This window comes from Nonomuraea terrae (genome assembly GCF_044465245.1).
Taxonomy (GTDB): domain Bacteria; phylum Actinomycetota; class Actinomycetes; order Streptosporangiales; family Streptosporangiaceae; genus Nonomuraea; species Nonomuraea terrae.
The window spans coordinates 450,355-501,984 of record NZ_JBITLL010000005.1 but is presented as its reverse complement, the minus strand read 5'-3'; the positions used below and the strand labels follow the sequence as shown (position 1 = coordinate 501,984).

Sequence of the window (51,630 nt, the reverse complement as noted above, 5' to 3'; positions counted from 1 at the left end):
ACGCTGGGTCTGACGGTGCTGGGTCTGACGGTGCTGGGTCTGACGGTGCTGGGTCTGACGGTGCTGGGTCTGACGGTGCTGGGTCTGACGGTGCTGGGTCTGACGGTGCTGGTTCAGACGGTGCTGGGGCCCACGGGTCCGGCTCTGGTGGCGCTGCCTCTGATGGCGCGCGGCGGGGGGCCGGGGGTGAGTCCGTCCGTCATGGGCGGGTCGCCGCGGGGCTGGCCGAGCTGGAGCGGTGGCTGGCCGACCAGGTGCGCCAGGGCCTGGCGGGCGCGGCCGAGCACGACTGGGAGGGCCTGGCCAAGCGGCTCGTCGACGCCCAGGCCCCCGGCGTGGCCGGCCTGGTGTCCCGGCTGGCGCGCGTGCGCCGCGAGGACGACTGGCCGGGCCGGCTGCTGGAGGAGTACGCCCTCGTCAACCTGCTCGCCGTCGCCTACCGGCGGCGCGCCGGGCTGCCGGGCCCGCTGGCCCGTACGGTGCTCAGCCGGGCCGGCTTCCCGGTCACCCGTGAAGAGGTGCTGGCCGGGCCCCCGGTGCGCGACCACTGGCACGTCCTCGGCCGGCGCGACGAGGAGCAGGACAAACTGACCGCGCGCCGCGTCTGGCTCCGGGGCCGCCACACCGGCGGGGCCGCGCTGATCCTGTCGTTCGCGCCGCAGGGGCAGCCGCTCGACGCCTCCCTGGTGACCGGCACGGTCGTCGACGCCGACCTCACCTACTACCCCGGCGCCGCCCCGCTGCGCGCCCTGGTCGCGGCCCGCCACGGCCACGACACGCCCGCGCCGCCGCCCGGCCTGTCGCCCGGCGAGGCCCTCGACGAGGTCGCCCGGGTGCTGGCCGACGACCCCTGGACGGAGTCCTGGCCGCTCGTGCTGTCCGGCGTGGTGCCCGAGCGCGCCTCCCTCGGCGGCCTGCCGCTGCATCCCCGCGCCCGCGACCCCTGGCGCCTGATCGCCGTCTCCGGCGGTCACCCCCTCACCGTGGCCGCCGAATGGACCCCCCAGGGCCTGCGCCCCCTGACCACCTGGGACGACAACGGAACGGCGGTGATCCTGTGACGGGCTGGGAGGAGCTCACCTCGACGGCGTTGGTCGGCACCGATCGGCGGCCGTACCGGGGAGACCTGCTGGAGGTCGCCGCCGTGGAGGCGGTGCGGCGGCGGGCCGGACGGCGGGCCGGCGCGGCGGCGGGCGGCGAACCCGCGCCCGCGGAAGAGCGGGAGGCCGTCGGGCGGCAGGCGGCCGAGCGGCTGATGCGCATCCTCGGCGGCGAGCACGACCGGCTGCTGCCCGAATGGCTGCGGGCCGCCGCCGCGACCGGCCGCCGGGTGCCCCCGTACACCCTGCCCGACCTGCTGGAGCGCGGACGGCGCGACAGGTCGATCCGCGAGCACCTCGGCGTGCTGGCCGCGCAGCGCGGCCGGTGGCTGGCGGCGCTCAACCCCGCCTGGGGCTACCTCCTCGACGAGCCCACGGGCGAGACGTGGGAGCTCGGCGGCTCGGCCGATCGTCTGGCCCACCTGCGTGCGCTCCGGGCGGCCGACCCCGGCGAGGCCAGGCGGCTGCTGGAGAGCACGTGGGAGCGCGAGACGCCCGACGACCGGGCCGAGTTCGTCGCCCTGCTGGCCGACGGGCTGAGCATGGACGACGAGCCGTTCCTGGAGGAGGCGCTCGACGACCGCCGCCGCGAGGTGCGCCAGGCCGCCGCCAACCTGCTCACCCGCCTGCCGGGCTCGCGCATGTCCCGTCGCATGGCCGGACGGCTCGCCGCCTGCGTGACGATCACCGGCGACGTCATCGCCGTCGAGGCGCCCCAAGCGTGCGACAAGGCGATGGAACGCGACGGCGTACGCGCGAAGCCGCCCCGGGGCACCGGCGAGCGCGCCTGGTGGCTGCAGCAGATCGTCGCCCGCGCCCCTCTGTCGGCGTGGGGGCCGCCCGGCCGCATGCTGGAGATGCGCATCCCCGACTGGGACGCCGACGTGCGGGCCGCCTGGGTACGCGCCGCCGTCCTGCAGCGCGACCCCGAGTGGGCGCGCGCGATGTTCGGCTTCGACCCGATCGCCGACCTGCTCCAGGCGCTGCCGCCCGGCGAGCAGCAGGAGCTCGCCGCCCGGTTCGTCGAGAGCCGCGACCCCGACAGCCAGTTGATCATGGTGCTGGGCGGGGTGTCGTCCCCCTGGGGCGAGGAGCTCGCCACGGCCGTCCTGCACAAGATCATCAAAGTGAACGCCACGCAGCCGTGGAACCTCGGCGAGCTGGTCAGGCTGGCCGGCGAGCACATCGACCCGGCGCTGTTCCCGCTCGCGGCGAGCTACTCGCCCGTCGAGCCCATCCAGCAGGTCGCCGCCCTGCTGCGTTTCCGAGCTGACATGTACAAGGAGCTTGCCGCATGACCGTTCTGCGCCCGCACGCGGAAGACCAGTACGCCGAGGAGCTGGCCCTCCTGGCGAAGGACGACGACCGCCCGAGGCCGCCGGGCTGGAAGCTGTCGCCGTGGGCGGTTACCACGTACATCTTGGGTGACGGCGACCGGATCACCCCGAAATACGTGGGCGCGCGGCGCATCGTCGAGGTCGCCGTGGCCACCCTGGCCACCGACCGCGCGTTGCTGCTGCTCGGCGTGCCCGGCACCGCGAAGACGTGGTTGTCCGAGCACCTGGCGGCGGCGGTCAGCGGTGACTCGACGCTGCTCGTGCAGGGCACCGCCGGCACCGCCGAAGAGGCCGTGCGCTACGGCTGGAACTACGCCCGGCTGCTGGCCGAGGGCCCGTCGATCGAGGCGCTGACCCCCTCGCCGGTGATGCGCGCCATGGCGGAGGGCCGTGTCGCCCGCGTCGAGGAGCTCACCCGCATGCCGTCCGACGTGCAGGACGCGCTGATCACCGTGCTGTCGGAGAAGACGCTGCCGATCCCCGAGCTCAACCGCGAGGTCCAGGCCGAGCGCGGCTTCAACGTGATCGCCACGGCCAACGACCGCGACCGCGGCGTCAACGAGCTGTCCAGCGCGCTGCGCCGCCGCTTCAACACCGTCGTGCTGCCCGTTCCGGCCACCGCCGAGGAGGAGGTCGACATCGTCTCCCGTCGCGTCACCCAGCTCGGCCGCTCGCTGGAGCTGCCGGAGACGACGACCGGGCTGGAGGAGATCCGCCGCGTCGTGACCGTCTTCCGGGAGCTGCGCGCCGGGGTCACCGAGGACGGCCGCACCAAGGTCAAGTCGCCCAGCGGCACGTTGTCGACCGCCGAGGCCATCTCCGTGCTCACCAGCGGCATCGCGCTGGCCGCCCACTTCGGCGACGGCGTGCTGCGGCCGTCCGACGTGGCGGCCGGCATCGTCGGCGCGGTGGTGCAGGAGCCGGTCTCCGACCGCGTGGTGTGGCGCGAATACCTCGAGACCGTGGTCCGGGAGCGCTCCGACTGGCGCGACTTCTACCGCGCCTGCCGCGAGGTCTCATGAGCGTCCCGGATTCCGGCGTCGCCGTCCTGGGGGTGCGCCACCACGGGCCCGGCTCGGCGCGGGCCGTGCGGCGCGAGCTCGAACGCCTGCGCCCCGACGCGATCCTCGTCGAGGGGCCGCCCGAGGCCGACGGGCTGGTGGCGCTCGCCCCCGGCCTGGAGCCGCCGGTCGCGCTGCTCGCCCACGTACCGGGTGAGCCCTCGCGTGCCGCGTTCTGGCCGTTCGCGGTGTTCTCGCCCGAGTGGCAGGCCATCCGGTACGCCACGTCCGCCGGCGTCCCGGTGCGCTTCTGCGACCTGCCCGCCGCCCACACGCTGGCGGGCGACGACGACCACGAGAGCGGCGGCGACCGCGGCGGCGACCACGGCGGCGGCGTGCCGGCCGATCCCATCGGGGCGCTTGCCTCGGCCGCCGGCTACGACGACCCGGAACGCTGGTGGGAGGACGTCGTCGAGCACCGCGGCGACACGCCGTTCGAGGTGATCGCCGAGGCCATGACCGCCGTACGCGAGGGTTACCGGCCGGGCGGGCGGGAGGCGGCGCGCGAGGCGTACATGCGCAAGACCCTGCGCGCGGTCCTCAAGCAGGGGTTCGGGCGGATCGCGGTGATCTGCGGGGCCTGGCACGTGCCCGCGCTGGCCGGGCCGCTGCCGCCGGCCACGGCCGACAACGCGGTCCTGCGCGGCCTGCCCAAGGTCAAGGCGGAGCTGACGTGGGTGCCGTGGACGTACGGGCGGCTGGCGTCGTGGAGCGGCTACGGCGCGGGCATCACCTCGCCGGGCTGGTACCACCATGTGTTCGACGCGCCCGACCGGCCCGTCGAGCGCTGGCTCGCCGCCGCCGCGGCGGTGCTGCGCGACGAGGGGCTCGCCGTGTCGTCCGCGCACGTCATCGAGTCCGTACGCCTGGCCGGCGGCCTGGCGGCCCTGCGCGGGCGTCCTGTGGCCGGGCTCGGCGAGGTCACCGAGGCGGCCAGGGCCGTGTTGTGCGAGGGCGACGACCTCGCGGTCGAGCTGATCCGGCGGCGCATGGTCGTCGGCGACCGGCTCGGCCACGTCAGCGACGGCACCCCCATGGTGCCGCTCCAGCGCGACCTGCGCGAGCAGCAGCGGCGGCTGAGGCTCAAGCCGGAGGCGCTCGACCGCGAGATCGACCTCGACCTGCGCAAGCCCCTCGACCTCGACCGCAGCCGGCTGCTGCACCGGCTGCGGCTGCTCGGCGTCGGCTGGGGCACGCCGGGGCAGGCGCGCGGCAAGGGCACCTTCCGCGAGACGTGGACGCTGCAGTGGCGTCCCGAGCACGACCTCGCGCTCATCGAGCACGCCGCGCTCGGCACCACGGTGGCCGCCGCGGCGGCGCGGCGGGCCGCCGACCTCGCCGGGGCCGACTCCGCGACGCTGGCCGACCTGACGTCGCTGGTCGAACGGTGCCTGCTGGCCGACCTGCCGCAGGCGTTGCCCGAGGTGCTCGCGGCGTTGTCGGCCAAGGCGGCGCTCGACACCGACGTCACCCGCCTGATGGCGGCGCTGCCCGCGATGGTGCGCGCCCACCGCTACGGCGACGTGCGCGGCACCTCGGTGGCGGGGCTGGCGGCGATCGTCCGTTCGATGCTGGAACGCGTGTGCGTGGGCCTGCCGGTCGCGGTCACCGGCCTGGACGACGACGCGGCCGCGTCCCTCCTCAAACACGTCGACGCCGTCCACTCCGCCGTCGCCCTCCTCGACGACCCCGCCGCGGAGACGGCCGTGGACACGGCCGGCATCGGGGGGTCGCCACGGGAGCGGTGGATGGGGACGTTGCGCGGCATCAGCGACCGGCAGGACCTGCACGGGCTCATCGAGGGCCGTCTCACCCGCATCCTGCTCGACTCCGGGGAGCTCGACGACGCCGGCGACCGCATGTCGCGCGCCATGTCGAGGGGCCAGGCGCCCGCGCGGGCCGCGGCGTGGGTGGAGGGGTTCCTGGCCGGGGGAGGGCTGCTGCTGGTGCACGACCCGCGCCTGCTCGGCCTAGTGGACGACTGGCTCACCGGGCTGTCCGGCGACCAGTTCACCGACGTGCTGCCGCTGCTGCGCCGTACGTTCGGCGGTTTCGCGGCGCCGGAGCGCCGGGCGGTCGGCGAACGCCTGCGCGCGACGGGGCCCGGCGCCGCCCAGCGCGCCGAAGCGGGCCCCGCCCAGGACCTGGACGAGCACCGCGCCGCCCCGGCCGTCGCCACCGTCCTGTCGATCCTCGGCAGGGGGACGGCATGACCGCCCGGCGGATCCCCAGCCCGGCAAGAGCGGGGAAGGAAGTGCGGAGGGGCGGCCACGCGCGGTGGCCGCGCCTGAGGGCCGGCAGAGGAGCGGGTGCGTGACGACGCGGAGGGATGGCGGATGAACGAGGCGGATGAGCGGTTGCGGCGCTGGCGGCTGGTGCTGGGCGGCGGTGCGGCCGACGGGATCGGCTGCGGGCTGGACGGCGCCGATGCCGGGATGGACGCGGCGCTGGCCGCCGTGTACGACGGCGCGGGCGGCGCGGGCGGTAGCCGGGAGGGCGGGCTCGGGGCGTCGGCCCCTCGGGTGGCGCGCTGGCTCGGCGACATCCGCACGTACTTCCCCTCGACCGTCGTCCAGGTCATGCAGAAGGACGCGATCGAGAAGCTCAACCTCACCCGCCTGCTCCTGGAGCCCGAGATGCTGGAGGCCGTCGAGCCCGACGTGCATCTCGTCGGCACGCTCCTCGCGCTCAACAAGGTCATGCCCGACCAGGCCCGCGAGTCCGCCAGGGCGCTGGTCCGCAAGGTGGTGGAGGAGCTCGAACGCAGGCTCGCCCAGAAGACCAGGGCGGCCGTCACGGGCGCCCTCGACCGCTCGGCCAGGACCCACCGCCCCCGCCGGATGGCCGACATCGACTGGGACCGCACGATCCGCGCCAACCTGAAGAACTACCTGCCCGAACGCAACACCGTCGTGCCCTCAAGGCTCGTCGGCTACGCCCGCAGGCAGCGCTCGGTGCAGCGCGAGGTGGTGCTCTGCATCGACCAGAGCGGCTCGATGGCGGCCTCGGTCGTCTACTCCAGCGTCTTCGGCGCGGTGCTGGCGTCGATGCGGTCGCTGAAGACGTCCCTGGTGGTGTTCGACACGGCGGTGGTCGACCTGACCGACCGCCTGCACGATCGGGTGGAGCTGCTGTTCGGCACTCAGCTCGGCGGCGGCACCGACATCAACCGGGCCATCGCCTACTCCCAGGGCCTGATCACCCGGCCGACCAACTCCATCTTCATCCTGATCAGCGACCTGTACGAAGGCGGCGTCCGCCAGGAGATGCTGCGCCGGGTGGCGGCGATGACGCAGGCCGGCGTACAGGTGATCGTGCTGCTCGCGCTGTCCGACGAGGGCGCGCCCTTCTACGACCACGAGAACGCCGCCGCGCTGGCCGCGATGGGCGTGCCCGCGTTCGCGTGCACGCCCGACGCCTTCCCCGACCTGATGGCCGCCGCGATCGAGCGCCGCGACATCGCCCGGTGGGCCGAACGCCACACCCAGCCCGGCTAGACCGTCGCCCGGACGCCCGGCGCCGGAGCGGGGACGGCCACGCGAACGTCCGTCCGAGCAGCGCCACCCCAGCAGGCGTCGACGCCCGAAACTGGAACAGCGGCGTGCCGGACGCGCCGCCGACGGCCCGCATGCCTTGGCCCTAGGCCCATGTGCCTAGGGCCCTCGCCCGATGTGCTGACCTGGGGCGTCGCCCTACGGTGCCGGTATGACGACGACTGTTGAAGCCGAGGCGCCCGCCAGTGTGGTGTCCCCCCGCTACCGGGCGATCAGCATCGGCCTGATCGCCCTGGTGACGTTACAGGCCTTCGAGGCGATGGCGGTGACCACGGCCATGCCCGTGGTGGTTCGTGAGCTGGACGGCCTGTATCTGTACAACCTGGCCTTCAGCGCCTCGCTGGCGGCCGGCGTGATCGCGACGGTCCTGGGCGGGCGGTGGAGCGACGTGCGAGGGCCGATGCAGCCCATCGCGGTGGGCGTGGCCACGTTCGTGGCGGGGCTGCTCATGGCCGGGCTCGCGCCCACCATGGAGGTGCTGGTCATCGGGCGGTTCGTGCAGGGGTTCGGGACCGGGCTGACCCAGGTGGCGCTCAGTGTGCTGGTCGCGCGGGTCTATCCCGCGGCGATGCATCCGCGGGTGTTCGCGCTGTTCTCGGCGGCCTGGGTGGTGCCGTCGATGGTCGGGCCGGCGATCGCCGGGTTCGTGGCCGAGCACGCCGGGTGGCGGTGGATCTTCCTCGCCGTCATCGCGGTCGTCGTGCCCGCCGCGCTGCTGCTCTGGCGCGGCGCCGCCGGCCGCGCCCCGGCGGACGGCATCGCGCCGCCCGCCCCCGGCCTCGGCGGCAAGCTCATGTGGGCCGCGCTGACCGCCGTGTCCGCCGCGCTCATCCAGTACGGCAGCGCGCTCGGCCTGGCCGGCCTGCCCCTGCTGGTCGCCGGCGTCGTCCTGCTCGCCGTGGCGCTGCCCCGGCTGCTGCCGGCCGGCGCGCTGCGGGCCGCCCGCGGCCTGCCGACCGCGCCGCTGCTGCGCGGCCTGGCCTTCGGCTCGTACACGGCCGCCGAGGTGCTCATCCCGCTCATGCTCAAGGACGCGCGCGGCCTCAGCGCCGCCGGCGCCGGTGTCGTGCTCACGGTAGGGGCGCTCGGCTGGTCGCTCGGCTCCTGGGTCAAGGGCCGCGGCACGATGGGCGACATGGCCGCGATCCGCGGCGGCGCCGCCATGATCGCCGCCGGGGTCGCGCTGGTCATGCTCGTGCTCGTCGACGCCGTCCCGCTCGCGGTCGCGTACGCCGCCATGGCCGTCGCCGGGTTCGGCATCGGCACCCTGCACCCCACGGTCTCCGTCCTGGTGCTGCGCATGTCGAAGGAGGGTGAGGAGGGCCGCAACAGCGCGGCCGTCGGCGTGGGAGAGTCGGTGTTCACGGTGGTGGCGGTCGCGGTCAGCGGCGCCCTGTTCACCGCCGCCGGGCAGCACCACGCGGCCGGGCTGGCCGTCGCCGTGGCCCTCGCGGTGGCGGGCGCTGTGCTGGCCCCCCGTTTCGTGCATTCCTCCGCACCGGGCACTATGGAGAGGACCGCGTCATAAGGGGGGTACATGCCGCGCGTGCGGGAGTTCGAGGTTTTCCGATTGCCCCTGCCCCATGGCAGGAAGTCGGAGAGCCTGCTCGTCAAGCTCACCGACCACGGCGGCATGACCGGGTGGGGTGAGACCACCGCGCCCCCGCCCAAGACCTGGTCCCGGCTGGAGGAGACGCTCGGGGCGCTGCTCATCGGGGTCGACTGGGAGCATCCCGACACCGTGCCGAGCGGCGACACCGCGGTCGACATGGCCTGCTGGGACCTGTGGACGAAGATGCGCGGCGTGCCGCTCGCCGAGGCGATCGGCGGCACCCGCACCTCCCTCATGGCGACCGTCCGGCTCGTTCCCGACCTGTCCGTGGAGAGCCTCGTCTCCCGGGTCAACCAGCAGATCTGCGCCGGCTACGGGCACGTCACGCTCGACGTCCGGCCCGGCTGGGACGTCGAGCCGGTGCGGGCGGTGCGGCAGGCGTACCCGGCGCTGACGCTGGCGGTCGACTGCGGCAACGCCTACACCGACCTGGGCCAGCTCGTCGCGCTCGACTCCTACGGCCTGGAGGTCATCGAGCGGCCCTTCCCCGCCACCGACGTCTACAGCCACGCCGCGCTGCAGGACGACGTGGCCGCCTCGGTGGCCGTCGAGGTCGGCTCCACTGCCGAGCTGGACGACTACCTGACCCTGCGGGCGGCGCGGGTGCTGCTGCTGCGCCCGGCCGCGTTCTCGTCGTTGTCGGACGTCCGGCGCGCCCATGATCGCGCCTCGGCGGCGGGCTGGGACATCCAGTGCGCGGGCGGCCAGGGCGCGGGCCTGGCCAGGGCGGCGACGGTCGCGGTGGCCAGCCTGCCGGGCTGCACGCTGCCGTGCGACGTGACGCAGCCGCCGAAACAGAACCAGATCGTCAACCCCATCGTGGGCGCGAACGGCGGCGTCATCGCGGTCCCGCTGACGCAGTCGGGGCTGGGGCACGAGATCGACGAGACCCGGCTGCGCCGGCTGGCCAAGGAGTCGTTCCACGCATGACCCCGCAGCAGGATCCCGAGGCCGACGCGCTCCGGCTGGCCGGGGAGTCGCTGGCGGCCGGTGACCCGACGGGGTGGTTCGAGCGCCTCTACGCCGAGTCGGCGACCGGCGCGGCGACCGTCCCGTGGGACTCGCGGGCGCCGCACTTCCTGCTGGCGGAGTGGGGGCGCGGCCGGGCGGGCTCCGGGCGGGCCCTGGTGGTCGGCGCGGGGCTGGGCGACGACGCCGAACACGTGGCGGGGCTGGGTTACGACACTGTGGCGTTCGACGTGAGCGAGTCCGCCGTGCGCCTGGCCCGCGAGCGGTTCCCGCGGAGCGTGGTCGACTACCGGGTCGCCGACCTGCTGGACCCGCCGGGGGAGTGGCGGCACGCGTTCGACCTGGTCGTCGAGATCATGACCGTGCAGGCGCTGCCGGAGCCGCTGCACGCGCGGGCCGCCGCGGCGATCGCGGACTTCGTCGCCCCCGGCGGCACGCTGCTGGTGATCGCGTCAGGCCGTGAGCAGGGCGAGCCGGTGAGTCCGCCCCCGTGGCCGCTGACCCGGCCGGAGGTGGCCGGCTTCGCGGCGGGCGGGCTGGAGCCCGGCGTGGTCGAGGAGCTGCGCGACGGTGGCCGGTTGCGCTGGCGGGCCGCCTTCCACCGCCCCGCCGCGGCAGGCTGAGCGCCCGCGGTCACCTGCCCGCATCTGAGTGCCCGCGGTCACCTGCCCGCACCGCACACCACGGCCCGGTCGCGTGCCGCCCGTTCATTATTTTGATCTACTTTGTAAGGGCGCCCGCTATGGCCGCGTGACGGCCTCCAGCAGCAGCGTCCCGGCGCCCAGGAGGGCGGCGTCGCGGCCGGCGCGCGCCGGCGCGATCTCCAGGTCGCGCGTGGCGAGCGGCAGGCAGCGTTCCCAGACGGCGGCTCTGATCGAGGTGATGAGCGGTTCGGCCGCCGACAGGCTGCCGCCGACGGCCACCACGTCGGGGTTGAAGAAGTTGACCAGCACGGTGAGCACCTCGCCGATGCGGCGGCCGGCGTTGCGCACCAGGCTGGTGGCCTCGGGAACGGCGTCGTTGACGAGCGTGACGATGTCGGCCGGCCGGGTCACCTCGATGCCGGCCTCGGCCAGCGCGCCGGCGAGGGCGGCGCCGCTCGCGTACGCCTCCAGGCAGTCGGGGTGGCCGCAGGCGCACAGGATCGAGGAGTCGGAGCGCACCCGGACGTGGCTGATGTCGCCGGCAGCGCCCCGGCCGCGGTGCAGGCGGCCGTTGACGACGACGCCGCAGCCGATGCCGGTGCCGGCCTTGACGACCATGAGGTTCTCGCTGCCCGGCCAGTGGCGTGCCTCGCCGACGGCCATGAGGTTGGCGTCGTTCTCGACGAGGACGGGCAGGTCGTAGCGGGTGGCGAGGTGGTCGGCGACGGGGAAGTCGTTCCAGCCGGGCATGCGCGAGGGAGTGACGACGCGGAGGGTGGCCGGGTCGACCGGGCCGGGCACGCCGGTGCCGACGCCGCGCAGCGGGACCCCGGCGGGCACGTGCTCGGCGAGCAGGGCGTCGAAGGCGTCGGCGACGCGGTCGAGGGTGGCGCGGGGGCCGTCGGCGATCTCGCAGGGGCGTTCCTGGATGACGAGGGGGGAGCCGCTGAGGTCGAGCAGGCCGAGGCGTACGTGGTGGGCGCCGAGGTCGGCGACGGCGAGGACGCCGGCCGCGGGTGACAGGCGCAGGCGCCGGGGGCGGCGGCCGCCGCGGGAGGTGCCGGATCCCTCTTCGGCGAGCAGGCCGGCGTCGATGAGCTCCTCGACGCGCAGGGAGATGCTGGAGGCGGCCAGCCCTGACAACCGGGCCAGCTCGGCGCGGGACTCGGCCTTGCCGGTGGCGACGAGTCGCAGCAGGTCGCCCTGTGGCCCCCGCACGGGCAGCCGCTGGTTCATGTGAGATACCTACCACGCACCGACTTGGGCCGACAACGTATTGACTTGCTCCGAAATATCCCACTACGGTCCGGGTTATCTTCGATATCGAAGGAAGTGAGCGGTTCATGAAGAGGTTTGTCGCCGTCGCCGTCGCCTCCGTCTTAGCCCTGGCGGCCTGCGGTGAGTCGAGCAGTCCTGCCGTCCCCGGAGCGGCCCCGAGCAGCGGCGGCGCCGACGTGCTGGCCAAGGCGCCGGTCGCCGCGGCGGCCGAGATTCTGCCGGGCTCCACCATGGAGAAGATCAAGCAGCGCGGCGAGCTCATCGTGGGCGGCTCGCTGGACGCACCTCTGCTCTCCCAGCAGAACCCGGTGACCGGTGAGGTCGAGGGGTTCGACGCGATGATGGGCAAGGCGCTGGCCAAGTACATCCTCGGCGAGCCCAAGGTCAAGATCGTCAACTCGGCGTCGGAGACCCGGGAGGCGCTGCTGGCCAACGGCACCGTGGACGTGGTCTTCCAGACGTACACGATCACCGAGGAACGCGCGGAGCAGGTGGCGTTCGCGGGGCCCTACTACACCTCCGGTCTGACGATCGCGGTGAAGAAGGGCACGACGGGCATCACCAAGCCCGAGGACCTGAACGGCAAGAAGGTCCTGGCCGGCGCGAACACCCCGGCGATCCCCGCGATCGAGCAGGCCGCGCCGGACGCCGAGATCATCACGTTCGGCAGCGACCCGGAGTGCATGCAGGCGCTCAAGCAGGACCGCGGCGTGGCGTACGTGCAGGACGAGACGCTCCTCATCGCCAACGCGCAGAAGGACCCGTCGATCGAGATCGTCACCAAGCCGTTCACCGTGGACCCGTACGGGATCGGGCTCAAGCACGGCGACGACCAGTTCAAGAAGTTCGTCAACGACTGGCTGGTCAAGATCCAGCAGGCGGGTGTCTGGCAGGACATCTGGAAGGGCTCCATCGGCACCGTGGTGACCGGTGAGGCGCCCGCGCCGCCGCAGATCGGCTCCGTGCCGGGGTCCTGATGTCGGTGCTCCTCGACCACCTGCCCGAGCTGTGGCAGGGGCTGATCGTGACGATCCAGCTCACCGCCGCGTCCTTCGCGGGCGCGGCGGTGCTGGGCGTCGTGGTCTGCGCCCTGCGCGTGAGCCCGGTACGGGTGCTGCGCGCGATCGGCACGGCGTACGTGGAGGCGTTCCAGAACCTGCCGCTGCTCGTGCTGCTGGTGCTGGCCTTCTTCGGCCTGCCGGAGATCGGCATCCAGGCCGGCATCCTGACGACGGCGATCGTGGTCATCGCGGTGTACGAGGCCGCCTATGTCGGCGAGGCCCTGCGCTCGGGCGTGAACGCCGTCTCGAAGGGGCAGGGCGAGGCGGCCCGGGCGATCGGGCTGACGTTCGGCCAGTCGCTGCGGTACGTCATCCTGCCGCAGGCGCTGCGCACGGTCGTGCAGCCGCTCGGCAACATCTTCATCGCGACCACCATGAACACGGCGCTGGCCGCGGCCGTCGGCGTGGTCGACCTGACGGCCGCGGCGAACCGGGTGAACCTCGCCGAGGCGCAGCCCATCCCGATCTTCGTGGGTGCGGGTGCGGCTTATGCACTCATTGCCGCCCTGGCCGGATTCGTCACCGGACGGCTGGAGCGCAGGCTGGTGATCCTGCGATGAGCGTGCTGTTCGACGAGCCGGGGCCGAAGGCGGTCAGGCGCATCCGGGTGGCGACCGTGCTGGGCACGCTGGCCGTGGTGGCGCTCGCCGTGCTGGCGGTGCGGCAGTTCGCCGCCAACGGGCAGTTGGACGCGGCGCGCTGGCAGCCGTACGCGACGTGGCCGATGTGGCGTTATCTGCTGAACGGGCTGTGGTCGACGTTCCTGGCGGCCGTGGTGTCGGCGGTGCTGGCGATGGCGTTCGGCCTGCTCCTGGCGCTGGGGCGGCTGTCGCCGCGGGCGTGGGTGCGCGGCCCGTCCGCCGCTTACGTCGAGGTGGTCCGCACGATCCCGGCGCTGCTGCTGGTGTACGTGGTGCTGTTCGCGCTGCCGCGCTACGGGCTGGACCTGCCGCTGTTCTGGAAACTCGTGGTGCCGCTCACGGTGTCGAACGCCGCCGCGTACGCCGAGATCTTCCGGGCCGGGATCAACTCGGTGGAGCGCGGCCAGATGGAGGCGGGCCTGGCGATCGGGCTGACGCGCCTGCGGGCGATGCTGCTGGTCGTGCTGCCGCAGGCGGCCCGGCGGGTGCTGCCGTCGCTGGTCAGCCAGTCGGTCGGCCTGCTGAAGGACACCTCGCTCGGCTTCGTCGTCAGTTACGGCGAGCTGCTCTACAGCGGGAAGGTCCTGGCCGCCTACAACGGCCTGCTCATCCAGACGTACCTGGTGGTCGCGCTGATCTACCTGGTGGTCAACATGTCGCTGTCCAAGCTGGCCCGGGTGCTGGAGGCCCGTCAGTCCGTCACCCTCAGGAGGAGGACCGGGGGCGCCTGACCCCGCCGGGCTGGGGCAAGCCGTTCCAGACGCCGGCCTGCCTGGCCGCGCTGACCCTCAGCCTCGCGCGGTGGGTGAGCGGGGGCGGGGGTCAGGTGGTGCCGCAGCCTTCGGTGAGGTTCTTGACCGGGTCGTCGCCGCGGGGCTCGTCGGTGGCCTGCTTGTTCTTCTTGGGGGACTTCGACGGCGTGGCGGAGGCGGCGACGGGGTTGGTGCGGGCCGAGTCGCGCAGGGCCTTGTCGGCGATGTCGCGGATCTTCCCCCAGTCGGGGTAGCCGGTGTTGATGATCGGCGGCACGAACTGCACGCTCGTCACCTCGCCGTTCTTGACCTTCAGCGCCAGCGGCACGAGGTGGCGGAGCATCGGCCGGGGGATGTCGGTCCTGATCAGCTCCTTGGTGGCCAGCGCGATCTGGTTGAACCGGGTCAGCACCGTCGCCGGGTCGGCCTGTTCGAGCAGCGCGCCGAGCACGCACCGCTGGCGGCGCATGCGGGTGAAGTCGTCGCTGTAGGTGCGCGAGCGGGCGTACCACATCGCGTCGGCGCCCTTGAGCTTGCGCGTGCCGGCCTTGACCAGGCCCTCGTTGTACCTGCCGAAGACGACGTCCTGCTCGACGGTGATGGTGACGCCGCCGATGGCGTCGATGAGGCGGGCGAAACCCCACATGTTGACCAGGGCGTACCAGTCGACCTTGACGCCGAGGGTGTAGCCGATGGTGTCCATCAGCACCTTGGCGCCCTGGTGCTGCTTGCCGCCGAAGATCTCGGGGTGGGCGTCGGCGTACTCCCAGACGCTGTTGAGCAGGTCGCTGCGCCCGCCGCCGGGGTCGGCCGGCAGCCGGAACCCGTCGGGGAAACGCTCGGCCATCGGGGTGCCGGGCCGGAAGCGGACGTCCTCCAGGTTGCGCGGCAGGCTGAACAGCACGGTGTTGCCGGTCTGCACGTCGACGCTGGCGAGGTTCATGCTGTCGGTACGGACGCCGGTCCTGTTGTCGTCGGCGTCGCCGCCGAGCAGCAGGATGTTGACCCGCTTGCGGCCCGCCCACGGGTCCTCCGGCTTGGGGTCGGGCACGGGCGGGTCGCCCGGCTCCTGCGCCGTCGGCTGGAAGATGCGGTCGAGCGCGTCCCTCGCGGCGAGGGTGTACTGCCCGACCACGCCGAACGGCACCACGACCGCGACGGCCAGCAGCCCCGTGAGGACGCCGGTGAGGATCTGCCCGCTCTGGGGGAGCCGGCCGGGCCGCAGCACGACGAACGAGTGCACGATCAGGGCGAACCAGGCCAGGCCCAGCACGGCCGCCATGACGATGATCGGCACGAGCACGGAGTCCTGGGTGAGCGAGCCGGCCAGGGCGTCGCGGCCGTTCACCAGCCATATGCCGAGCAGCGCCAGCAGGAGGGCGGCGTAGCAGGAGATCAGCACGAGGCCGGTCTTGCGCCAGCCGGCGCGCAGGTGGGCGGCCCCGGGCGCGAGTGTCGACAGCACCAGCCACCCAAGGATCGCTCCGGCGCTCACCGGTTCCTTTGCCTGCCGCACGCCTTCCCCGTTTCCCCGTGTGTTCCACCGTAGACGTAAACACCGCCCCACGAGGGGATCCGCTGGTCGCGTCTCCCGCTCGGCAGGGCAGGGGGCGGCCGCAGGGCGGAGCCCCCGCATCAATCATGGATTGAGGCGGAAGCTTACGCCGCAGAGACGAAATATGTCTTTATCGGAGGGTGAACATCAGCGACCGAATAAGATTCCGGTCATGGCCTTCGCTGAGATCGCGTACGAGGTGTCCGACCGGATCGCCACCATCACGCTGCGGCGCCCGGAGCGGCTCAACGCCTTCACCCTCACGATGCGCGCCGAGCTGATCGAGGCGTTCGACCAGGCCGACGCCGACGACGACGTGCGCGCGGTGGTGGTCACCGGGGCGGGCCGGGCGTTCTGCGCCGGAGCCGACCTGGGCGGGGGAGGGGGCACGTTCGCGCATCGGGAAAAGGGCGAGACCGTGGACGGCGCGCCGCGCGACGGCGGCGGCACGGTCGCGCTGCGGATCGCCCGCTCGCTCAAGCCGGTCATCGGCGCGATCAACGGCCCGGCGGTCGGCGTCGGCGTCACGATGACGCTGCCGATGGACGTCCGGCTGGCCTCCGAGACGGCGAAGTTCGGGTTCGTCTTCGCCCGGCGCGGGATCGTCACCGAGGCCGCCTCCAGCTGGTTCCTGCCCCGGATCGTCGGCATCGCGCAGGCCATGGAGTGGGCCGCGACCGGCCGTGTCTTCCCCGCCTCTGAGGCACTCGAGGGGCGGCTCGTCTCGCGGGTGCTGCCGCCCGAGGAACTGCTGCCGGCGGCGTACGCGCTGGCCAGGGAGATCGCCGACCACACCTCCGCCGTGTCCGTGGCGGCCATCCGGCGGCTCATGTGGTCGGGCCTGTCGGCGGCCTCGCCGTGGGAGGCGCACGCGGCCGACTCCCGGCTCATGGCCGAGCTGGGCGGCGCGCCCGACGCGGCCGAGGGCGTGACGGCGTTCCTGGACAAGCGGCCGGCCGGCTTCCCGATGAAGGTGAGTAAGGACATGCCGCCCGGCCTCCCGTCATGGCCGGACAATCCATATGGTGTCTAGCATGTACGAGATCACCGTCCTGCCCATGCCCGACGACTTCGAGGGCGAGGTCGTGGCGACGCTGGTGTCGAGGAAGGCCGCGGCCGGCTCCCGCAGGGCGGTGCTCTACCTGCACGGCTTCACCGACTACTTCTTCCAGGACCACCTGGCCGACCACTACGTCGAGCGCGGCATCGACTTCTACGCGCTCGACCTGCGCAAGTACGGCCGCTCGCTGCTGCCCCACCAGACCAGGGGCCTGATCAGGAGCGTCACCGACTACTTCCCCGAGATCGACGAGGCCGTGCGCATCATCCGGCGCGACCACGACGAGCTGACCGTCAACGCCCACTCCACCGGCGGCCTGATCACGGCGCTGTGGGCCGACCGGGTCCGCGGCCGGGGCCTGGTGCAGGGGCTCGTGCTCAACAGCCCGTTCTTCGACCTGAACGTGTCCACGCCGATGCGGCTGGCCGCCGACCTGCTGAAGACGCCGCTGTCGTACACGCGGTGGGTGCTGCCGCTGGGCGTCAACACCGTCTACGGGCGGTCGCTGCACCGCAGCGAGGGCGGCGAGTGGGACTACGACCTGGAGCTCAAGCCGCTCGGCGGCTTCTCCGTGCACGCGATGTGGCTGGCCGCCATCCGCCGGGCGCAGCGCCGGCTGCACGCCGGGCTGTCGGTGGACGTGCCGGTGCTCGTGCTCGCCTGCGCCGCGGGGTTGCGCGTACGCGATTTCGTGCCCGAGGCGCGCTCGGCCGACGTGGTGCTCGACCCGCGGCATATGGCCCGCTGGGCCACCGCGGTGGGGCCGCACGTGACGTGCGTACGCGTCAAGGACGGCGTGCACGACCTCGTGCTGTCGTCCGAGCCGGTGCGCAAGCAGGTCTTCTCCGAGATCGACCGCTGGATGCAGGCCTACCTTGAGCCGCGTTCAGCGGCTCAAGGCACGTAGCGGGGTTTGCACTTACCTTGAGCCGCGTTCAGCGGCTCAAGGCACGTAGCGGGGTTCGCACTTACCTTGAGCCGCGTCCAGCGGCTCAAGGCACGTAGCGGGGTTCGCACCTCTGTCTTCCAGGGGAAACGAGTGTCTACCAGGGGAACGAGAACAACCCGTAGTAGGCCGCGGCCACCATCAGCAGGCCGGTGCCGCCGAGCACGCCGCCGACCGTGACGTACTGCCACCGGCTCGGCTGCAGGCCCTCGCGCAGCGCCGACACGTACGCCGCCACCGCCGTGACCTCCTGGATCAGCATGAGCACGGCCAGCAGCCGCACCACCAGCCAGCCGGCCAGCACCGCCGGCCAGGCGCCGGCCTGGTTGACGGAGAACAGCACCAGCAGCGTGATGAACGCCACCACGGAGGCGAGCAGGCCGAGGCTCGTCCACGCCATCCGGGTCAGCCGGCGCCGGATCGGCGGCCACAACCGGGCGTTGGTCTCCTCGAGCGTCTGACGGCGGTGGCGCAGGCGGACCACCATGGCGGCGACCGGGCCGGCGACGTAGCCGACGGCGGCCAGGCAGATCGTCAGGCCGAGCATGGTGCCGCCGGCGTACCAGGGGGCGGCGGGCACGTCGCTGGCCTCGAACCGCTGCACCGGGGTGGCGCCCGCCATGTGCACCGCGGGCTTGGCCGTGCCGGGCAGGCCGAGGATCCAGTTGGCCAGGGTCTCCAGGTAGCCCTGGGTGAAGTCGCCGCCGTTGACGCGCATGGCGTGGTCGCCGTTCGCCATGAAGCGGATCGTGTAGTCGTCGTTGCCCGCCTTGCCGAGCGCGGTAATGAGTGCCTTGGTCGACTCGACGAACGGGATCGAGGGGTCGGTGGTGCCGTAGAAGGCGAGGACCGGCTGCTTGACCTGGCTTAACGCGGGCATCGCGTCGTAGCGCAGGAAGTCGAAGCCGACCGCGCCCATGCCCCTGGTCAGCAGGTCGCGGGCGCCGATCGGGGCGCGCAGGCGCAGCACCTGCTCGTTGAGCGCCCAGGCGACCTGGCGCAGCGGGGAGACGTTCGGGGAGGAGACCAGCACCATGTAGCCCACCGACGAGCTCTTGGCCGCGGCGATCGGCACCACCCAGCCGCCCTCGCTGACGCCCCACACCCCGACCCGCTCGGGGTCGACCTCGGGGCGCGTGCGCAGGTATTCGACCATCCGCAGCACGTCGTCGGCGAGGAGCGCGAAGTCGCGGTCGCGGAAGTTGTAGCCGATCGTGCGCTTGTCGAACGCGATCGTCGCCACGCCCGCCTTGGCCAGGAACTCCGCCTGCGGCGTGAACTCTGTACGCGAGCCGTTGCCCGACCCCGACACGAACACCATGGCCGGATGCCGTCCAGGCGTCAGCGGCACCCGGAGCGTGCCCTCCAGACGCTGGCCCTCCGCCGCGATCGAGATCTCCTCGTCACGGATGGGCTGCACCGCCGCCACCGGCCTGAGCTCGGCGACCGGCTGGGCCGGGATGGACTGGAAGGCCGGATCGGCCTTGAGCGGCGGCGGGTCGAACGCGGGCGGCAGGACGTAACCGACGGCCGCGAGAGCCACCAGCACCAGGCCGGCGGCGACGCTCAAGGTGCCACGGCCAGTGCGCATTGGCCTCCCCATGTGCGTTGGTTTGCCCGCTGATCATCCAGCCTACTCCCGGCGGGTGTGGCAGGAGGGGCCACTTTTGTCGGCGGGAGCTGTTAGCTTCCTGCGACATGCGGATCCTGCACACCTCCGACTGGCACCTCGGGCGCTCCTTCCACCGTGAGAGCCTGCTGGCCGGGCAGGCCGCGTTCGTCGATCACCTGGTCGAGACGGTGCGGGCCGAGCGGGTCGACGTGGTGGCCGTCGCCGGCGACGTCTACGACCGGGCGCTGCCGCCGGTCGACGCGGTGGCGCTGCTCGACGAGGCGCTCGCCCGGGTGCGCGCGGCCGGGGCGCGGGTGGTGCTGATCAGCGGCAACCACGACTCGGCGCTGCGGCTGCGGTTCGGCTCGGCGCTGTTCGACGCCGCCGGGGTGCATGTGCGCACCTCACCCGAGCAGTCCTGGGAGCCGGTGGTGGTCGACGACGTCGCCTTCTACGGCATCCCGTACCTGGAGCCGGAGCTGGTGCGGGCCGCCTGGGAGCTGCCCGACCGCAGCCACACCGCCGCGATCTCCCACGCGATGGGCCGCATCCGCGCCGACGCCGGCCGGCACCGCGCGGCCGTGGTGCTGTCGCACTGCTTCGTCATCGGTGGGCAGGCCAGCGACAGCGAGCGCGACATCAGCGTGGGCGGGGTGGCCTACGTGCCGCTGTCCGCCTTCGACGGGGTCGACTACGTCGCGCTCGGCCACCTGCACGGGCGCCAGCGCATGTCCGAGACCGTCCGCTACTCCGGCTCGCCGCTGGCCTACTCCTTCTCCGAGGCCGGCCACGTCAAGGGGTCGTGGCTGGTCACACTGGGCGGCGAGGTGGAGTTCGTGCCCGCGCCGGTGCCCCGCCCGATCGGCCGGCTCCGCGGGGCCCTCGACGACCTGCTGACCGAGCCCCGCCACGCCGCCTACGAAGACCACTGGCTGCAGGTCACGCTCACCGACGCCGTCCGTCCCAAGTCGGCGATGGAGCGGCTGCGCGCCCGCTTCCCCCACACCCTCGCCCTCTCCTTCGACCCGGTCGGCGCCGTCCCCGCCGCGCAGCACGCGCGCGTCAGCGGGCGGCCGGAGACGGAGGTCGCCCTCGACTTCGTCCGCGAGGTGCGCGGCGAGCCTGCCGCGCCCGAGGAGGAAACCCTGCTAAGACAGGCGATCGAGGCATCCCGGGTGAAGGAGACGATGGCGTAGATGCGGCCGCACCGGCTCTCGCTGACGGCGTTCGGGTCCTTTCCCGGCACCGAGACGGTCGACTTCGACGCCCTGGCCGAGGCCGGGCTCTTCCTCGTCCACGGGCCCACGGGGGCGGGCAAGACCACGATCCTCGACGCCCTCTGCTTCGCCCTCTACGGCCAGGTGCCCGGCCAGCGCAACAGCGCCCGCAGCCTGCGCTGCGACCACGCCCCGGCCGGGGCCGGCCCGTCGGTCACGCTGGAGGTGACGATCCGCGGCCGGTTACTGCGCATCCAGCGCTCGCCGGCCTGGCAGCGCCCCAAGCGGCGGGGCGCGGGCGTCACCGAGGAGAAGCCCAAGGTCATCGTCTCGGAGTGGCAGGGCTCCGACTGGCGCGGGCTGACCACCCGGCTCGACGAGGCCGGCGACCTGGTGGGCGGGCTGCTCGGCATGAACGCCGCCCAGTTCTGCCAGGTGGCGATGCTGCCGCAGGGCGACTTCGCCAAGTTCCTGCGCGCCGACGGCGACGAGCGGGCCAAGCTGCTGGAGCGGCTGTTCAGCGTCAAGGTGTTCACCCAGGCGGAGTCGTGGCTGGCCGAGCACCGCAAGCAGGCCGGGCGAGCGGCCCAGGAGCTGCGCCAGCAGGTCGACTTCGCCATCAGCCGCGTCGAAGAAGCCGCCGGCCCCGACCTCATCGCCACACTCTCACCCCAGCCGGCGGCTGCGCACACCACGGACTCACCGCCTTCCTTCGCGCCGCAGTGCGAGGCCCCGTCCCGCCCGGACGCACCTGGCTCGTCGGTTCGGCCGAACGGCTCCGGAGACCCCGGCGCTGTGCCGGCCTGGCCCGTTGCCGGCACGTCCGCTCCGTCCGAGGCGACCCCGGTGCCGCCGCGGCCCGCTTCCGAGGAGACCGCCTTCGGGTTGGCCGGCGGGGGTGTTGCGTCCCCGACCGCTGGGAGTGCCTCGCGCGGTGGCCACGTCGGGGCCGAGGGGAAGAGCGCCGGGGGTGCGGCCGGAGGGCCGACCCTGGAGGGTGACGCGCTGGGGTGGGCGGGTGCGTTGCTCGATGCCGCGCGGGCCGTCGTGGTGCGGGCCGGTGAGGAGCACGAGGCCGCCGGCCGGGCGCTCCGTACGGCGCGGCTGCGTTTCGACCAGGCAGCCGCGCTCGCCGAGCGCCGGCGCAGGCACGCCGAGGCGCTGGCCCTGCGCCGCAGCCTCGACGAGCGCGCCGACGAACGCGCCGACCTGCAGGCCGTGCTGGACGACGCGGCCCGCGCCGACCGCGTGCTCCCGCTCATCACCGCGGCCAGGCAGCGCGCGGAGGCCGCCACCAAGGCCCGCACCCTGGCCGCCGACGCCCTGGCCCGCGCCCACCCCCTCCTGACCACCCCTCTCACGACGAGGCGAAGCCCTGGTACGGGTGCCGGCTCGCGCGCTGCCGGTACGGACTTCTTGCCCGATCCCTCGCAGGCGCGGGATCCCGGAACCGACGGCTTGCCGGCGGAGGCTGTGCGTGGTGGTGATGCGCTGGCGGGCGAGGGTGCGGAGGCTGTGCGTGGTGGTGATGCGCGGGCGGGCGATGGCGCGGAGGTCGTGGCGCGGCTGGGCGCGTTGGAGCGCGGGCGGCAGGACGAGATCGCGCGGTTGTCCGAGTTGCTGACCGAGGAGGCGCGGCTGTCCGTGGTGCGGCGCGACCTCGCGCGGGTGGCGGCCGAGCTGACCGAGCTGGTGGCCGCCGATGAGGACGTCGCCGCCCGCCTGGCGCTGCTGCCCGGGCTGATCGAGGAGGCCGAGGCGAGGCTGGCCGAGGCTCGCCGGGACGCTGCCCGGATCCCCGCCGTCGAGGCCGTCCGCGACGCCGCCGTTCATCTGGTCGGCGTCGAGCGAGAGCTGGTCGCGCTGGAGGGGGAGCTCGACGCGCTGGCGCAGCGCGCGGCCGAGGTCGGCGCCGCCGAGGCCGAGCTGCCCGCCCGGATCGCGCAGGCCGGCGCGGCCCTGGCGGACGTACGCGCCGAGGCGGCGGCCCTTCCGGCGGCCTCCGCGAACGTCGACGCCGCGCGGGCGCTCCTGGACGCCACCCGTCGACGCGAGTCCCTGGCCGCGGAGCTGGAGGCCGCCAGGGCCGGGCACCAAGGGCTCGTCGACCACGCGCAGGCCCTCCGGGAGCGCTGGCTCGACCTGCGGCAGGCGCGCATCGACGGCATGGCGGCGGAGCTGGCCCGCGACCTGTCCGACGGTTCGCCGTGCGCGGTCTGCGGCTCCGAACACCACCCGCATCCGGCCTCCCCGGCCCCGAGCGCCCCGTCGGCCGACGACGAACACGAAGCCCAGGCCGCCCACGACGCCGCTCTCGCCCGGCGCGAGCAGGCCGAACGCGCCCTGGCCTCGCTGGAGTCCCGGCACGAGGCCGCGGCCGAGGCCACGGCGGGGCTGGACGTCGAGGCCGCCGAAACGCAGGTGCTCCAGGCCGAGCGGGAGCTGGCCCGCCTCCAGGCGGTCGCCGGCCGGGAGCCAGCCCTGGCGGCCGCCCTCGACCGCGTCGAGGGCGAACGCGAGCAGGTCAGAGGCCAGGCCAGGGAGATCGCCGAGGCCCTGGCGGCCCACCGCGCCCACCGCACTCACCTGGAGTCCGAACGCGCCCGCCTGCGCACCGGCCTGGCCCACCAGGCGACCACCCTCGGCCTGATCACCTCCACGGGCGACGGCCTCCGAGCGAGTGCGGCCGCGCCGGACACCGCGACCGGGGACACCGGCCGGCCGGACCATGCGGGTCAGGGCGGAGCTGGGCCCGAGTCGGGCGGTGTTCGGGTGGACGGTGGCGAGGCGGAGGGCACACGCGGGCCCGCGCTCGGTGCGGAAGCGGACGACACCGACTCGGCGGAGCGCGGGCCTGCCGGTGCCGGCGCTGAGGACCCGGCACGTGCCGCTGACGGGGCCGCGGTGCTCGCGGCGGCCGAGCGGGAGTCGGCGAGGTTGCGGCAGGCCGCCGAGCGGGAGGGGCCGCTCGCCGGTGAGGTGGCGCGGCTTCAGCGGGAGCGGACGGAGCAGGAAGAGCGCGGGCGGCGGGTGGCCGCCCGGCTGGCGGCGTGCCGTACCCGGCATGAAGAGCTGAGCGGGGACGCCGGGCGGCTCGGCGCGCGGCTGGACGCGGCGCGCGGCGGCGATGCCACGCTGACCGCCCGCCTGTCGCGGCTGGGTGACGAGGCCGAGCTGCTGCGGGAGGCGCTGGAGGCCACCAAGGCCGCGGTGACGGCCCGCGGTGAGCTGGAGAAGGCTGCGCGGGCGGCCGAGGAGGCGGCCGTCGAGGCCGGGTTCGCGGACGTGCCGGAGGCGGAGGCGGCGTACCGGAGCGCGGCCGAGCGGGAGAGCCGGGCGGAGCTGCTGCGCCGCCTCGACGACCAGCACGCGGCGGTCAGCGGCGTGCTGGCCGATCCGGAGCTGGTCGCCGCGGCGGCCGAGCCCGCGCCCGACCTTCCGGCGCTCGAAACGGAACGGGACGCGCTGGAGGCGGCGTTCACCCGGCTGTCGAGCACGCGCGACCGGGCGGCGGCCAGGGCGCGGCGGCTGGCGGAGCTGTGCGCCGAGCTGGCCGATCACCTGGAGCGCTGGCGGCCCGCGTTCGAACGGCACCGGCTGGCCGAGAGCCTGGCGGCGCTGGCCAGCGGCACGTCCGGTGACAACCAGTGGAGCATGAGCCTGTCGTCGTACGTGCTGGGCGAGCGGCTGCGGCAGGTGGTGGACGCGGCGAACGAGCGCCTCGACCACATGTCCGCCGGCCGCTACCTGCTGCGGCACGACCTGCGCAAGACCGCGGGGTCGCGGGGGCGCGCGGGAGGCGGGCTCGGGCTGCGGGTGGCCGACGGCTGGACCGGCGTCGACCGTGATCCGGCGACGCTGTCCGGGGGCGAGAGTTTCATCACCTCCCTGGCGCTGGCGCTCGGGCTGGCCGACGTCGTGACGGCCGAGGCAGGCGGGGCGGAGCTGGGCACGCTGTTCGTGGACGAGGGCTTCGGCACGCTCGACGAGGACACCCTCGACGGTGTGCTCGACATTCTCGACGGGCTGCGCGACGGAGGACGCGCCGTGGGGATCGTCAGCCACGTCGCGGAGCTGCGGTCGAGGATCACCGCCCAGCTCAAGGTCACCAAGACCCGCACCGGCTCCACGTTGTCGGCGGTGGGGGTCGCCTGAGGCGCCGCCTCCCGGCGGCGCCGCCGGGAGAGTCCGCCGGAGCAGGGGAGGCCGTTGCGGGGCGGGGGTTTTGCGGGGGCTAGATTGATCTGCACGTACGTCCCGGTGAGGAGCGGCTCATGCGTGTGGTGGTGACCGGAGCACATGGCAAGGTCGGCAGGGCGGCCGTCAAGGCGCTGGCCGAGGCGGGGCACGAGGTGACGGCGGTGGACGTCACGCGTCCCGTGTTCGAGCGCCCGGAACCGGGCGCCCCGCGCTACCAGCAGGCGGATCTGACCGACGCGGGCCAGGCGTACGCCGTGACCGTCGGAGCGGAGGCCGTGGTGCACGCGGCGGCGATCCCCGACCCCACCTCCAACCCGCCGCACGTGGTGTTCCAGAACAACCTGATGGCGACGTTCAACATGATCGAGGCGGCGGTACGCCTCGGGGTGTCGCGGTTCGTGAACATCTCCAGTGAGACCGTCCCCGGCTTCTTCTTCCCTGAGCGGCCGTTCCTGCCCGACTACGCGCCGGTGGACGAGGAGCACCCGATCCGGCCGCAGGACCCGTACGCGCTGGCCAAGCACTTCGGTGAGCAGCTCATGGACGCGGCGGTGCGGCGGTCCGGCATCAGGTGCGTCTCGCTGCGGCCGAGCTGGGTGCAGTGGGAGGGCAACTACGAGCGCAACCTGGGCCCGCAGGTCCGCGACGCCGCCGAGAGCGGGGCGGGGTTGTGGAGCTACATCGACGTGTACGACCTGGCGGACGCGATCGTGCTGGCCACCGAGTCGAGCCTGCCCGGGCACGAGGTGTTCTACATCGCCTCCCCGGACAACGCGGGCGGGCACGACTTCGCCGAGGTGCTGCGGCGCTACTACGGGGACAGGATCGAGCTGCGTCCGCTGGCCCGTCCCGACGCCTCGGGCATCTCCTGCGCCAAGGCGCACCGGCTGCTGGGCTGGCAGCCGAAGCGTTCGTGGCGCGACTACCTCGACGACGACGGCCGCGCCCGCGAGCGCTGACCGCCTGGCGCGCGCCGTGCGTAGAGGATCGCCCGGGCCGCCATCACGACGCAGCCGATCCCGAGCAGCAGCCCCCACAGGACGTCGGTGACGAAGTGCATGCCGCGGTACACGCGGGAGAAGCCGACGGCCAGCGGGGCGGCGGCCGAGAGCGCCCAGATCATCACCCGGAGCGCGCGGTTGCGGACGTGCGTGGTCAGGACGAGCGCGACCCCGCAGTAGAACGCGACGGCGGCGCTGACGTGTCCCGACGGGAAGCTGGAGGTGGGCGGCGCCTCGTCGAGGTGTGGGACCGGCGGCCGGTGCCGTCCGACGACATTGGTGGTGGCCAGGAACACCAGCGACTGGCTCCAGACCGCCGCGATCAGGAAGATCGACTCGCGCCACCGCCGGAGGACCAGCCTGAGGACGATCGCGGTCACCGCGGTGAGCGCCACGATGTAAGGGGTGTCCGACAGGCTGCTGCCGAAGTCGGTGAGCTCGTTCCCCAGCGACGTGCGGCCGGCGGCCATGGCCCGGCTCACGGCCGCCTCACCGGTCAGGTGGGCGAAGACCAGTGTGCCGGCGCCGTACGTCAGCGCGGCCATCAGCAGCATCGGACATAAGATCGTCAACGCGTGATACTTCACACGCTCAGTTCCGGACACGGATCTCCTCCAGCGACTCGGGTCGCACTCCTTCGGACAGCGGCGCGGCGGGCTTAAGTCCCAGCGCGCCCCTGCCGAACGGGATCATGACGGGTGCCACCGCGAGGCCGGCGATCACGAGCCTCAGCCCGGGGTGGCCTTCCTCGTTGCGCATTCCTCCATCGCTGCCCAGGCGGGAGCCGCCGACTCCCGCCTGAGATCGATCAGCCGGGGTAGTCGGGAACGCATGTCCCCCACCGTGGCGGTCGTCGCGCACCGCAAGAAGGTCCTCGGCGCAGGTCTGGACGCACTGCGCGTGCTCATCGCCGAACAGGGCGCCGGCGACCTCCTCTGGTACGAGGTCGCCAAGAGCAAGAAGACGCGCAAGAAGGTCCGCGAGGCCCTCGACCAGGGCGCCGAGCTGGTGTTCGTCTGGGGCGGCGACGGGATGGTGCAAAGGTGCGCCGACGCGATGGCGGGCTCGGGCGTGCCGATGGCCATCCTCCCGGCCGGCACCGCGAACCTGTTCGCCACCAACCTCGGCGTCCCCGCCGACCTGGAGGAGGCGGTACGGATCGGCTTCCGCGGGCGGCGCGAGCGGCTGGACCTGGGACTGCTGAACGGCGAGCACTTCGCCGTCATGGCGGGCGCCGGGTTCGAGGCCGAGATGATCGCCGACGTCGACGGGCAGGCCAAGAAGCGGCTCGGCAGGCTGGGCTACGTCAGGGCGGCTGTGCGGCACGTCGGCGGGCCGCGGGTGCCGATGAAGGTCAAGATCGACGGGACGAGCTGGTTCGAGGGACGGGCGAGCTGCCTGCTGCTGGGCAACGTCGGCACGATCACGGGTGGCATCGAGGCCTTCGACGACGCCAGACCGGACGACGGCTGGCTGGAGGTCGGGGTCTCCACCGCCAAGGGGCCGGTCCAGTGGGCGCGGGTGCTCGGCAGGATGGCCTCGGGACGTTCGGACGGTTCGCCGTTCGTCCGGGTCACCCGGGCCAGGAAGGTCTCCGCCCGGTTCGCGTCGCCGCTGACGTACGAGCTCGACGGGGGAGACCGCGGGGCGACCACCCGCCTCAAGGCCAAGGCGGTCCCGGGAGCGCTCACCGTCTGCCTTCCGCCGGCCGGCGAGACGTAGCCCGGACGCGATGATGTCGGTCGTCCGTCGCCTGATCGTCCGTGGGCATTCACGTCTCGGTCGTGGCGGGCAGATGTCATCTCGCTGTGCTATCCCTTCGTTCGTATCTCGCCATGGCGGCGGCCGGCGCGATCGCCGGCTCGCTGGTCATCGCGGTGCCCGCGTCGGCCGCAGCCGTCGGCGACCTCTCTCCGCACAAAGTGTCCGATCCTGTCAGCCACGTCGATCCGCTGATCGGCACCGCGGGCGGCGGCAACACCTACCCCGGCGCCGTCCGGCCGTTCGGCATGATCTCGTGGAGCCCGACCACCACGGCGGGTGACCAGACGAACGCCGCCGGCGCCAACGGATACGCCTACAACACGCCCCGGACCCGCGGGTTCGCGCTGACGCACGTCAACGGCGCGGGTTGCCACCCGGGAGCCGCCGGCGACGTCCCGATCATGCCGTACGTCGGGGCGGTCACGTCGTCGCCGACGGCCGACACCACCGACGCGATCTACGCCGGCACCTTCAGCCACGACAACGAGTCCGCCCGGCCCGGCCGGTACACCGTCACCCTCGACTCCGGCGCCAAGGCCGACCTCGCGGTCACCACCCGGGCGGGCGTCGGCGAGTTCTCCTTCCCGAAGGGCTTCGCCGCCAGCCTGCTCTTCCGCGTGTCCAACTCGCTGAACGGCAGCGAGGACGCGCAGATCACGATCGACCCGGACTCCCGTACGGTGACGGGCTCGGTGCTGACCGGCGCGTTCTGCGGCCGCCGCGCGAACGGCGGCGAGAACAACCGCAAGAGCTACTACCGGCTGCACTTCGTCGCGTCGTTCGACCGGGCCTTCTCGGGAACGGGGACCTGGGTCGACGGCGATCTGAACCCCGGCGGCACCACGGCGAGCGGCGGCGAAGGGTACGCGACGGGCGCGGACCGCGCGGGCCGCGGATCGGGCGGCTACGTCACCTTCGACACCACCTCCGACGCCGACGTGCGGATGAAGGTCGGCATCTCGTACACCAGCCTGGAGGCGGCGAAGCAGAACCTCGCCCGCGAGGTGCGGGAGCGGGACGACGTCGCGTCGGTGGCCGCCGACGCGACCAGACAGTGGAACGAGCAGCTCCGCTCGATCGAGGTGGCGGGCGGCACCCCTGACCGGCTCACCACCTTCTACACCGCGTTGTACCACTCGTTCCTGCAGCCCAACATCAGCAGCGACGTCGACGGCACCTACCTCGGCGCTGACGGCAAGGTGCACCGGCTGGCGAAGGGCCAGGCCGCGCAGTACGGCAACTTCTCCGGCTGGGACCAGTACCGCGCGCACACGCAGCTGCTCGCCCTGCTCGAACCGAAGATCGCCGGCGACTTCGCCCAGTCCCTGTACAACCTCGCCCGTCAGAACGGCGGCGTGTGGGACCGCTGGGTCCACGTCAACGGCCCCACCCACGTGATGACCGGCGACCCGTCCGCCCCGACGCTGGCCGGCTTCTACGCCCTGGGGGTCCGGAACTTCGACGTGCCCGGCGCCTTCGACTCGCTGGTACGGCAGGCGACCGTGCCGCACCCGTCGGGACTGTCCGACAAGGGCTGCCCGGGGCAGTGCGAGGGGCAGCGGCCGAACCTGGCCGAGTACCTGCGGCTCGGCTACGCGCCGCAGGACACCTGCCACTGCTGGGGCGGCGCGGCCGAGACCTTGGAGGACGCGACGGCCGACTTCGCGCTCGCCGACTGGGCCGGGCGGCTCGGCCGGGCCGAGGTCCGCGACACGATGCTGCCGCGGGCGAGCTGGTGGCGTGACACCTTCAACCCGTCGGCCGGCGCCGAGGGCGGCTACCAGCAGGCGCGCAGGTCCGACGGGACCTGGCAGTGGCCGTTCTCGCCGACCTCCGACACGGGGTTCGCGCAGGGCAGCAGCGCGACCTACACGTGGATGGTGCAGCACGACGTGTCCGGGCTCGCCGCGGCCATGGGCGGCAGGGGACGGGCGGCCGAGCGGCTGGACGCGTTCTTCCACCGCCCGGACGGTTCGTGGGCGACGGGCGGGGACGCGTTCCGCTACGACCCCACCAACGAGCCGGGCATCCACACCCCGTGGCTGTACAACGCGCTCGGACAGCCGTGGAAGACCCAGGAGACCGTGCGCGCGATGGCGTCGCTGGTGTACAAGACGGGTCCGAGCGGCCTGCCGGGCAACGACGACCTCGGCACGATGTCCGCGTGGTACGTGTTCGCGGCGCTCGGCATGTACCCGCAGACGCCGAGCCGCGCGGAGATGCTGCTGTCCAGCCCGATGTTCCCGAAGGCGTGGATCAAGCGCGGCGACGGCCCGAGCATCACGGTGATCGCGCCCGAGGCCGGCCCCGACGCCGTGTACGTCCACGGCGTGCAGGTGAACGGGAAGCCCAGCAGCCGGTCGTGGCTGCCGGAGTCCCTGGTCGACCGGGGCGGCGAGGTCAAGGTCGACCTCGGCGCCACCCCTGACCAGAGCTGGGGCACGGCCGCCGCCGACCTCCCCGTCGACCGCGTGCCCACGGCCGCCGCCCCGGTGCCGAACCTGCCCGGGCCGTGCGTGCGATCCGGGTCGTCCTGCGCCCAGGAGCTGCAGTACGACATCGACGGCGTGGCCGGCGCCGAGGCGAAGTCCGAGGGCAACCTGGACGGCAAGGGCTGGAGCTTCCCGGCCGAGCAGCTGCCGGCGCCCGGCCCGCGCACCGTGGCCGGGCACGACTACGCGGTCCCGGCGACCACCGGCAGGGCGGGCAACTTCATGAGCCTGCGTGGTCAGCGGACGTACCTGACGCCGGGCCGCTACGGCACCCTGGAGCTGCTCGTCACCGCCGTGAACGGCGACCAGCAGACCGACGTCACCATCGCCTACGCCGACGGGACGACCTCGACGGCGCCGCTGAAGGTGACGGACTGGGCGAGCCCGTCGCCGCGCTTCGGCGAACAGGCCGCGGTCACGGCCGACACCCGTTACAACGTCAACGGGACCGCCGACGGCCGCGTCGTCCGCATCTGGCACGTCACCCTGCCCGTCGACCCGGCCCGTGAGGCGGTGTCGTTCACCACTCCGGCGATGCCGAACCTCAAGGTGTTCGCGCTGACCGCCATGAACGGCTGAGAGGGCCGCCCGCCCTGGGGGCGGGCGGCCGCCGTGCGGTCTCAGGGATGTGTGATATAGCGTCTCCGTATCGCTTCACAAGACGCCCGTCCGCATAGTGAGACAACGTATGACGACATCCCCCCGCATCCAAGCTCCCAGCCGCTCCAGGATCGCGGTCGCCAGCCTCGTCGGCACCGCGATCGAGTTCTACGACTTCTACATCTACGGCACCGCCGCCGCGCTGGTGCTCAACACCGCGTTCTTCCCCGGCATGGACCCGGTGGCGGGCAGCCTGGCGGCGTTCTCGACGTTCGCCGTGGCGTTCGTGTCGCGGCCGCTCGGCTCGGCGGTGTTCGGGCATTGGGGTGACCGGATCGGCCGCAAGTCCATGCTGGTCGTGTCGCTGCTGGTCATGGGGCTGTCCACGGTGCTGATCGGGCTGCTGCCCGGCTACGCGGCGATCGGCGTGGCCGCGCCCGTGCTGCTCGTGCTGCTGCGCTTCACGCAGGGCATCGGGCTGGGCGGCGAGTGGGGCGGCGCGGCGCTGCTCGCCACCGAGCACGCGCCGCCCGGCAAGCGCGGCCTGTACGCGATGTTCCCGCAGCTCGGCCCGTCGGTCGGGTTCATCGCGGCCAACGGCCTGTTTCTCATCCTGGGCGAGACGCTCAGCGACGCGCAGTTCGACAGCTGGGGCTGGCGGCTGCCGTTCGTGGCGAGCCTGCTGCTGGTGGTGGTCGGCCTGTACGTCCGGTTGAAGATCTCCGAGACGCCCGTCTTCCAGCAGGCCATGGACCAGCGCCGGATCGCCCGCGTGCCGTTCGCCGGGCTCATGCGCCACCAGTGGCGGCGCGTGCTCCTCGGCGCCGGCGCCATGACGATCGCGTACACGCTCTTCTACACCGCCACCACCTACTGCCTGGCGTACGGCACCGAAACCCTGGAGATCTCCAGGACGACGATGCTCGCCCTGACCATGGTGGGCGTGCTGTTCATGGCGGCGGGCACGGTGGCCTCGTCCATGGTGTCCGACCGGCTGGGCCGCCGCCGCACCCTGATCACCGGCACGGTGGTCGCCATCGCGTGGGGGCTGGTGATGTTCCCGCTGATGGAGACCAGGTCGGTGTTCCTCGTCGGGGTGGCGCTGGCCGGTGCGCTCGGCCTGATGGGGCTGGTCTTCGGGCCGATGGGGGCGTACCTGCCGGAGCTGTTCGACACCGAGTACCGCTACAGCGGCGCGTCCGTCGCCTACAGCCTCGGCGGCGTGCTGGGCGGCGCGGTGCCGCCGCTGGTGGCGACCAGCCTGCAGGCGAGCGGTCTGGGGGTGATGGCGATCGGCGGGTACGTCTCCGCCATGGCCGTGCTGAGCCTGCTCTGCCTGCTCGCCCTGCCGGAAACAGGCGACAGGACCTTGTGAATCAGCAGGTGAATCAGCAGGTGAATCAGCAGGTGAATCAGTAGCCGGGGAACATCAGCGACAACTCGCGCGGGTAGCCCGCGATCAGGCGCAGCTCGTCGTCCGTGAGCGGCCTGCCCGTCATCGCGTTGCAGAGCTGGACCAGCCGGAACGCCAGGTCCTCGTCCTGCACCTCGACGCCGAGGCCGTCCATGACGTGGCGGAACCCGGCCTTGCCGCCGTACTCGCCGGTCAGCACCACCCGCCCGTTCCGGGCGTGCCAGTCCTCGGGGAACGGGCCCAGCGTCGCCTCGTCGTACAGCTCGTAGTTGCCGTGGTCCTTCAGCGCGCCGTCGGCGTGGATGCCTGACTCGTGCGCGAACGCGTTGCGCCCGGCCCCGACCTGGTTGTACGGCAGCGGCTGACCCAGCGCGTAACTCGCCCACAGCGCGAACCTGCGCGCCCACGACAGGTCCAGCGCGTCGCCGATCTCGGCGTCGAGGCCGAACCCGTGGCGGAACGCCAGGATCGTGGAGAGCAGGTCGGCGTTGCCGGAGCGCTCGCCGATGCCGTTGACGCAGGTGTTGATCCAGGCGTCCTGGCCCGCGTCGAGGTCGCCGAGCGCGCCCGACACCGAGTTGGCCACCGCCATGCCGAGGTCGTTGTGGCAGTGCGTCTCGACCGGCATCGCGGTGCCGGCGGCCAGCTTGGCGAAGCGCTCGCGGATGCGGTCGGGCGTGTCGCCGCCGATCGTGTCGCAGTAGCGGACGCGGACGGCGCCCGCCTCCTTCGCCGCCAGCGCGAACTCCAGCAGGAACCCGTCGTCGGTACGCGAGCCGTCCTCGGCGTTCACGCCCACGGTCAGCGCGCCCGCGTCCTTGGCGGCGCGGACGGCGGCCGTCATCTCCCTGATGATCGCCGCCCGGTCCAGCCGGCCGCGGAACTTGTTCTGGATCATGTAGTCGGACGTCGAGATCGACAGGTTGTAGTGCTGCAGGCCGAGCGGCGCGGCCTTGCCACGTCCTGCGGCACGCCCCGGCACCAGCCGGACAGCCGCAGCTCGCCGAACGCGCCCGCCTCGGCCAGCGCCACCTGCGCCTTGACGTAGGGAACCTCGTGGAACAGGAACGGGAAGCCGATCTCGGACTGCGCCACCCCGAGCTGGGCCAGATAGAAGTTGACCATGGTCTTGCCGAACTTGGACAGGCCGGTGCGCGCGGTCTGCACGCCGTCCCGGTTGGTGACATCGAGGAAATGTACGCGTGGCATGTGCTCACGTTGACATGCCGGCTCAACATGGATCAATATTGATTTTCGTCAACTATGGAGGGGTCCGGGGTGGAGTGGATCGACGCGGCCACGGCGTCCGAGCGGCTCGGCGTCAAGCCGGCGACGCTCTACGCGTACGTGAGCCGGGGCGTGCTGCGACGGCGGCACGGCGACGACGGGCGGCGCAGCCTGTTCTCCGCCGAGGAGGTCGAACGCCTCGCCCGCCGCGGCCGGCCGCGCAACCGGCCGCCGGAGCTGGTCATCGAGTCCTCCGTCACGGCGCTCGGCGTCGACCGTCCGTACTACCGGGGGATCGACGCGCTGGAGCCGGCCCGCGTGAGCCCCTTCGAACCGGTCGCCGACTGGCTCTGGACCGGCCGCCGCCCGCCGCCCACCGGGGCAGTGACGGGTGCGGCCGGGGAGCGGCCAGAGGAGTGGCGGTGTGAGCCGGAGGCGTTGCGGGCCGCCGTGGCCGCGCAGCGCGGGCTGCCGGACGACCTCCTGCCGCTCGACCGGCTCCAGGTCGTCACCACGGTGCTCGGCGCGTCCGACACCCTGCGCCACCAGCTCGACCCCGCCTCCGTCGCCGCCACCGGGCGACGCCTGATCGCGGGCCTGGTCGACGCGCTGCCGCCGCTCGGCGAGCCCCAGGACGAGTCGATCGCCGCACGCCTGTGGTCACGCCTGTGCCCGCGCCCGGCCACACCCGGGCTGCTCGCGGCCCTGCGGGGCGCGCTCGTCCTGCTCGCCGACCACGAGCTCGCCGCCTCCACCCTGGCCGCCCGCGTCGCCGCCTCCGCCAAGGCCGACCCGTACGCCGTCGTCCTGACCGGGCTCGGCGTGCTCGGCGGCCCGCTGCACGGCGGGGCGTCGTACGCCGCCGAACGCCTGCTGGGCGAGGTCGTCCTGCCCGGCCAGGCCGCCCGCGCCGTCGCGGAGCGGGTCCGCCGCGGCGAGCGCATCCCCGGCTTCGGCCACAGCGTCTACAAGAACGGCGACGCCCGCGGCGCGCTCCTGCTCGACCTGATCAAGGAGGCGGCGCCGGGCCACGAGCGGATCGCCGCCGCCGACGCCCTGCTGGCCGAGATGCGCCGGCGCCGCCTGCCCGACCGCAACATCGACTTCGCCCTCGCCGCCCTCGTCGCGGTGAGCGGGATGGTGCCCGGCGCGGGCGAGGCCGTCTTCGCGGTGGCCAGGACGGCGGGGTGGCTGGCCCACGCCATGGAGGAGTACGACCGCGGCACCCTCCTGCGCCTGCGCGCCTCCTACACCGGCCCGCCCGTCAGATGAGTGCCGGGCCGCTCAGCGCGACCCTGACCCGGTTCAGGTGGGTGCGCGACGCGGCGGGGTCGAAGGGGACGACGGCCGACTCGCACCGGCGGCCGACGCGGCGCAGGAGCTCGACCGACTCCCAGCCGGTGAAGAGCTCCTCGTCGATGGGGCGCACCCGGTCGCCGAGGACGTGACCGGCCTGGTGGCGCAGGACGAGGTTCCGCCACTGGCCGAGGAAGAGACGGAACTTCTCCAGCCGCGCGCCGGCCTCCGCCACCAGCTCGGCGCCGTCGTCCAGGGCCGCGTTCACCTGCTGCACCTGAGCGGACATCTCCACGATGCCCGCCTCGGCGGCGTCGCAGAGCGACGGGACGGCGGTCAGCGTCTCGGGCGGCGCGGCCCCGTCGAACACCTCGGCGGCGAACTCGGCCGCCATGGTGTTGTAGAGACCGGCCAGCGAGATCTGGAAGCGCAGCCGCGTCAGGTCGGCCCGCAACCGGCCGAACCTGTCCTGCAGCCGTTCCAGGGTCTCGACCGCTTCGCCCATCGGCTCGGCCGTCACCCTGGCGACGTTCGCCAGCACCGGCGCCGAGTCCTCGACCAGCTCCGAGGCCCGCTGGGCGGCGATCACGGAGGTGTGCAGCCGGCGGGCGATGCCGAGCACCCCGGAGGAGATCGTGGCGAGCTCGTCGCCGAACCTCTGGTAGTCGGTCAGGTGCCCGACGAACTCGTCGAGCACCAGGTCCAGCGCGCCGGTCCCGGCCAGCACCTCGGCGATGGAGCCCTGCGCGCCGGGCCTGGCGTACGAGGTGGCGACCGAACGGCGCCGGGCGGAGACCTCCTCGGGCAGCGCGTGGAGCATGAACTCCTCGTAGGAGGAGAAGCCGCCCTGGCGCAGCGCGTCCTCGATGTGGGCCTTCCCGAGCAGGGCGGCGTCGCGGCGGTTCATCGCGTTCGTCTGGATCGCCGTTCGCTCGGCGTGCGCCGCCTGCGCGTACACCCGCTTGGCGAGCTCGAACAGCGGCCCGCGCGGGGCCATCCGCACCGAGACGTAGCCGTCGCGCAGCGGGCTCATGGTCGCGAACACCCAGTAGAAGCGGCCGTCCTTGGTGCGGTTCCGCATGTAGGCGCCCATCGGGCGCCCCGCCTGCAGCCCGTCCCAGACCAGCCGGAACAGCCCGCCCGGCATGTCCGGATGACGCACCGTGTTGTGCGGCGCCCCGACCAGCTCCTCCAGCTCGAACCCGGAGATCCGGACGAAGACCGAGTTTCCCTCCCGGATCACCCCGCGCCGGTCGGTGGTGGAGAAGAAGAGCTCCTGGTCTCCCATCCTCAGCTCGCGGGCGTCGCCTCCCGACGCCTCCGGGCTGCTCTTCACGGCTCTCCCTTCTCAGCCGTGCCGAACACCGCCGGCACGGCGCCCACCCAAGATGATCGTCACTGTGGGTGGCATTCTCGCGGGCGCCGCCATCCGCGGTGGATGGTCTAAAGTCCCGGCGTTTCGGGACTTTGGACCCCTTGCGGAAGGGCACTCAGTCATGCGGCCGGCAGGTCCTTACGGGTTCCCCGCACCTGTGGGGTGTACCTCCGGCCGTGTGCTGGTCCCGCCCTTCCTGATGCGGCAACGTGGGCAGCGGACAACACACCTCGGAGGAGACGGAAGACGACGTGAAGGTACTGGTGGTCGGTGCGACGGGAACTGTCGGCGGCGCGGTGGCGGCCGCCCTGGGGGCGCGCCATGAGGTGGTGCGGGCCTCCCGCCGCGGGGACGTACGCGTGGACATGACGGACGTCGATTCCATCGACCGCCTCTTCGCGGAGGTGGGCCCGGTCGACGCGGTGGTGTGCTGCGCCGCGAGCGGTGCGATGGCGCCGCTCGCCGGGTCCTCGGACGCGGCCTTCTGGGACGGTCTGCGGGGCAAGCTCGTCGGCCAGGTGAACCTCGTACGGCGGGCCCTCGCCCACCTGACCGCCCCGGCGTCCGTCACGCTGACCAGCGGACGGTTCGCCGAGCCCGTACCCGGCAGCGCGCTCGGCCATCTCGTCAACGCGGGCCTGGAGGCGTTCGTACGCGCCGCCGCCGTGGAGACGCCGCCCGGCATCCGCCTGAACGTCGTCAGCCCCGGCTGGATCCGCGAGACCCTGCTGACCCTGGGCATGGATCCGGCACCCGGCACTCCGGTGGCCGACGTGGCCCGCCTCTACATGGAGGCGATCGAAGGCGCCCCCCATGGCCGCACCCTGATCCCCGGGAAGCCGACGACACCCCATCGATGACGACGGACGCGCCAACCATCACGCAATGTCACCAACCCGCCCAGCCCCGCGCGTCTGGTCTCCCCGCGCTTGACCGCATGCCCCCGAGATGCCCCCGGGTTCGGCGTGCTTCGGCCTCCGGAACGTGCGGACTCGGGGCCGGGCCGCCGATCCGCCCGAGCGCCCGCACGCCGGCGTAGGGCGGGTTCGTCTACGTGCGCCAAGTCCCCGTGTGTCCGGGTTTCGCACGGCTGCCTCCGTACACCGATACACGGGGCGCCTGGCGCTCGTGCGTCGGGCGGGTGCCTGTACCTGGCAGGGGCAGGTCGGGGTGGGGTGGGTGCGGCATGCTGGACGGCATGGACGGCATGGACGTGCGGCCCGAACTGGGGGATTTCCTGCGCAGTCGCCGGGCTCGGTTGCGGCCCGCCGATGTGGGGCTGGCCGACTACGGCGGTCGTCGCCGTGTGCCGGGGCTGCGCCGGGAGGAGCTCGCCCAGCTCGCCGGGGTCAGCGCCGGCTACTACACGCGGCTGGAGCAGGGCAACAGCCCCAACGCGTCCGACTCGGTCCTGGACGCCATCGCCCGCGTGCTGCGGCTGGACGCCGACGAGCGGGCACACCTGTACGCGCTGGCCCGCCCCGCGGCCCCGGCGGCTCGCAGGCGCGCCCGTCCGGAACGGGTGCGTCCCGCGCTGCGGCTGATGCTCGACTCCTTCGCCGACACCCCCGCGCTGATCATGGGCCGCGCCGCCGACGTGCTCGCCTGGAACCGCATGGGGCACGCGCTGCTCGCCGGCCACCTCGACGCCGACGCCCCCGACCGGCCCGGCCGCCGGCCCAACGTCGCCCGCCTGCTCTTCCTCGACGAGCACACCCGCGAGCTGTACGCCCGCTGGCGCGACAAGGCCCGCGACACGGTGGCCGACCTGCGGCAGGCAGCGGCCCGGCACCCGGACGACCGGGAGCTCGCCGAGCTCGTCGGCGAACTCGCCATGAAAAGCCGCGACTTCGCCGCCCTGTGGTCGGCCCACCCCGTACACACCTGCGCCCACCACGTACGCGACCTGGACCACCCCCTCGTGGGCCGGCTCACCCTGCACAACGAGACCCTGAGCCTGCCCGGCGACGACCGGCAACGCCTGGCGGTCTTCTACGCCGAGCCCGGGTCACCCTCCGCCGCCGGCCTGAGCCTGCTGGCCGGCCTCGTCAAAGGGCGGCCGGGCTGACTCACACCGCCGCCGTGCGATCGACGTAGGCCGCCAGCGCGCGCACCCGGTCGGCGTGCTGGTCGTGGCCGACGATCACCGGTGGCTCGTTGTACGGCATCGCGTCCGACGACCGGCGCAGCTTGACGTACTGGCCGCAGGCGTCGATCGCGTACGGCTCCATGTCGTCCTGCAGCGCCCCGATCACGGTGATCCCGTACGTCTCGCCGATCCGCCGGAACAGCGCCACCGCTTCCCTGCGGTGCTCCTTGCCCAGGTTGCGGCCCAGCTCGTCGAGCACCAGGCACAGGTGGCCGCCGCCGGAAGACGCGATGGCCGCCGCGCACACCAGCTTGACGGCCTTCTCGTCCATCAGCGCCGTGTTGGCCCGCCGGTTGTACGGCACGTACCCCTGCCCCTCGCCGCGCCGCCACTTCGGCGTCACCCGCCACTGCCAGCGCTGCTCGGGATCGGCGGGCGCGGGCGGCACCGGGAACTCCAGGGTCGCGCCGTAGCCGCCGTAGGAGGTGTCGAGCTTGTCGAACTCCTCGGCCACCCGCGTCAGCCGGGCCTTGATCGCCGCCGTCAGCGCCGCCCGGTGCACGGCCGTCGACTGCGCCGCCTCCTCCGCGCCCCTGGCCGCCGCCGCCAGGTCACGCTGCCGGGAGACGATCTGCGCCTCGATCTGACGGCGCTGGTGGCGTTCGTACTCCTCCTGGCCCCGCAGATAGGACGCCAGCGACCCGCACACCGCCGCGAACGTCGCCTGCTCGCGCGCCGTGCTGCCCTCCCGCTCGCTCAGCAGGAACCGCAGCTCCTCGGGCAGCTCCGCCTCCTCCTCGGGGAACGTGTCACGCACCGCCTGGTCGAGGTGGCGCTCGGCGATCCGCCACCATTCGTCGGCCGCCCTTGAGCGCTCGTCCTCGGGCAGGGCCGCGAGCCACTCGCGGGCGGTCTCGACCGTGCCGCCCCAGTCGGCGGCCAGCGCGTCGAGCTTGAGCGCCTCGCGTTCGGCGGTGACCTTCGTCTCCAGCTCGCGGGCCTGCGCCCGCTCGGACTCGTGCCGCTGTCTGCGGCCCTCCAGCCGCTCGATCTCCATGTCACGGGTACGCGCCCGGAAGTCGAGCGCGGACGCCAGCCGCTCGACCTCGGCGACCTTCGGGGCCAGCTCCTCGACGGCCGCGTTGAGCTCGGCCAGCCTGGCGCGCCGCTCGCCCAGCCTGGCCTCCAGCTCGGCCAGCCGCACGCCCGCCCTCGCCCCTTCGAGCCGCCGCTGCGCCACGGCGACGGCCTCCTCTCCGTCGCGTACGGCCTGCGCCGCCGTCTCCTGGACGTCGCGGGCCCGGTGGAGCCGCTGCTCGGCCGCCTTGATGCGGGCCTCGCGCCCGGTCGCCACCCCGTCGAACGCCCCCACGACGCTCACCCCGGCAGCGCTGACCAGCACCGACCCGGGCAGCCCCGCCAGCGCCTCGACGGCGGCGTCGAGCTGAGAGGCGTCGACGATCACGGCGTGCTCGTTGGGCCACCCGCGCAACTCGCCGAACGCGAGCCCGGCGGACTGCGCCGCCTTGCCATAGCGCGCCTTGAGCGCCTCACCCAACGCCTGCCCGGGAACGCCCCCGGAGCCCTGCCCGGCCCCAGCGCCCGCTTCGCCGGCCTGACCGGCCCCAGCGCCCGCTTCGCGGGCCTGCCCGGGACCACCGCCGGAGCCCTGCTCGGCCCCGCCGTTCGAGCCGCCGGCCTGGCCGGACGTCGAGGCTGAAGGCGTGTGGGCGGCGTCGCGGGCCTGTTCGGCCACGTCGAGGGCGTCGAGCAGGCCCGTCGCGCCGATGCCCGCCGCCGCCAGCGCGTTGAGCTGGGCCGCGGCCGGGCCGCCCTCGGCGTCGTCGAGCGCCGCCTGCGCCGACGACACCTCCCGATCGGCCACCCCGAGCGCCTTCAGCGCCTCGTTGAGCCGGACACGGACGTCGGCCAGCTCCCGTTCGGCCGTCGGCACGTCGCGCCCGTCGGCGAAGCGGCGGGTCTCCTCCAGCGCCGGGATCAGGCCGCGCAGCTCGTCGGCGGAGTTCTCCGTCACCGCGCGGTCGGCGTCGAGCTTGGCCGCCCGCGCCTGCGACGCCGCCAGCTCCTTGCGGGCCTCGGCCACCTGCCGGTCGAGGGTGTCCTCGCGCAGGGTGGCGATCTCGGCGCGGACCAGGGCGACCGCCTCGGCCGCCGACTCACCGGCGGCGCGGTGCCGCTCCAGGTCGCCCGCCAGCGACTCGTCCTTGGCGGCGGCGTCGGCCAGCTTGCGGGCCTGCCGGCCGCGCCAGCAGCGCAGCGCCTCGGCCAGGCGAACCCGGGCCTGGTCGCGCCGGTCGAACGTGGTCAGCAGCGCCTTCGACTCCGCCTCGAACTCCGCCAGCCGGTCACCCGCCTGCGCCGCGCGCACCCGCCTGGCGTGCTCGTCGCGGCGGGCCTCGCGCTCCTGCTCCAGCTCGGCGTCGAGGCCGGTGAGCGCGGCGATGGCCTCGAAGACACGTTCGGGGGAGATCTCGTTGAGCGGCTGGGACAGCAGGTTGGTGGCGACCTTGCTGCGTACGGACGTCGACAGGAACGACACGCACCTGACGCGGTCGCCGTAGAGGACCTTGGTCAGGTCGCGGGCCACCACGTCGCGCTTGCCGGCCGACCGGGGGAGCGACGCCCAGATCTCGTCGGCCCGCGCCACCCGCTCGGCCTCGGACGGCGAGGACGCCAGGTGCACGCCATCGCGCCAGCGGATCTCCAGGTGGGGCGCCTCCTGGTTGACCCGCAGCCACACGGTGAGGGCGCCGCCGGAGGTGTCAGGCACCTCGAACAGCTCCCCGCCCGCCTCGCCGGGCACCGTCTCACTGAGCAGCACCCCACCGCCCTGCGCCGCCTCACCGGACGCGAAGAAGGAACCGGACGCGTCACCCTCCGCAGAACCGGACCCGTCACCCTCCGCAGAACCGGACCCGTCACCCTCCGCAAAACGGGACCCTGAAGCGGACGCCGAACGGGACCCGGGAGCGGGCGCCGACCCGGGCGTCACGGCGGATGCGGGACCGGAGGCCACGCCGTGCGGCTCCCGCGCGGGGAAACCCTCCATGCCGGGCGGGGCGAAGACGCCCACGATGTAGCCGTGGTCGGCGCTCGCCCACTGGCGGCTGCCCGCCCCGCTGGCCAGCTCGGCGTTGAACAGCAGCTCCGACACCGCCTTGGCGCCCGAGGCGAAGCGCCACTGCTCGTCGCCGAGCAGCGCCGTGATCGAGGCGATGAACGACGACTTGCCCGCGCCGTTGGAGTCCTTCGGCCCCGCGCCCGCCACCACGATCAGCGTTCCGGGGACCGTGGGCACCGGATGCGTCGACAGCCGCGAGATGTTGACCGCCTGCACGGCGATCAGCACCCGGTCTCCGACGACGTTCTCCACCTGCGACACCTTGCCCCCCCGTAACCCTTCCTTCGTTGTGTTGGCCCGCCCCGCGAGTCGCGGGCGGTCATCTGGCGGATCTGCGGGCGAGCACGGCCGCCGCCAGCGGTGTGCTCGGCCCCGCGGCCAGGATCAGCTCCTCCTGCAGGCGCCGCCGGGCCGCCGGGGTGAGCCGGTGGAACTGCGGCCCCGGCACGTAGCCGCCCGCCTCCTCGCCCGCCTTCACCTGTCCGAGCAGCCCGGCGTGGCGCAGCGTGCGCAACGCCGCCTCCAGCTCACCGATCGGGAGCTGGGTGTGGCGGCGCAGCTCCTCGACCGGCGTCGGGTGCGGCGACATCCACGAATCCTCGGGCAGCAGCCCTTCTGCCCGCGGGATCGCCACGGAGTGCACCAGCACGAGCGTCAGCACCGCCCGCTCGCTGACCCCCAGCCGGGTGCCGCCCGCCGCGAGCGCCTGGGCGGCGACGGCGTCGTCGTAGCCGGAGATCCAACGGTCGCGGTGCTGGATGAGCGTACGGCCGCGCCGGGCCAGCATCTCGCCCAGCGTGTGGCGCAGCGCCGGGTCGTGCAGGGCGGCCAAGCGCACCTCCTGCACCGGCTCGGCGGCGTGCTCGACCACCATGAACGCGGCGACCAGCTCGGCCCGGCGCCGCTCGTCGTAGCCGGCCAGCAGGTCGTCGAACTCGGCCGCGGCCGTCTCCACCCGGCCACCGCCTTCCGCCGCGGGGTCGTGCCCGGGCTCGGCGGGGCGGGCGGCGGCGACGATGTCGGCGTCGGCCACCACCGTGAGCTCGGGACGCTCGGGTTCGAGCAGGCGGCGTACCAGCTCGCGCAGCTGCGCGTGGGACTCGGCCGGCCACAGGGCGCAGCGCGGGCCGAGCGAGACCACGCCGTCGTCGAGCACGACCCACGCCGAGTCGTGCAGGCGGCGCAGCGCGCCGATCGCCCAGTTGCGCATCAGGTCGTCGGTGCGGCCGATCAGCGCGCGGTAGGTGTCGAGCACCAGCTCGACCGGAGCCGGATCGCCCGGCCACGGGTCGGCCGACAGGTCGTTCCAGCAGCACTTGAGCACCGCGGCCAGCACCCGCCGCGTCTCCCCGGACCGCTCCACGGGGACGGGCGCCACCTGGTGCTCGTCGAGGAGCGACGGCGTCACCCCGTCAGGCCACACCGGCAGCGCCTCCCCGGTGGAGTCGGGCCGCGTCAACCGCGCCATCCCGGCGGGCGCCGGCACCCCCGCCGCCAATCGGAGCGGCCCCTCGGCCCGCGCCCACACATGCGCGACCGCCCCACCACCGTCCACCCGCCGCCTCGGTTCGCGGCGCCTCTGGTCAGTCGCGGCGGCCGCCGCGCCGACCACCTGTGAGTCTCCGCCGTCGTCCGTGCGGGCCTTCCGGTCGGTGAGGTCGGCGGTTGCGCCGTCCGGCGCCTGCGGCCGGTCGGTGGGCGCGGTGTCGTCTCCGCCGTCGTTCGTGCGGCGCCTCCGGGTGGCGGGGGCGGCGGTTGCGGCGCTGATCCCCGCGTCCGGGTGGGTGGCGGTTGCGGCGCTGATCCCCGCGTCCGGGTGGGTGGTGGTTGCGGCGCTGATCCCCGCGTCCGGGTGGGTGGCGGTTGCGGCGCTGATCCTCGCGTCAGGGCCGGCGGCGGGCGGAGCGTCGGCCGGGCCCGGGTGGTGGTTGGGGTCGGCAGGGGTGGCGTCGTCGGGCCCCGCGGGGTGGATCGGGGTCATCGGGTGCGCTCCAGGTGGCCGTGGGAGAGCCAGGCGGGCTCGCGATCCGGGTCGATCGTCAGCCCGTCGGACCACGTCAGCCGGTAGGGCAGCTCCGGACGCAGGTCGACGGCCGTCAGGTCGGCGAGGACGCGCCGCGCCGACGGCCAGTCGGGCCCGAGCACGTCGGCCAGCGACACCCGCCGCGCCTCGCCCAGCAGCGACTCGGCGACCTCCCTCAGCCGATCGAGGGCGGCGTCGGGCGAGGAGTCGAGTGCGGAGCCCGGCCCGGGGTCGGGCAGGGCGGAACGCGGAGGAGTGGGCTGGGCGGGCGCCGGGCGCGGGGCCTCGTCGACGGCGCGGGCGATGGCGGCCGGATCGTGCCACGGCGCGGGCGCGTCGAAGACGAACCCGTCGAGCACCGCCGCCAGCCGCTCACGCGAGGCCGTCTGCGAGAACGTCCGCCACGTCTCCGACGGCAGCAGCGTCAGGTTGCGCGTGGTGCCGGCGGAGTCGGCCAGCCGGCCCGCGGCCCGGCGCGAGGCGTCGCTGTAGGCGTAGATCGCCGCTCGCAGGTCGGTGCAGACCCGGTCGAGCTCCGGCCAGCGGGTCAGGATGGTGGCGTGCAGCCCCTGGGCCCGCCGCGCGATCTCCTCGGTGCCCCACAGCTTGGGCGCCTGCTCGCGCAGCTCCTCGATGGTGCCCGTGGTGAGCGTGATCAGCTCCAGCGCCCACAGCCGGAACGCCCGCGCCAGGTTGACCGCGCTCTGCCGGGCCTCCTCCATCGTGGTGCGGGGGTCGGCGACGTTGAGGTCTTCGAGGGCGAGCAGCCGGTGCATCTCGGACTGGCCGCCGTCGTCCATCATCCGCCGGATGAACATCAGGCCCACCACGCTGGTGAACGACGCGCGGTAACGCAGCTGGTTGGGCTTGGGGAACACCTCGCGGATCGCGCCGAGCCCCTTGAGCACGCGCAGCCGGTTGTCGAACTGGTCGGCCGGGTAGGCGCGGCAGGCGAAGCGCATCTGCTCGTGGGTCAGCCACTCCTCGCCCGCCTCGGCGAAGGCGGTGAAGAGCGTCTCGGCGATGTCGACCAGGACCGGGTCGTCGACCACGGCCCCGCTGTCGCGGGCCAGCGCGGCGAACATGCGGCGGTAGGTCGACAGCACCGCCTCGTCGGTGAGGGCGGCGTCGAGCGTCAGCGGCTGGTCGGCGAGCTGATCGGACAGGGCCTGTTCGGACACGGCCTCTAAGGTACGGCTTCACACCGACACTCTGGGCCCGCCGCCACCATCGCCCCCATTGCTACCAGTCAGTAGGCGCGCATGAGTGATGAGTGACCGCTAGGGTGATGCCCGGTGAAGAGGGGGCAAAGGCTCAGCAAGCGTACATACCGGGGTGAATGAGGGGTGCGGACGCACAGGCTCCGCGGAGACAAGGCCACTGCGGTGATCGCGGGAGCGGCGGCGGTCGTCCTGGTCGCGGTGGCCGTGTGGTTCGGCGTGGGCGTCTCGAGCGCCAATCCCCGGCTGGCCGACGTCGGCGCCTGGCTGTGGACTTCCGCCAGGGGCAAGCTGGTGCACGTCAACGGCCTGTCCGGCGAGGTGGACGGCTACCTCGACCACAAGTCCGGCGCGAAGCTGCGCGTCGTCCAGGACGGCGGCCACGTGCTGCTCGTCGACGACGCCACCGGTTTCGTCAGCCGCATCGAGCCGGGCCAGCTCAGCGTGGCCCAGACCCGCGACTTCGGCGCGGCGGGCCTCCAGATCGCCATGTCCGGCGCGGGCGCGTACGCGGTGGACCCGGCGGCGGGCCGGGTCCAGCAGATCGACCCCGTCACGCTCGACTCCGTCGGCTCCCCGATCACCCTGCCGGGCCCGCTCGGCGCGGCCCGCGTCGACGGCGGTGGCCGCCTGTGGGTGCCGGTGACCGCCAAGGGCGAGGTCGTCCCCGTACGGGACGGCGTGGCGGCCGATCCGGTCAAGGTCGGTGAGCCGGGCGAGGAGCTGTCCGTGACGATCGCGGGCGGCCTGCCGGTCGTGGTCAACAGCCGCGCCGCCACCGCCACGATCATCGGCGAGGACGGCGGCGTCGGCGAGATCACGCTGCCCAAGGGCGTCGCGCAGGCCGGCAGGGGCGGCGCGCTCACCCCGGCCGCCGCGGAGGGCTCGCTGGTGCCGATCCTGGCCCCTGGGGACGCGGGCCTGCTCGTGGTGATCGACACCGGCTCCAACGCGGTGCTGAGCACGAAGTTCGCCGTCGAGGACCCGGCCCGGCTCGGGGTGCCGCAGGTGCTGGGCACCAAGGTGTACGTCCCGGACCGCGGCAGCGGGTCGCTGATCGTCTGGGACAGCGCGGCCGGCGGTCACCCCACCACGCTGCGGGTGGCCGACAGGCCGGGCCCGGTGGAGGTGTTCGTCAAGGACGGCCTGCTGTGGGCCAACGACGAGAACGGCGACAAGGCCGTCGTCATCGACCCCGAGGGCCGCAAGCACGACATCGACAAGGACGACTCCGACGTACCGGGGCCGACCAGTACGCCCAAGCCGAAGCCGACGCCGCGCCCGGACCCCACGCACCGCGACACCCATCCCGATCCCGGGCCCGTCGGGACCACCGCCGGGCCCCGCCCGGCCCGTACCGAGCAGGCCGAGCCGGCCCGCACGCCCAGCCGGAGCCCCACGCCGTCGCCCGGGGCGCCGTCCCCGCCCGGCGCGGTGACCGCCCGGTCGGGCCCGGGGAAGGTGACCGTGACCTTCAGCCCGTCCACCGGCGGGCGGGTGGAGCGTTACACGCTGCGGACGGCCGGTCAGGGTGAGTCCGTGCCCGAGTCGGTGGCCGCGGACGGGCCGTTCCAGTTCGAGTTCGGCGGCGGGGACTGCGCCCGGGAGTACACGTTCGTGGTGGTCGCGCACTGGGCGGGCGGCGAGGTGGCGTCCGAGCCGAGCGCCGGGGCCAAGCCGTGCGTGGCGCCCGGCTCGCCGGCCGGGTTCACCGCCAAGGCCAGGAACCGGGGCGCCGACCTGAGCTGGAGCGCGCCCGAGAACGCCGGCGACGGCACCACGTACGAACTGTCCGGCGCCGTCACCAGGAGCGGCGTCCAGGGCACCGCGCTCACCGTGGACGGGCTCGAGAACGACCAGAAGCACACGTTCACCCTCAAGGCGAAGAACGCGGCGGGCGAGAGCCCCGACGTGGCCACGACCACGGTGGACCTGGCCTATCCCCGGAAGGTGTACAAGAACGCCCACAACGATCAGACCAACACGAAGATCAACTCCTGCCCGACAGGCAACTGCCAGATCGGCGCCATCCCGCGCGGCGAGTACCGCGACCTGACCGTGATCTGCCAGGTCAAGGGCATGTCCGTGACCGAGACGCAGTCCGGGGAGACCAGCGACGTCTGGGACCGGATCGAGTGGAACGGCGGCGTGGCGTACATCAGCGACACCCTGATGGCCACCCCGCGAGGCGGGTTCCCCGCCACGCCGCTGTTCGAGTGCACCGACTGAGAAGGGGGCCAGGTGACCCAGTACACCTACCCGGCCGAGCCGCCGTACGGGCAGCAGGTCCAGCCCGTGCAGCCTGCCGCCGGGCAGCCGGCGCAGCTGGCCGCGCAGTTCGCGCAGCGCTTCCAGCTGCTGGCCGGCAACATCGAGCGGATCATCCGCGGCAAGCGCGAGACCGTCGAACTGGCCCTGATCTGCCTGTTCGCCGAGGGACACGTGCTCGTGGAGGACGTGCCGGGCACCGGCAAGACCACGCTCGCCCGCTCGCTCGCGGCCAGCGTGGACGCCGCGTGGCGGCGCGTGCAGTTCACCCCCGACCTGCTGCCCAGCGACATCACCGGTGTGTCGATCTTCAACCAGGCGCACCAGAAGTTCGAGTTCCACCACGGGCCCGTCTTCGCCAACATCGTGCTCGCCGACGAGATCAACCGCGCCTCGCCGAAGACCCAGGCGGCGCTGCTGGAGGTCATGGAGGAGCGCCGCGTGACCGTGGACGCCGAGCCGCACCCGGTGCCGCGCCCGTTCCTGGTGGTGGCCACGCAGAACCCGGTCGACATGGACGGCACGTACCCGCTGCCCGAGGCGCAGCTCGACCGGTTCCTGATGAAGATCTCCGTCGGCTACCCGCACCACGCGGCGGAGGTCGAGGTGCTCAAGGGCATGCCGACGGGGCCGCAGGTCGAACGGCTGCCGGTGGTCGCGCGCGCCTCGGACGTGTCCGGGATGATCGACTTCGCCGCGCGCATCCACGTGGCCGACCCGGTCTACGACTACATCGTGGCGCTGTGCGGCGCCACCCGTACGAGCCCGCGCCTGCGGCTCGGCGCCAGCCCCCGGGCCAGCCTGGCCCTGCTGCGCGCCGCGCGCGTCAAGGCCGCGGCGGCCGGTCGCCACTACGTGGTGCCGGAGGACGTCAAGGCGCTGGCCGTGCCGGTGCTGGCGCACCGCCTGATCCTCACCCCCGAGGCGGAGTTGCGCGAGATCACCGCCGCCGCCGTGCTCGGCGAGATCATCGCCGGGACGCCGGTGCCCCAGGCGGCCTGATGCTGACGCCGCTGGGCTGGGGGACGCTCGCCGGTTCCGTCCTGCTGTACGCGGCGGGGTTCGCCCTCGGCTATCGCGAACCCGTCGTGCTCGCCACGGGCGGCCTGCTCGCGGTCGCCCTGGCGCTGGCCTGGACCGCTCCGAAACCCCGCCTGGAGGTGCGGCGCGAGGTCACGCCGGTCAAGGTGGCGCGCGGGGACGCCGCCGTGGCCGTGCTCACCGTGACCAACCGGGGCCGCCGCGGGCTGTCGGGGCTGCGCGCCCGGGACCGGATCGGGGACGCCGAGCACACGATCGACGTGCCCGGACTGCCGAAGGGCGCGGTGCGCACGGTGTCGTACCCGCTGCCGACGGGGGTGCGCGGGGAGATCCCCGTGGGGCCGCTCGTGCTCGTACGGGCCGACCCGTTCGGGCTCGCCCGGCGCGTCCGCGCGTACGGCGCGCCCGCCACTCTGCTCGTCCGCCCCCGTACGGTCCCCCTGCCCGTCCCGCCCTCCGGCCGGGCCCACCACCTGGAGGGGCCGGCCGGCGACCACGCGCGCAGCGGCACGGTGACCTTCCACACCCTGCGCGAGTACGTCGTCGGCGACGACCTGCGGCACGTCCACTGGCGCTCCAGCGCCCGCACGGGAACGCTCATGGTCCGTCAGTTCGTCGACGCCGCGCTGCCGACCACGACGGTGGTGCTGGACACGCGCGGCCTGACCGAGCCCGCGGTGGACGCCGCCGCCTCGGTCGCGCTCGCCTCCGCCCGGGCCGGCTACCCGGCGGCCGTCCTCACCGGCGAAGGACCGCTGACCGGCGCCAGGGCGGACGCCGAGACGATCCTCGACCGCCTGGCGCTGGTCCGCCCGGGCACGGCCGGCGTCGCCGAGGCGCTGCGCACGGCGCGCGGCGGCGGCACGCTGGTGCTGGTCACCGGCGATCACTCGGAGACCGCCCGCGCCGCCGGGTCCCGCCGCCGCTTCGACCGCGTCATCTGCGTCCACGTCGGAGCCACTCCGCCGCCCGCCCCGCCGGGCGTCACGCTGGTGCGGATGACGTCGCTGGAGGAGCTCCCGGCCGCGTGGGGCGCCCGATGAACGTGTCCTGGCGACGGCTCGCGGGGCTGGGGCTGGGGGCCGCCGCGGCCGGGGTGGCGGGCTGGGGCTTCCACCGGGTCTTCCCCGGGACGGAGCTGGTGGCCGCCGTCGTCCCCGCCGCGGCAGGGCCCGCGGTGGTCGCGGCGTTCACGGGGCGGCGGCCCCTGTGGCTCGCGCTCCTGCTGGACGTACTCGTCTGGGTCGCCGGGACCGTCCTGCTCTACGGCGGCCTGGCGCCCACCCTGCCGGTGGACGTGGCGAACTCCTGGCAGGCCCTGCTCACCACGCTCCCTCCCGCCCAGCCCGAGCCCCAGTTGCTCGTGCTCGTCCACACGCTGGTCTGGGCGGCCGCCACCGCCGGCGCCGAGACCCTCAGCCGCACCGGGACCAGGATCGCCGCCGTCGTCCCCGCGCTCGTCGTGTTCGGGGCGGCGCTGGTGCTCGGCGTCGACGGCCCGGGCTCGAACATCGCCGTGGCGGGGGTGCTGTTCACCGTCGTCGCGGCTCTCGCGCTGCTGCGGGACGGCCGCTCCCCGGCCTGGTCGCTCGCCGGGGTGCCGGCGGCGGCCGTGCTGGCGGCGCTGGCCGTGCTCGCCGGTCCGCTGCTGCCCGTCGCCGCCCAGCCGTACAACCCGCGCGACGACGCCGACCTGCCCCCGCCCGGACGCGTGGACGGCGTCAGTCCGCTCGACCGCGTCTCGGCGTGGCTGCAGATCCCCGACCGCGAGCTGTTCACCGTCGAGGCCGACCGGCCGCTCAACTGGCGGCTGGCCGTGCTCGACCGCTACGACGGCGTGCGCTGGACGTCGAGCGCCCGCTTCCGCCCCACCGGCGGCACGGTTCCCGAGGGCGAGTGGCAGGGCGCGGCCGACGTCGTCCACCAGAAGGTGACCTTGGACGGCCTGCCCGGCACCTGGCTGCCCGCCGCCGAACGCCCCGAGCGGGTGACCGGTGTGCGCGGCCTGGGGGTGGACCCCGGCAGCGGCGTCCTGCTGGCCGCCACCGAACCCGCCGAGGGGTTCACGTACGAGGTGACCTCGCGGGTGCCCAAGCCGTCGAAGGAGGACCTGCTGGCCGCCACCCCCGTACGCGATCCCGCGCTGACCGACTTCCCCGACGGCCCGCAGGAGCGGCTCTTCCGCAGGCTCGCCGAGCAGGCCACCGAGGGCGCCGACGCGCCGATCGAGCAGGCCTACCGCCTGCAGAGCCACCTGCGCACCAACGCCTCCTACGACGTCACCGCGCCGCCCGGCCACTCGCTCAAGGGGCTGGAGTTCTTCCTGCGGACCACGCACCGGGGGACGTCGGAGCAGTTCGCGAGCACGTTCGCGCTCATGGCCAGGACGCTCGGGCTGCCGTCGCGGGTGGTCGTCGGATTCCGGCCGGGGGAGGAGTCCGGCGGGGTCTACCGCGTGCGCTCCGGGCACGTGATCGCGTGGGCGGAGATCAAATTCGCGGGGCTGGGCTGGCGGCCGTTCTACCCGACGCCTGGGCGCAGCGGCGCCAAGGACGACCACGAGGTCGTCTCCTCGGCGATCGAGGAGAGCGAGCAGCTGGAGGGCGAGTTCGCGCGCGGCGGGAGCGAGCGGCCGAAGGCCTCGCCGCCGCGGACCACTGCCGAAACGCAGGGCACGGCCTCACCCTGGACGATGGCCGCGGCGGCCGCCGCGGCGCTGCTGGTCGCGTACGGGGCCGCGGTGGCCGTGCTGCCGTGGTGGCGCCGGCGGCGGCGCCGTCGGGCCGGGGCGCCCGGGCAGCGGGTGCTGGGGGCGTGGCGGCAGGCGTGCGACGACCTGGGGCTGAGAGGCGAGCAGACGCTGACGGCGGCCGACGTGGTCGCCCGCCACCCGGGCGACATATCCGCCCACCTTCAGCCTTTGGCCGAAATTTCGAACTTCGTCCGGTACGCCCCTGACGCCGTCGACGACGAGGCCGCCACCGCGGCCTGGGCGCGCAGCGACGCCCTCCGCCGCGCCGTACGCGCCCGCACCCCCGTCCCCGCCCGCCTCCGTGACCGCCTCCTCCTGCGATGACCGCACCCAGAAGCGTCGAGGCCCAGCTCCTGCACCGCCCGCCGGGAGCCGGCGCGGGCGAGATCGTCCGGCGGCTCGGCGCGATGCAGGCCCAGGACGTGCCCTCGGCGCTGCTCGCCTTCCGCGCCCGTTCGGCCACCCTGACCGCGGCCGAGGTCGAGGACGCCTGGCAGGCCCGCGAGATCGTCAGGACGTGGGGCCCGCGCGGCACCCTGCACTTCGTCCACGCCGACGACCTGCCCTGGATCCAGGCCCTGACCGGCAGCCCGGCGAACACCCTGCGCCGCCTCGCCGAGGAGGGCGTCACCGGCGACGACCTGCTCGCCCTCATCACGGGCGCTTTGGAGGGGCAGGGCCCGCTGACCAAGGCCGAGCTGGAGGAGCGCCTGGCGGGCCGGGCGCGCGGCCAGGGCGTCGTGCACCTGGTGGCGCTGGCCGCCCGCCACGGCCTGGCCGTGCTGGGCCCGCTCCGCGCGGGCAAGCCCACGTACGTGCACGCCGCCGACTGGTTCGGCGCGCCCGTCGCGGCTGAGCCCGACCGCGAGCGCGCCCTGAGGGAGCTGGCCGTGCGCTACCGCCGCGCCCACCACCCGTCCGCCCCCGAGGACCTCGCCGCCTGGTCCGGGCTGCCGCTGGGAGAGGCCCGCACGGCCTGGCGCCTGACCGCCGCCGTCCCGCCGCCTCCCGAGGAGGAGCCCGCGGTACGCCTCGCGCCCGCCTTCGACGAATACCTCCTGGGCTGGCGCACCCGCGACCCGATCCTGGCCGCCGAGCACGCCAAGCGGGTCCTCCCCGGCGGCGGCGTCCTGCGTCCGGTCGTGCTGGCGGACGGCGTGGTCAGGGGCGTGTGGGCGCGCAAGGGCATCCAGGTGACCGTGACGCCGTTCGGCGACCTCCCCATGGACCAGCTCGACGCCGAAATGGCGGACATACGCCGCTTTTTCCAGAATTCTCAGCGGAAAGCGTGAAAGCGATCCGGTGTATCGGGTGATAAGAGATGACC

At 73.9% G+C, this 51,630-nt stretch carries 38 protein-coding genes; 27 read left to right on the top strand and 11 right to left on the bottom strand.

What is annotated here, in order from left to right; genetic code table 11:
- Positions 1-254: 254 nt before the first annotated feature.
- The 8 genes from ACIBP6_RS26065 (at position 255) to ACIBP6_RS26030 (ending at position 10,256) form a co-directional block, all read left to right on the top strand.
- Positions 255-1,061 (top strand): hypothetical protein, encoded by an 807-nt coding sequence (locus tag ACIBP6_RS26065; RefSeq protein ID WP_397056164.1) that lies wholly within the window; start codon positions 255-257, stop codon positions 1,059-1,061.
- Positions 1,058-2,398, top strand: coding sequence for a DUF5691 domain-containing protein (locus tag ACIBP6_RS26060; RefSeq protein WP_397056162.1), 1,341 nt, complete (start codon positions 1,058-1,060; stop codon positions 2,396-2,398). Before ACIBP6_RS26065 ends, ACIBP6_RS26060 begins: the two co-directional genes overlap by 4 nt.
- Positions 2,395-3,459, top strand: a complete 1,065-nt coding sequence (locus tag ACIBP6_RS26055) for an AAA family ATPase (RefSeq protein WP_397056160.1) — start codon at positions 2,395-2,397, stop codon at positions 3,457-3,459. Before ACIBP6_RS26060 ends, ACIBP6_RS26055 begins: the two co-directional genes overlap by 4 nt.
- A complete protein-coding gene (locus ACIBP6_RS26050) occupies positions 3,456-5,711 on the top strand; it encodes a DUF5682 family protein (protein WP_397056158.1) in 2,256 nt (751 codons plus the stop codon). The genes ACIBP6_RS26055 and ACIBP6_RS26050 overlap by 4 nt, the downstream gene beginning before the upstream one ends.
- A gap of 123 nt (positions 5,712-5,834) precedes the next feature.
- Positions 5,835-6,995, top strand: a complete 1,161-nt coding sequence (locus tag ACIBP6_RS26045) for a VWA domain-containing protein (protein ID WP_397056156.1) — start codon at positions 5,835-5,837, stop codon at positions 6,993-6,995.
- A gap of 208 nt (positions 6,996-7,203) precedes the next feature.
- The gene (locus ACIBP6_RS26040) at positions 7,204-8,580 is read left to right on the top strand and encodes an MFS transporter (protein ID WP_397056154.1); all 1,377 of its coding nucleotides are present in this window, start codon (positions 7,204-7,206) and stop codon (positions 8,578-8,580) included.
- Between the two features lie 42 nt (positions 8,581-8,622).
- Positions 8,623-9,594 (top strand): enolase C-terminal domain-like protein, encoded by a 972-nt coding sequence (locus ACIBP6_RS26035; protein ID WP_397056152.1) that lies wholly within the window; start codon positions 8,623-8,625, stop codon positions 9,592-9,594.
- A complete protein-coding gene (locus tag ACIBP6_RS26030) occupies positions 9,591-10,256 on the top strand; it encodes a class I SAM-dependent methyltransferase (RefSeq protein WP_397056150.1) in 666 nt (221 codons plus the stop codon). Before ACIBP6_RS26035 ends, ACIBP6_RS26030 begins: the two co-directional genes overlap by 4 nt.
- 117 nt (positions 10,257-10,373) lie before the next feature.
- Here ACIBP6_RS26030 and ACIBP6_RS26025 read toward each other — a convergent pair whose 3' ends face one another.
- The gene (locus tag ACIBP6_RS26025) at positions 10,374-11,513 is read right to left on the bottom strand and encodes an ROK family protein (RefSeq protein ID WP_397056148.1); all 1,140 of its coding nucleotides are present in this window, start codon (positions 11,511-11,513) and stop codon (positions 10,374-10,376) included.
- 107 nt (positions 11,514-11,620) lie between these two features.
- On the opposite strand from ACIBP6_RS26025, the gene ACIBP6_RS26020 reads away from it, so the two are divergent.
- Genes ACIBP6_RS26020 through ACIBP6_RS26010 form a run of 3 tightly spaced genes read left to right on the top strand, consistent with a single transcriptional unit; the run spans position 11,621 to position 13,988 of the window.
- Entirely contained in the window at positions 11,621-12,532 is a 912-nt protein-coding gene (locus ACIBP6_RS26020; RefSeq protein ID WP_397056146.1) for a glutamate ABC transporter substrate-binding protein, read from the top strand.
- The gene (locus ACIBP6_RS26015) at positions 12,532-13,176 is read left to right on the top strand and encodes an amino acid ABC transporter permease (protein ID WP_397056144.1); all 645 of its coding nucleotides are present in this window, start codon (positions 12,532-12,534) and stop codon (positions 13,174-13,176) included. Before ACIBP6_RS26020 ends, ACIBP6_RS26015 begins: the two co-directional genes overlap by 1 nt.
- Positions 13,173-13,988, top strand: coding sequence for an amino acid ABC transporter permease (locus tag ACIBP6_RS26010; protein ID WP_397056142.1), 816 nt, complete (start codon positions 13,173-13,175; stop codon positions 13,986-13,988). Before ACIBP6_RS26015 ends, ACIBP6_RS26010 begins: the two co-directional genes overlap by 4 nt.
- A 91-nt stretch (positions 13,989-14,079) precedes the next feature.
- On the opposite strand, the gene ACIBP6_RS26005 is transcribed toward ACIBP6_RS26010, so the two are convergent.
- The gene (locus tag ACIBP6_RS26005; protein ID WP_397056140.1) at positions 14,080-15,504 is read right to left on the bottom strand and encodes an LCP family protein; all 1,425 of its coding nucleotides are present in this window, start codon (positions 15,502-15,504) and stop codon (positions 14,080-14,082) included.
- 232 nt (positions 15,505-15,736) lie between these two features.
- On the opposite strand from ACIBP6_RS26005, the gene ACIBP6_RS26000 reads away from it, so the two are divergent.
- On the top strand, positions 15,737-16,597 hold the full coding sequence (locus tag ACIBP6_RS26000; RefSeq protein ID WP_397056138.1) for an enoyl-CoA hydratase-related protein: 861 nt from the start codon (positions 15,737-15,739) through the stop codon (positions 16,595-16,597).
- 1 nt (position 16,598) lies between these two features.
- Positions 16,599-17,531 carry an alpha/beta hydrolase gene (locus tag ACIBP6_RS25995; RefSeq protein WP_397056136.1) on the top strand — a complete coding sequence of 311 codons (933 nt, stop codon included), beginning with the start codon at positions 16,599-16,601 and terminating at the stop codon, positions 17,529-17,531.
- A 136-nt stretch (positions 17,532-17,667) separates the two neighbouring features.
- On the opposite strand, the gene ACIBP6_RS25990 is transcribed toward ACIBP6_RS25995, so the two are convergent.
- Positions 17,668-19,161, bottom strand: a complete 1,494-nt coding sequence (locus ACIBP6_RS25990; RefSeq protein WP_132623452.1) for an alpha/beta hydrolase family protein — start codon at positions 19,159-19,161, stop codon at positions 17,668-17,670.
- A 107-nt stretch (positions 19,162-19,268) separates the two neighbouring features.
- On the opposite strand from ACIBP6_RS25990, the gene ACIBP6_RS25985 reads away from it, so the two are divergent.
- From ACIBP6_RS25985 to ACIBP6_RS25975, 3 genes are all read left to right on the top strand, one after another.
- Positions 19,269-20,378, top strand: coding sequence for an exonuclease SbcCD subunit D (locus tag ACIBP6_RS25985; protein WP_397056134.1), 1,110 nt, complete (start codon positions 19,269-19,271; stop codon positions 20,376-20,378).
- Positions 20,379-24,554 (top strand): AAA family ATPase, encoded by a 4,176-nt coding sequence (locus ACIBP6_RS25980; protein WP_397056132.1) that lies wholly within the window; start codon positions 20,379-20,381, stop codon positions 24,552-24,554.
- 119 nt (positions 24,555-24,673) lie between these two features.
- Positions 24,674-25,558 (top strand): NAD-dependent epimerase/dehydratase family protein, encoded by an 885-nt coding sequence (locus ACIBP6_RS25975; protein ID WP_397056131.1) that lies wholly within the window; start codon positions 24,674-24,676, stop codon positions 25,556-25,558.
- Here ACIBP6_RS25975 and ACIBP6_RS25970 read toward each other — a convergent pair.
- Both ACIBP6_RS25970 and ACIBP6_RS25965 read right to left on the bottom strand, forming a co-directional pair.
- Complete coding sequence (locus tag ACIBP6_RS25970) at positions 25,522-26,154, bottom strand: phosphatase PAP2 family protein (protein WP_397056129.1); 633 nt, start codon at positions 26,152-26,154, stop codon at positions 25,522-25,524. The genes ACIBP6_RS25975 and ACIBP6_RS25970 overlap by 37 nt on opposite strands.
- A gap of 37 nt (positions 26,155-26,191) precedes the next feature.
- The gene (locus tag ACIBP6_RS25965) at positions 26,192-26,359 is read right to left on the bottom strand and encodes a hypothetical protein (protein ID WP_397056127.1); all 168 of its coding nucleotides are present in this window, start codon (positions 26,357-26,359) and stop codon (positions 26,192-26,194) included.
- A 72-nt stretch (positions 26,360-26,431) separates the two neighbouring features.
- On the opposite strand from ACIBP6_RS25965, the gene ACIBP6_RS25960 reads away from it, so the two are divergent.
- From ACIBP6_RS25960 to ACIBP6_RS25950, 3 genes are all read left to right on the top strand, one after another.
- Complete coding sequence (locus ACIBP6_RS25960; protein ID WP_397056125.1) at positions 26,432-27,322, top strand: diacylglycerol/lipid kinase family protein; 891 nt, start codon at positions 26,432-26,434, stop codon at positions 27,320-27,322.
- 86 nt (positions 27,323-27,408) lie between these two features.
- The gene (locus tag ACIBP6_RS25955; protein WP_397056123.1) at positions 27,409-30,435 is read left to right on the top strand and encodes a GH92 family glycosyl hydrolase; all 3,027 of its coding nucleotides are present in this window, start codon (positions 27,409-27,411) and stop codon (positions 30,433-30,435) included.
- 109 nt (positions 30,436-30,544) lie between these two features.
- Positions 30,545-31,831: an MFS transporter gene (locus ACIBP6_RS25950; protein WP_397056122.1), complete on the top strand. Its 1,287-nt coding sequence runs from the start codon at positions 30,545-30,547 to the stop codon at positions 31,829-31,831.
- A 37-nt stretch (positions 31,832-31,868) separates the two neighbouring features.
- Here the strand turns inward: ACIBP6_RS25950 and ACIBP6_RS25945 are convergent, their stop codons facing one another.
- Together ACIBP6_RS25945 and ACIBP6_RS25940 are read right to left on the bottom strand one after the other, a co-directional pair.
- A complete protein-coding gene (locus tag ACIBP6_RS25945; protein WP_397056120.1) occupies positions 31,869-32,852 on the bottom strand; it encodes a LeuA family protein in 984 nt (327 codons plus the stop codon).
- Positions 32,765-33,079: a hypothetical protein gene (locus ACIBP6_RS25940; RefSeq protein WP_397056118.1), complete on the bottom strand. Its 315-nt coding sequence runs from the start codon at positions 33,077-33,079 to the stop codon at positions 32,765-32,767. The genes ACIBP6_RS25945 and ACIBP6_RS25940 overlap by 88 nt, the downstream gene beginning before the upstream one ends.
- A 69-nt stretch (positions 33,080-33,148) precedes the next feature.
- Between ACIBP6_RS25940 and ACIBP6_RS25935 the strand changes: the two genes are divergently transcribed.
- Entirely contained in the window at positions 33,149-34,369 is a 1,221-nt protein-coding gene (locus ACIBP6_RS25935; RefSeq protein ID WP_397056116.1) for a citrate/2-methylcitrate synthase, read from the top strand.
- Here the strand turns inward: ACIBP6_RS25935 and ACIBP6_RS25930 are convergent.
- Positions 34,362-35,729, bottom strand: a complete 1,368-nt coding sequence (locus tag ACIBP6_RS25930) for a PAS domain-containing protein (RefSeq protein ID WP_397056115.1) — start codon at positions 35,727-35,729, stop codon at positions 34,362-34,364. The genes ACIBP6_RS25935 and ACIBP6_RS25930 overlap by 8 nt on opposite strands.
- A 290-nt stretch (positions 35,730-36,019) precedes the next feature.
- On the opposite strand from ACIBP6_RS25930, the gene ACIBP6_RS25925 reads away from it, so the two are divergent.
- Positions 36,020-36,628, top strand: coding sequence for a short chain dehydrogenase (locus tag ACIBP6_RS25925; protein WP_397056113.1), 609 nt, complete (start codon positions 36,020-36,022; stop codon positions 36,626-36,628).
- 326 nt (positions 36,629-36,954) lie between these two features.
- Positions 36,955-37,836 (top strand): helix-turn-helix domain-containing protein, encoded by an 882-nt coding sequence (locus tag ACIBP6_RS25920; RefSeq protein ID WP_397056111.1) that lies wholly within the window; start codon positions 36,955-36,957, stop codon positions 37,834-37,836.
- A 1-nt stretch (position 37,837) separates the two neighbouring features.
- Here ACIBP6_RS25920 and ACIBP6_RS25915 read toward each other — a convergent pair whose 3' ends face one another.
- From ACIBP6_RS25915 to ACIBP6_RS25905, 3 genes are read right to left on the bottom strand one after another with little or no spacing between them, the layout of a single operon-like run.
- On the bottom strand, positions 37,838-41,260 hold the full coding sequence (locus ACIBP6_RS25915) for a chromosome partitioning protein ParA (protein ID WP_397056109.1): 3,423 nt from the start codon (positions 41,258-41,260) through the stop codon (positions 37,838-37,840).
- A 58-nt stretch (positions 41,261-41,318) separates the two neighbouring features.
- Positions 41,319-42,980, bottom strand: coding sequence for a hypothetical protein (locus tag ACIBP6_RS25910; protein WP_397056107.1), 1,662 nt, complete (start codon positions 42,978-42,980; stop codon positions 41,319-41,321).
- Positions 42,977-44,203, bottom strand: coding sequence for a hypothetical protein (locus ACIBP6_RS25905; RefSeq protein ID WP_397056105.1), 1,227 nt, complete (start codon positions 44,201-44,203; stop codon positions 42,977-42,979). Before ACIBP6_RS25905 ends, ACIBP6_RS25910 begins: the two co-directional genes overlap by 4 nt.
- A 165-nt stretch (positions 44,204-44,368) precedes the next feature.
- Here ACIBP6_RS25905 and ACIBP6_RS25900 point away from each other — a divergent pair, with 165 nt between their 5' ends.
- From ACIBP6_RS25900 to ACIBP6_RS25880, 5 genes are read left to right on the top strand one after another with little or no spacing between them, the layout of a single operon-like run.
- On the top strand, positions 44,369-46,471 hold the full coding sequence (locus ACIBP6_RS25900; RefSeq protein WP_397056103.1) for a hypothetical protein: 2,103 nt from the start codon (positions 44,369-44,371) through the stop codon (positions 46,469-46,471).
- Between the two features lie 12 nt (positions 46,472-46,483).
- Complete coding sequence (locus ACIBP6_RS25895) at positions 46,484-47,512, top strand: AAA family ATPase (protein WP_397056101.1); 1,029 nt, start codon at positions 46,484-46,486, stop codon at positions 47,510-47,512.
- Complete coding sequence (locus tag ACIBP6_RS25890; RefSeq protein WP_397056099.1) at positions 47,512-48,594, top strand: DUF58 domain-containing protein; 1,083 nt, start codon at positions 47,512-47,514, stop codon at positions 48,592-48,594. Before ACIBP6_RS25895 ends, ACIBP6_RS25890 begins: the two co-directional genes overlap by 1 nt.
- Positions 48,591-50,627: a DUF3488 and transglutaminase-like domain-containing protein gene (locus ACIBP6_RS25885; protein ID WP_397056097.1), complete on the top strand. Its 2,037-nt coding sequence runs from the start codon at positions 48,591-48,593 to the stop codon at positions 50,625-50,627. The genes ACIBP6_RS25890 and ACIBP6_RS25885 overlap by 4 nt, the downstream gene beginning before the upstream one ends.
- Positions 50,624-51,595: a winged helix DNA-binding domain-containing protein gene (locus tag ACIBP6_RS25880; RefSeq protein ID WP_397056095.1), complete on the top strand. Its 972-nt coding sequence runs from the start codon at positions 50,624-50,626 to the stop codon at positions 51,593-51,595. The genes ACIBP6_RS25885 and ACIBP6_RS25880 overlap by 4 nt, the downstream gene beginning before the upstream one ends.
- Positions 51,596-51,630 lie beyond the last annotated feature (35 nt).

Bases quoted from the DNA above. Each gene is read 5' to 3' on its own strand.
- ACIBP6_RS26055 (WP_397056160.1), top strand. From the start codon at position 2,395: ATGACCGTTCTGCGCCCGCACGCGGAAGACCAGTACGCCGAGGAGCTG.
- ACIBP6_RS26050 (WP_397056158.1), top strand. From the start codon at position 3,456: ATGAGCGTCCCGGATTCCGGCGTCGCCGTCCTGGGGGTGCGCCACCAC.
- ACIBP6_RS26045 (WP_397056156.1), top strand. From the start codon at position 5,835: ATGAACGAGGCGGATGAGCGGTTGCGGCGCTGGCGGCTGGTGCTGGGC.
- ACIBP6_RS26040 (WP_397056154.1), top strand. From the start codon at position 7,204: ATGACGACGACTGTTGAAGCCGAGGCGCCCGCCAGTGTGGTGTCCCCC.
- ACIBP6_RS26030 (WP_397056150.1), top strand. From the start codon at position 9,591: ATGACCCCGCAGCAGGATCCCGAGGCCGACGCGCTCCGGCTGGCCGGG.
- ACIBP6_RS26025 (WP_397056148.1), bottom strand. From the start codon at position 11,513: ATGAACCAGCGGCTGCCCGTGCGGGGGCCACAGGGCGACCTGCTGCGA.
- ACIBP6_RS26020 (WP_397056146.1), top strand. From the start codon at position 11,621: ATGAAGAGGTTTGTCGCCGTCGCCGTCGCCTCCGTCTTAGCCCTGGCG.
- ACIBP6_RS26015 (WP_397056144.1), top strand. From the start codon at position 12,532: ATGTCGGTGCTCCTCGACCACCTGCCCGAGCTGTGGCAGGGGCTGATC.
- ACIBP6_RS26010 (WP_397056142.1), top strand. From the start codon at position 13,173: ATGAGCGTGCTGTTCGACGAGCCGGGGCCGAAGGCGGTCAGGCGCATC.
- ACIBP6_RS26000 (WP_397056138.1), top strand. From the start codon at position 15,737: ATGGCCTTCGCTGAGATCGCGTACGAGGTGTCCGACCGGATCGCCACC.
- ACIBP6_RS25995 (WP_397056136.1), top strand. From the start codon at position 16,599: ATGTACGAGATCACCGTCCTGCCCATGCCCGACGACTTCGAGGGCGAG.
- ACIBP6_RS25990 (WP_132623452.1), bottom strand. From the start codon at position 19,161: ATGCGCACTGGCCGTGGCACCTTGAGCGTCGCCGCCGGCCTGGTGCTG.
- ACIBP6_RS25985 (WP_397056134.1), top strand. From the start codon at position 19,269: ATGCGGATCCTGCACACCTCCGACTGGCACCTCGGGCGCTCCTTCCAC.
- ACIBP6_RS25980 (WP_397056132.1), top strand. From the start codon at position 20,379: ATGCGGCCGCACCGGCTCTCGCTGACGGCGTTCGGGTCCTTTCCCGGC.
- ACIBP6_RS25975 (WP_397056131.1), top strand. From the start codon at position 24,674: ATGCGTGTGGTGGTGACCGGAGCACATGGCAAGGTCGGCAGGGCGGCC.
- ACIBP6_RS25970 (WP_397056129.1), bottom strand. From the start codon at position 26,154: ATGCTGCTGATGGCCGCGCTGACGTACGGCGCCGGCACACTGGTCTTC.
- ACIBP6_RS25965 (WP_397056127.1), bottom strand. From the start codon at position 26,359: ATGCGCAACGAGGAAGGCCACCCCGGGCTGAGGCTCGTGATCGCCGGC.
- ACIBP6_RS25960 (WP_397056125.1), top strand. From the start codon at position 26,432: ATGTCCCCCACCGTGGCGGTCGTCGCGCACCGCAAGAAGGTCCTCGGC.
- ACIBP6_RS25950 (WP_397056122.1), top strand. From the start codon at position 30,545: ATGACGACATCCCCCCGCATCCAAGCTCCCAGCCGCTCCAGGATCGCG.
- ACIBP6_RS25940 (WP_397056118.1), bottom strand. From the start codon at position 33,079: ATGCCACGCGTACATTTCCTCGATGTCACCAACCGGGACGGCGTGCAG.
- ACIBP6_RS25920 (WP_397056111.1), top strand. From the start codon at position 36,955: ATGCTGGACGGCATGGACGGCATGGACGTGCGGCCCGAACTGGGGGAT.
- ACIBP6_RS25910 (WP_397056107.1), bottom strand. From the start codon at position 42,980: ATGACCCCGATCCACCCCGCGGGGCCCGACGACGCCACCCCTGCCGAC.
- ACIBP6_RS25890 (WP_397056099.1), top strand. From the start codon at position 47,512: ATGCTGACGCCGCTGGGCTGGGGGACGCTCGCCGGTTCCGTCCTGCTG.
- ACIBP6_RS25885 (WP_397056097.1), top strand. From the start codon at position 48,591: ATGAACGTGTCCTGGCGACGGCTCGCGGGGCTGGGGCTGGGGGCCGCC.
- ACIBP6_RS25880 (WP_397056095.1), top strand. From the start codon at position 50,624: ATGACCGCACCCAGAAGCGTCGAGGCCCAGCTCCTGCACCGCCCGCCG.